The sequence below is a fragment of the Streptomyces sp. NPDC005574 genome (assembly GCF_040605435.1).
Taxonomy (GTDB): Bacteria; Actinomycetota; Actinomycetes; order Streptomycetales; family Streptomycetaceae; genus Streptomyces.
This window is the reverse complement of record NZ_JBEXCW010000045.1, coordinates 1-57671: the sequence shown is the minus strand read 5'-3', so window position 1 is coordinate 57671 and position 57671 is coordinate 1. Positions and strand designations below refer to the sequence as shown.

Sequence of the window (57671 nt, the reverse complement as noted above, 5' to 3'; positions counted from 1 at the left end):
TCACCACCGGCGCCCGCCGCCTCACCCGCGCCCCCAGCGTGCTCACCGCGCCGGCAGGCGGTGCAGTTCCACCTCCGTCAGGCCGCCCGCCGCCACGGTCGCCGTCAGGTAGGTGCAGTGGGGCTGGCGGCGGCGGTCGGTCGGGGAGCCGGGATTGAGCAGGCGCAGGCCGGTGGCGGTGGTGCTGTCCCAGGGGATGTGGCTGTGTCCGAAGACCAGGACGTCCAGGTCGGGGAAGCGGGCGGCGCAGCGCGCCTCCCGGCCCTGCGCGGCGCCCGTCTCGTGCACCACGCCGAGGCGCAGGCCGCCGAGCTCCGCGTACGCCACCTCGGGAAGCCGGGCCCGCAGCTCCTGGCCGTCGTTGTTGCCGTACACGGCGACGAGCCGGCGGCTGCGGCTCTCCAGCAGATCGAGGGTGGCGGTGTCGACCCAGTCCCCGGCGTGGACCACGACGTCGGCGCGCGGAAGTTCGTCGAGCAGCTGCCGGGGCAGCACCTTGGCGCGTTTGGGGAGGTGGGTGTCGGAGACCAGAAGGAGGCGCACGCCACCAGCGTAAGAGGGACCTCTTACCCTGGTCGGCACAACCTTCGTGTCACGGTGGCCGTCTCCGTCGGTGGGTGCGCAAGGGACAACCCGCCCGATGGGGATAATATCTGGCCACCCACAGCAGTCGTACGCCCACGGCAAGCAACCCACGGAAGCCCGGAGCCACATGCCGGTCAAGGTCAGCGTCATCGTTCCCGTCTACAACCCGGGGACATACATCGAGGACTGCGTCTCCTCGCTGCTGAGGCAGTCACTCCCTCCCGACGAGTACGAAGTGATCTTCGTCGACGACGGCTCGACCGACGGCTCACCCGCCCGGCTGGACGCCCTCGCCGCCGAGAACTCCCGGGTGACGGTCGTCCACCAGGAGCCCTCGGGCTGGTCGGGCAAGCCCCGCAACGTCGGCATCGCCGCCGCCGTGGGCGAGTACGTCATGTTCGTCGACAACGACGACTACCTCGGCGACGAGGCTCTCGAACGCATGTACGACTACGCGATCGCCAACGGCGCCGACGTGGTCGTGGGCAAGATGGCCGGCCGGGGCCGCCCGGTGCCCGTGGAGCTCTTCCGCCACAACCACCCCCGCGCCACCGTCGAGAACGCGCCGCTCATCGACAGTCTCACCCCGCACAAGATGTTCCGCCGGGAGTTCCTGGACAAGATCGAGCTGCGCTTCCCCGAGGGCAGGCGGCGGCTGGAGGACCACGTCTTCGTCACGGAGGCGTATCTGCGCGCCGACTGCGTCTCGGTGCTCAGCGACTACGTCTGCTACTACCACGTCAAGCGGGACGACGCCGGCAACGCCGGCTTCCAGCGCTTCGACCCGGTCGGCTACTTCAAGAACCTCCGCGAGGCCCTGGACGTCGTCGAGCGCTACACGGACCCGGGCCCGCTGCGCGACCGGCTCTTCCGGCGCTGGCTGCGCAACGAGATGGTGGAGCGGATGCGCGGCAGGCGCCTGCTCGCCCTGCCCGACGACGGCTACCGCAGGCAGCTGTTCGAGGAGATCCGCGGGGTGGTCGTGGAGCGCTTCGGGCCCGGCGTCGCGGCCGGCCTGCCGCCGGCCCAGCGGGTCGTCGCCGGACTGATCGCCGCTGACCGCTTCGACGACCTGGTCGCCTTCGCGGGCTGGGAGGCCGGCATCGCGCCCACCGCCGCGCCGCTGGACGTGCGCTGGCAGGGAGACACCCTGCGCATCGGTCTCACCGCCGAGTACGCCTCCGGCGGCGAGCCGATGACCTTCCCGGCCGCCGGTGGCGCCGGCCGGCCGGCGGCCCCGCCCGAGGACGCCGCCGCGGCGACCGCCTGGGTGGAGGCCGACAGCGCGGCCGCGTTCGACAAGGCCACCGTCGACCTGCTGCTGCGGGAGCGCTCCAGCGCGGCGCAGTACTTCCAGCCCGTGGAGTTCACCCGGGAGACCGTCGCGGCTGCCGCGGACGAAGAAGGCCGCGTCCGGCTCGTGCTGCACGCGACCGCCACCGTCGACCCCGCCACCGCGGCCGGCGGCGCCCCTCTGGGCGGCGGCCTGTGGGACGTCTTCATCCGCGTCAAGCTGGGCGCCTGGACCAAGGAGTGCCGGCTGGGACCGGTCCCGGAAGCGGGACGGACGGCTGCGGCGCCCGGCGTCGTCGGCCGCCGCGTGGTCCTGCCGTACTGGACGAAACCCGCCGGCAACCTCGCCCTGGACGTCGACCGGGCGACCAAGCGGCTCGGCCTGACGCAGCTCGCCGCCGCCGACGTCACGGTGTCCGACGGCCTGCTGCGCGCCCCCCTGCCGCTGTACGTCCCCGGTGACACCGAGGTGGTGCTGCGCCTCACCGCGGGTTCGGTCATCGACGTGCCCGCCACGCTGCGCCCCGTCCCCGAGGGGTCCGGGTCGGTCCTGGAGGCCGCCCTGCCCGCCGCCGACGTGCGGGGCTCCGCCTGGCGGGTCCAGCTCGGCCCGGCCCCCGGCGCCGACGAGCCGCGCTTCCTCGCGCTGCCGCTGGTCCTGCGGGCGCGGGCCGGACGCATCCTGGCGCGGCGGGCCACCCCGGCGGGGCTCGTACGGCGGCTGGCGCGCAGGGCGCGGCGCGCCCTCGGCGCGCTGCTGGGCAGGCAGACATCCGGATTCACCGCACGGAAGGCATGACGGAGTGCGATCACTGGGGATCAGCGGGGCCTGGGTACTGGAACCCAAGGTGTTCCCGGACGAGCGGGGCAGCTTCCACGAGTGGTTCCGCGGGGAGGAGTTCCGCGAGGCCACCGGGTACGACCTGGACCTCGCGCAGGCCAACTGCTCGGTGTCCCGCCGGGGCGTCCTGCGCGGGGTGCACTTCGCCGACACCCCGCCCGGCCAGGCCAAGTACGTCACCTGTGTGCGGGGCGCCGTCCTCGACGTGGTGGTGGACCTGCGGGTGGGCTCACCCACCTTCGGTCAGTGGGAGGCCGTCCGGCTCGACGACGACAGCCGGCACGCGGTGTTCATCGCGGAGGGTCTCGGGCACGCCTTCATGGCGCTGACCGACGACGCGACGGTGGTGTACCTGTGCTCCACCGGGTACGCGCCGGGCCGCGAGCACGGGGTGAACCCCCTGGACCCGCAGCTCGCGCTCCCCTGGCCCGAGAACATCGAGCCCGTGCTGTCGCCGAAGGACGCCGAGGCGCCCTCACTGGCCGAGGCGGAGCGGTCCGGACTACTTCCGTCGTACGAGACCTGCTCCGCCCACTACGAGCGGCTGCGCGCCGGACGGCTCAGCGGCTGACGCTCAGCTGCTCCAGCGAACGGCGCAGCGGCTCCCAGCCGCGGGACCGCTTGGTCCCGCGGTTGCGGGCCCGCACGAGCGGCGCCCAGAACCCGGCCGCCAGCAACTGCTCCGGCTTCACGGCCGACGCCCGCTCCAGGACCGTCTCCGGCACCTTCTGCGGGTCGGGGACCTCGTACTCCGCGATGATCTCGTCGTACTTGTCCTTGAGGACGGTGTTGGTGGGGTCGGCACCGAAGATCACCAGCTGGCCGGTGGGCGCCGTGTCGACCAGGACCGTCACCAGGTCGGGGCGGTACCGGTTGAGGATCTCGATGACCTTGTAGACGTCACCGGTCCAGGCGTTGGTGTGCCGGTCCCGGGCCGCCTCGTCCACACTGCGCGGCAGCATGTCGTCGAAGACGATGACGCTGGCCCAGTCGGAGTGCTTCTCGATGTTGATGAAGTCCCGCAGCGCGTACTCGAACAGGTGCATGCCGTCGATGAACGACAGGTCGAGCGTGGTGCGGCGCCAGTAGGCGAGGGGGCCGCGGCCCCGCGCGAGGTTGCGCAGCGGGTGACGGCCGCCCCTGAGGTGGGCCAGCGGGTTCTCGCGGGCGAAGAAGTCGTCGCTGGTGGCCTTGGCCAGGTGGACGTCGCAACGGATCTCCGTGACCACCTTGAAGGCGGGGTCGACGGCGACGCTGGGTACCCGCGACAGCGTCAGGCTCCGGCCGTCGTTGACGCCGATCTCCAGGTAGTTGCGGTTCGCGCTGGCCTTGTGGAGCCCCCGAAGGAACTCATGACGTTTCACTGGGAAATCTCCTTGCGGATGAGAGGCAGTGCTTCCTGCAGGGCGGCCCGCCAGTCCCGCGGCGGTGCCAGGTCGATCTCACGCCAGCGGTCGTGACCGAGGACGCTGTACGCGGGACGTGGTGCCGGCCGGGCGAAGGCCGCGCTGTCGGTGGGGCGCACCCGCTCGGGGTCCGCGCCGACGAGACGGAACACCTCCTGGGCGAGGTCGCGCCAGGTGGCCTCGCCGGAGCCGGTGGCGTGGAAGACGCCGAGCGCGCGCTCGTCCTTGCCGAGCCGGGCGCCGAGGTCGGCGATCCGGTCGGCGACGTCGGCGCTCCAGGTCGGCTGTCCGCGCTGGTCGTCGACCACGTCGAGGGTGTCCCGGCGGGTCTCCAGGTCGAGCATCGTGCGCACGAAGTTCCCGCCGTGAACGCCGTAGAGCCAGGCCGTGCGCACCACGGCGCTCGCGCCGGGCAGCTCCTCCAGGACGGCCCGCTCACCCGCCAGCTTGGTGCGGCCGTACGCGGTGCGCGGGGCGGTGGGGTGGTCCTCCGGGTAGGGGGTGGCGCGGGCCTCGCCGGAGAAGACGTAGTCGGTGGAGACGTGCACGAGTCGCGCGCCGTGGGCGGCGCACGCGCGGGCGAGCAGGCGGGGGCCCTCGCCGTTGATCAGCAGGGCCCGCTGCTCGTCCTGCTCGGCGTCGTCGACGGCCGTGTAGGCGGCGCAGTTGACCACCACGTCGGGGCGGTGCTCGGCGAAGGCGGCGGTGACGCTGTCCGGCAGGGTGATGTCGAGGGCGGCGCGGTCGGCCGCGGCGACCTGCTCACCGCGCCGCAGCAGCTCCTCGACCATGTCCCGGCCGAGCATCCCGCCCGCGCCGGTGACGAGCCATTTCATGCACGCTCCCCGCTGACACGCCGCTTCAGGGGCTCCCACCAGGCGCGGTTGTCGCGGTACCAGGCGACGGTGTCCGCGAGGCCGGTGCGGAAGTCGTGGCGCGGCTCGTAGCCCAGCTCTTCGTGGGCCTTGGACCAGTCCACGGAGTAGCGCAGGTCGTGGCCCTTGCGGTCCTCGACGTGCTCCACCCGGTCCCAGTCCGCTCCGCACGCCTCCAGGAGCAGGCCGGTGAGTTCGCGGTTGCTCAGCTCGGTGCCGCCGCCGATGTTGTACACCTCGCCGGCCCGGCCCCCGGTCCGGACGAGGTCGATGCCGTGGCAGTGGTCCTCGACGTGCAGCCAGTCGCGGACGTTGAGGCCCTCGCCGTACAGCGGGACCTTCTTGCCGTCGAGGAGGTTGGTGACGAACAGCGGCACGACCTTCTCGGGGAACTGGTGTGGGCCGTAGTTGTTGGAGCAGCGGGTCACCCGGACGTCGAGGCCGTGGGTGCGGTGGTAGGCCAGGGCGAGCAGGTCGGAGGACGCCTTGGAGGCGGAGTACGGGGAGTTGGGCTGGAGCGGGTGCGTCTCCGGCCACGACCCGGTCTCGATGGAGCCGTAGACCTCGTCGGTGGAGACGTGCACGAAGGTGCCGACGCCGTAGCGCAGGGCCGCGTCCAGCAGGGTCTGGGTGCCCAGGACGTTCGTGCGGACGAAGTCGGCGGCGCCGGTGATCGAGCGGTCCACGTGGGACTCCGCCGCGAAGTGCACGACCTGGTCCGCCTCGGCCGTCAGCTTGTCGACGAGCTCGGCGTCGCAGATGTCACCCTGCACGAACTCCAGCCGGGGATGGTCGAGTTCGAGGTTGTCCAGGGTGCCCGCGTAGGTGAGCTTGTCGAGCACGGTGATGCGCGGCGCGTCCGGCTGATCGGCGGCGAGCAGTGCGCGGACGTAGGCCGAGCCGATGAACCCGGCGGCGCCGGTGACGAGGAGGTTCATGTGTGGATCTGCACCTTGCTGTGGTCTCCGAGTACGAAGCGGTGGGCGCTGGGCACGCTGGGCGCCGGGGTCACCTCGACGTGCCGGCCGATCAGTGAGGACTCGATCCGGCCCACCCCGTGGATCGAGGAGTCACGCAGCACGATGGAGAACTCCACCTCGCTGTCGGTGATACGGCAGTTCTCCGCGACGGAGGTGAACGGGCCGACGTAGGAGTCGCTGACCAGGGTTCCGGCGCCGATGACGACGGGGCCGACGATGCGTGAGCGCACGATGCGGGCGCCCTCCTCCACCACGACGCGGCCGATGGTCTCGGAGGCCTCGTCCACCTCGCCGTCGACGCGCGGCTCCAGGGTCTCGAGGACGGTCCGGTTGACCTCGAGCATGTCGACGACGTTCCCGGTGTCCTTCCAGTAGCCCTTGATGACCGTCGAGCGGACGTCCGCGTCGACGTCGATCAGGTGCTGGATGGCGTGGGTGATCTCCAGCTCGCCCCGCCAGGACGGCTCGATGGCGAGGACCGCGTCGTGGATGGCGGGCGTGAACAGGTACACCCCGACCAGGGCCAGGTCGCTCTTGGGGTGTTCGGGTTTCTCCTCCAGGGAGACGACCTGCCCGCTCTCGTCGAGTTCGGCGACGCCGAAGGAGCGGGGGTCGGGCACGCGGGTGAGCAGGATCTGGGCGTCGGGCCGGTTGGTGCGGAACTCGTCGACCAGCCCCGAGATGCCGCCGACGATGAAGTTGTCGCCGAGGTACATCACGAAGTCGTCGTCGCCCAGCCAGTCGCGGGCGATGAGCACCGCGTGGGCGAGGCCCAGGGGCTTCTCCTGGGGGATGTAGGTGATCCGCAGGCCGAACTTCGACCCGTCGCCCACCGCTTCCTCGATCTCGGCGGCGGTGTCTCCGACGACCACCCCGACCTCGGTGATACCGGCCGCGGCGATCGACTCCAGACCGTAGAAAAGAACGGCTTTGTTGGCCACGGGCACGAGCTGTTTGGCCGAGGTGTGAGTGATCGGCCGCAGTCGTGTACCGGCGCCTCCGGACAGCACGAGAGCCTTCATCTGCGTCACCTTAGCCCGTATCCGGCGGAACGGGGGGTTCACATGAACAGCTCAAACGACAAAGGACGGTGAGAACCGTCGGAGGCGGCCGGGCGCGGCCGGGGCGCGGCCGGCCTGCGGGCCGGTCAGTCCTCACCCCGCACGATGTTCCATTCGGGGTTGGTGTGCGCGGTGGGCGGGACGCTCTCGTCCTCGACGGCCGGCAGGCAGGTCCGCATGGCGGCCTGCTCGCGCAGGCGGCGGGCCCTGGACCAGCCCGTCTCGGCTCGGCGGGCGACGGGCTTGTCGGTGATCTGCGAGGTCACGGCACTTCATCTTCCTTCTGCGTCCAGTCCTGCTCCCGGCCCGCACCGGGCCGGGAGCAGCATCTTTGTTCGATCTACGCCGGGTCCCCGGCGTCGCGCCCGTCAAACGCCGGGCGCACGGCTCAGGTGGTGGGCCTGGCCACGCTGATGTCGCCGAGGGCCGACTCGGGATCGCGTTCCATGGCCAGGTCGCCGAGGGCCACGATGCCCACCGGGCGCCCGTCCTCGACCACCGGGAGGCGGCGCACGGCGTGTTCGCGCATCAGCTCGACGGCGTGGTCGAGGTCGTCCTCGGGGGTGACGGTGACCGGGTCGCCGCTGAGCGCGTCGGCCACCGTGGTCCGCTCGGGGTCGCCGCCCTCCGCGAGCGACCGCACCACGAGGTCACGGTCGGTGACCAGGCCGCGCAGCCGGTCGTCGTCGGTGACCAGGACGGCGCCCAGGTCCTGGTCCCGCATGATGCGGGCGACCTCACGGACGGACGCCTGCGGCCGCACGGTCACCGGTGCCGCGGTCATGATGTCGCTGACGTGCTGGGGCATGACGGGTACCTCACCCTTCGGCTCCGGCGGCGACGGTCCTCGCCGCTCGGCCGCCGGGTACCCGCGAACGGGCGTGCGTCATCCGTCCAGCGCAATCTCGCTCCACACCTGCTTGCCGCCGCTGACGGGCACCGTCCCCCACACCGCCGACATGGCCTCGACGAGCAGGATGCCGCGACCGCCCGTGGCCTCCCAGCCGATGCTGGTCGGTTTGACGGGGGTGCGGGGCGAGGAGTCGGTGACGGCGACGCGCAGCCGCTGGTTGACGAGGGTGAGGTCCAGGCGGACCTGGCCGTCGGTGTGCACGAGGGCGTTGGTGACGAGCTCGGAGACCACGAGCAGCACGGGGTCCATGGCCTCGCCCGGCACGCCCCAGGTGCGCAGGGTGCGGCGGCTGAAGCGGCGCGCGTGCCGGACCGCCTCGGGGACCCGCCACACCGTCCAGCCCTCGCGCAGCGGACGGCTGGCCATGCCGTCGTAGCGCATCAGCAGCAGGGCGACGTCGTCGCTGCGGCGGGCGTTGCCAAGCAGGACGTCGGCGACGAGGCCGAGGTGGCCGGGGTCGGAGCCGGCCAGGCCGTGCGCGAAGCGGTCCATGCCCTCGTCGATGTCGGCCTCGTGGGTCTCGACCAGTCCGTCGGTGGTCAGCGCGAGGACGGTGCCGGGCTGGAGCCGCAGCGGACTCATCGGGAAGTCGGCGCGCAGCACCACGCCCAGCGGCGGGCCGCTTTCCGCCTCGGGGATCTCCGTTACGCCGTCCGGGTGACGCAGCACCGGCGGCAGGTGTCCGGCGCGCACGTACCAGGCGGAGCCCTCCTCCATGTCGACGTCGACGTAGCAGCAGGTGGCGAAGAGGTCGGTCTCCATGTCCATGAGCAGACGGTTGGCGTGCGAGACCACGACGTCCGGCGGGTGGCCCTCGACGGCGTACGCGCGCAGCGCCGTGCGCATCTGGCCCATCAGGGTGGCGGCGCCCGCGCTGTGGCCCTGGACGTCACCGATGACGAGGGCCACGTGGTTGTCCGGCAGCGGGATCACGTCGTACCAGTCGCCGCCGAGTTCCAGTCCGGCCGTGCTCGGCAGGTAGCGGGCGACGGCGACCGCGCCGGGCAGCTTGGGCAGCCGGCGGGGCAGCAGCTGGCGCTGGAGCATGCCGACCAGCTCGTGCTCGGCGTCGAAGGCGTGGGCGCGCATCAGGGCCTGCCCGGCGAGGCCGGCGGAGGCGGTGAGCAGGGCGCGTTCGTCGGGGCCGAAGTCGTGGGGGCTGTCCCAGCCGATCAGACAGGCGCCCGCCATGTGACCGGCGGCGGCCAGCGGCAGCACGGCCAGTCCGCCGGGGCCGACCTCCGCGAGGGCGGGTTCCAGGGCGGTGCCCGCGGGCCAGATCTGGGCGCGGCCCTCGCGCAGGGCGGCGCCCAGGGTCGGCATGGCGCGCACGGGCGCGTCGGGCCACTCGCCGCGCCACTCCAGCCGCCACAGCTCCGGCCACGCCTCGGGCTCGGGCGGATCGAGGACGGTGACGACGAGTCGCTCGTTCTCCAGCTCGGCCAGGGCGATCCGGTCGGCCTGGAGCGGCTCGCGCAGGGCGGAGACGACGGCCTGGCTGACGTCCCGGACGGTCCCGGCGGTCGCCAGGGCCGCGGCCAGCCGCTGGACGCGGGTCACGTCGGTGACGTCGGAGCGCAGGGTGGAGGCGTCGGTGACGGTGCCCACCAGCCGGGCCGGGTGGCCCTCGCCGCCGGACACCAGGCGGCCGCGCAGCCGCAGCCACTTGGGCGGTCCGGCGGGCTGGAGGATGCGGAACTCCAGCTCCCGGTCGCCGATGGACATGTGGTCGGCCTCGACCACGGACATCAGCGAGGGCAGGTCCTCCGGCACGGTACGGCCCAGCAGGGTCTCCACCTTGCCGTCGAACTCCGGCCGGCCGAGCCCGAACAGGTCGAGGATGTTCTCGCCGACCTCGACCCGGCCGGTGTCCATGGCGAGGCTGAAGGCGTTGGAGCGCAGCTGCTCGCCCTCCGCGGCCGCTGCCGTGGGAGGGCAGACGACGGCGGCGGCGATCAGGGCCAGGCAGGCGCGCTCCTCGTCGTCGAAGCCGCCGGGGTCCTCTCCGACGGCGAGCAGACAGGCCCGGTCGCGGTCCGCGAAGGCGGGCAGCACCGCCAGGTGGAAGTCCCGCGCGGGGGAACGGCGGGAGTCGGCGCAGGCGGCGAGCTCCTCGGGGTCCCGCCACACCGGACGGCCGGTGCGCTGCGCCTCCGCCACCGGGGAGTGGCCTGCCGTGGGGTAGCTGTCGCGCAGCCCGTACACGGTGCGCGGCACCCCGGCGGACTCGACGAGGCCGAGCTGCCCGCCGTCCTCGCCGGGCGCGTAGACCGCGGCGAACGTCGCCCCGGCGAAGACGAGCGCCTGTTCCAGCACGCGACGCAGCCGCTGGGGTGAGTCGGGACCGTCCGACAGCGATCTGAGGGCAACTTCGGCTCGCAGCGTTCTCTTTCTGCGTCCGGTAGCGCCCTCACTGACCACGTTCGCCATTACAGCGCGTATCGGGCACCCGCGCAGCCCCTGTGACCGTTCCGTGGAGCGCCCCGGGTGCGCCGGGGGTGCGAGAGGGGCGCGGACGCTCGAAACCATTCGAACAGTTGTTGACGCGTGCGTTCCGCACGGTGAGCTCGTGACAGCCGTGACTGTCCGTGGCCGGTGCCCGGCTGGGAGTCTCGGTGCCGGGCCCGAGAGGGGGACGCATGGACAAGCGCTACGAGGTGTACGCGCTCGCCGACAGACACTTCTACGAGACACCGGACCGCCTGTCGGCGGACGGCCGGGACGCCGCGCCGCTGTACGCTACGGCCCGGCGCGAGGTCCCCGAGGGGTGGGCCTCGGCCCGGGTCGGGGACTGGCTGACGCTGACCCCGCTCGGCCCGGACGGGACGGCCGAGGCCGGTCCGGCCCAGGGCTGGAAGATCCACGCCTCGGCCACCCGGCAGGACGCCGAGAAGATCGCCGGCATCGTGTGGGACTACTGCGTGCCGCGCCGCATCCCCTTCAAGTTCGTGCCGGGCCCGCATCTGCTGCACCTGCGCAACACCAAGTACGCGGCCCGGGACGGCAGCGGCAAGTTCGTCACCGTCTACCCGGCGGACGAGGAACAGCTGCACGTCGTACTGCGCGAGCTGGGCGGGCTGCTGGAGGGCTTCGAGGGGCCGTACATCCTCACCGACCTGCGCTGGAACCAGGGCCCGCTCTACGTCCGGTACGGCGCCTTCGCGCGGATGTTCGTCGTCGACGAGCGGGGATCGCTGGTGCCGGCGGTCCGGGACGGCGCGGGACAGCTGGTGCCGGACCGGCGGGCTCCGTCGTTCCAGGTGCCGGAGTGGGTGACACTGCCCGCCTTCCTCCGGCCGCAGCTGGAGGCCCGCAACACCACCACCGTCGGCGAACTGCCGTACCGCATCGAGAAGGCGCTGCACTTCTCCAACGGCGGCGGGGTCTACGCGGGCACCGACACCCGCGACGGGCGCCGGGTGGTGCTGAAGGAGGGCCGGCCGCACGCCGGCCTCGCCTCGGACGGCGCGGACGCCATCGCCCGGCTGGAGCGCGAGAAGCAGGCCCTGGAGCAGGTCGCGGGCACGGGGGTGGTGCCCGAGGTGCGGGACTGGTTCACCCTCGGCGACCACCGCTTCCTGGTGATGGACTTCCTGGAGGGGCGGCCCCTCAACGCGTTCTTCGCCGAGCGGCATCCGCTGCTCGCCACGGACCCCGATCCCGAGGCCGTCGCCGACTACGCCGCCTGGGCGGTGCGCATCCACCGGGCGGTGGAGCGGGCGGTGGAGGCGGTGCACGCGCGCGGGATCGTCTTCAACGACCTGCACGTCTTCAACATCATGGTGGCCCCGGACGAGGAGTCGGTGTACCTGGTCGACTTCGAGGCGGCCGCCCCCGTCTCCGAACAGGGCCGCCAGGTCGTCGCCCATCCCGGGTTCTTCGCCCCGCCCGACCGCCGGGGCATCGACGTCGACCGCTACGCACTGGCCTGTCTCAGACTCGCCCTGTTCCTGCCGGTCACCACGCTGTTCGTGGTCGACCGCGGCAAGGCCGCCCACCTGGCGGACGTCATCCACGAAGAATTCCCGGGCGTACCGCGGGACTTCCTCGACGAGGCGGTCGCGGAGATCACCCGGGACGTCGCCGTCGGCACCCGGCCGCCCTCGCCGCCCTCGCCGCCCTCGTTCGTCGAGCCCGGCGACTGGCCCTACAGCCGCGACTCCATGGTCAAGGCCATCCTCGCGTCGGCCACCCCCGAGCGCGACGACCGGCTCTTCCCCGGGGACATCGCCCAGTTCTCCGACGGCGGCGGCCTCGGCCTGGCGCACGGCGCGGCCGGTGTGCTGCACGCGCTCGCCGAGACCGGCGGCGAGCGGTACGAGGAGGGCGAACGCTGGCTCCTCGCCCGCACCGCCCCGCCGCCCGTGGGCACCCCGCTCGGCCTCTACGACGGTCTCGCGGGCGTCGCCCACGTCCTGGACCGGCTCGGACACCGGCAGCGGGCCCTCGACCTGGTCGAGGCGATCCTCAGGGAACGCTGGCAGAACCTGTCGTCCGACCTGCACGGCGGGCTCGCCGGCCTGGGCCTGGTCCTGGGCCAACTGGCGCGCACCACCGGTGAGCGGGAACTGGGCGAGCGGGCCGCCGAGGCCGCACACCTCCTCGTCCGCCGGCTCGCCGAACCGCGCCCGGCCACGCCACGCCCGCGAGCCGGTCTGATGCGGGGCGCGACCGGGCCGGCGCTGTTCCTGCTGCGGCAGTACGAGGCGACCGGCGAGCCCGAACTCCTGGCGGCGGCCGGCCTGGCGCTGCGCCGGGACCTGGAGGGCTGCGTGTACCGCGAGGACGGCGCGCTGGAGGTCGACGAGGGCTGGCGGACCCTGCCCTATCTCGGCGACGGCAGCGTGGGAGTCGGCCTGGTCCTCGACGACTACCTCGCTCACGCCCAGGGCGACAGCGGGGAGTTCCAGCGGGCCCGCGCCGGCGCCCTGACCGCCGCCGGCTCCCGCTTCTACGCGCAGCCCGGGCTCTTCCAGGGCCGCGCCGGGATGATCCTGCACCTGGCCCGGACCACCGCGCCCGGCGCCACCGCGGACCGGCTGGCGCGCCAGGTCGCCGGCCTCGGCTGGTTCGCCATGTCCTACCAGGGCCAACTGGCCTTCCCCGGGCACCAGATGATGCGTCTGTCGATGGACCTGGGCACCGGAACGGCAGGGTGCCTGCTCGCGCTCGGCGCGGCCCTCGACCCGGGCAGTACCGCTCACCTGCCGTTCCTGCCGCCGCTCGGGCGGCCCACACCACGCGGCTCCGCGCACTGACGGAGTCGTGACCAGACCCCGTCCCCACGGGTGAACAACACACATCACACGGAAAACCACACGGAAGGAAGTAACAGACATGGCCCTTCTCGACCTGCAGACGATGGAGTCCGACGAGCACACCGGAGGCGGCAACAGCACGGTGAGCCTGCTCTCCTGCATCAGCGCGGCGAGCGTTCTGCTCTGTCTCTGACGGAGGCCGCGCCACCCGGGGCCCCGGGCGGTCCGCTCCCGCGAGGGAGGGGCCGCCCGGGGTCCTTCGCCCACCCCGTCACCTCCTCGATCCCGGATGCGAGGGCCGAGCCGTATGACGACCCGTGCGCCCAGTCCGGCGCTGCTGGGCCCCGCCACCCGCCACAGCGGCGGCCGCTGCCTGGTGCTGTTCCTGCTGAGCATCGCGGCGACCGGCACCGGTCTGCTGCTGCCGGCCGCGCTCGGCCGCACCCTGGACCTCCTGCTGGCCCGGGACCCGGCCACCCGCTGGGTTTTGTACTGCGCCTCGCTCGTCCTGCTGCTCGCCCTGTTCGACGCCTGCGAGACCGTGCTCGGCGCCACCGTCGACGCCCGCACCACCGCGTGGCTGCGGCGCCGGCTCACCGGACACGTACTGGCCGTGGGCCCGCGCGCGGCCGCCCGCTTCGGGCCGGGCGACCTCGTGGCGCGGCTCGTCGGCAACGCCGCCCAGGCCGGCACCGCGCCGACCGCCCGCGCCGCTCTGCTGGCCGCGCTCGCCGGGCCCCTCGGGGCGACGGTCGCGCTCGCTTTGATCGATCCGTGGCTGGCGGCCGTGTTCCTCGCCGGCGCCCCCGTCCTCACGCTGCTGCTGCGCGCCTTCGCCCGCGACACCTCGCGCTGCGTGGCGAGCTACCAGCGGGCCCAGGGGCTGATCGCGGGCGCGCTGGCCGAGGCCGTCGACGGCCATCGCACCATCGCCGCGGCCGGTACGGCCGACCGGGAGACGGCGCGTGTCCTGCGGCCGTTGCCGGACCTGTCCCGCGCGGGCCGCGAGATGTGGCGGGTGCAGGGCCGGGCCGCGGGCCAGGCCGTCGCCGTCGCACCGCTGCTCCAGCTCGGTGTCGTGGCCGTGGCCGGGGTCCTGCTCACCCGGCACCGGCTGTCCGTGGGCGAGGTGCTGGCGGCCTCCCGCTACGCGGTCCTCGCGAGCGGTGTCGGCATGCTGGTCGGCCGGCTCGCCGCGCTGGCCCGCGCCCGGGCGGCGGCCACCCGCCTCGACGAGGTCCTGGCGGAACCGGCCCCCGCGCACGGGGAGCGCCGGCTGCCGGCCGGTCCCGGGCGGCTGGAACTGCGCGGGGTGGGCGTCCGGCGCGGCGGGCGCACCGTGCTCGACGGCGTCGACCTGGTCGTCCCCGGCGGGACGGCGCTCGCGGTGGTCGGCCGCTCCGGCACGGGCAAGTCGCTGCTGGCCGCGGTCGCCGGCCGCCTCACCGACCCGGACGCCGGGGAGGTGCTGCTGGACGGCGTCCCGCTGCCCGCGCTGGCCCGCGACGAGCTGCGGCGGGCGGTCGGGTACGCCTTCGAACGCCCCGCCCTGCTGGGCGCCACCATCGCCGACACGATCGGGCTCGGCCCCGCGCCCCCCTCCCCCGCCCGGGTCCGGGAGGCGGCCCGCACCGCCCGCGCGGACGACTTCGTACGCCGGCTGCCCGAGGGCTACGCCACCGCCTGCGCCGACGCCCCGTGCTCCGGCGGCGAGGCCCAACGCCTCGGCCTGGCACGGGCGTTCACCCACGGCGGCCGTCTGCTGATCCTCGATGACGCCCTCTCCAGCCTCGACACGGTCACCGAGGCGCACATCACCGACGCCCTGATGAGCGGCGGCTCCGGCACCACCCGCCTGCTGGTCGCCCACCGCGCGACGACAGCGGCCCGCGCCGACCTGGTGGCCTGGCTGGACGCGGGCCGGCTCCGAGCGGTGGCCCCCCACGCCCACCTGTGGCACGACCCGGCGTACCGGGCGGCGTTCGGCTCCGAACCCCTCGCCCCCGCCCCACCCACCGACACCGGCCGGGAACACGCACCGGCCGAGCACGGCGGCGGTGCCCTCGTGGCAGGCGGGGAGGCGGCCGGGGACGCGTCCCTCGACCCCGCCCCACCCACCGACACCGGCCCGGAACACGCACCGGCCGAACACGGCGGCGGTGCCCTCGTGGCAGGCGGGGAGGCGGCCGGGTCCCGGTCGGCCGAGGGCACGCCGGACGGAGAACGAGCCGCCGGCGCGGCGGTCCGGAACAGGACGACCGCTGACCAGAGGGACCGGGATCGGGCGGCCCGGGAACGCGCGGCCCGGGATCGGGCGGTCGCCGCCCCGGCACCCGAGAACGACGCCGCCACGCGACGGGCAGCCGATGACCCGGCGGCCCGCCACGCCCCGGCGACCGATGGCGACGCCGCCACGCGACTGGCCGTCGCCGAACCCGCCGTCCGGGATGAGGCAGTCCCGGATCGGGCCGTCCCGAATGGCTCACTCGCCGCCCCGGCACCCGAGGACGACGCCGCCCCACGACAGGCAGCCCATGACCCGGCAGGCCACGCCCCGGCAACCGCCGGCGACGCCACCCGGGGACAGGCCGTCGCCGAACCCGCCGTCCAGGAACGGGCGGCCCGAGAACGCACTGCCCCGGACCGGACGGTCCCCGCCCCGGCAACCGCCGGCGACGCCCCACGACGGGCAGCCGATGACCCGGCGGGACGCCAAGCCCCCGCAACCGACGGCGAGGCCCCCCGGGGACAGGCCGTCGGGGGGCCGGTGTGACGGGCGGGGTGTGGAGGCGTGGGTGGGGGTTTCTTCGGGAGCGGTGGGCGGTCGTGGTGCGGCTGGCCGGCTGGTCGGTGCTGGAGACCGGGCAGACGTTCCTCCTCGGCTACGCCCCCGCCCGCGCCCTCGACGACGGCTTCCTGCGGGGGCGTGCGGGGGTCGGCCTCGGCTGGCTCGGGGTGGCGGCCCTCGGCGTCGTCATCGGGGCGTACGGCACCGCACGCGTGTACGCGGCCGTCGCCGCGCTCGTCGAACCGCTCCGGGACCGGCTGGTCACACGCGTGGTGGAGCGCGGGGTACGGGAGGCGGACCGGGGCGCTCTCTCGGGCCTCACCCAGCAGGTGGAGATCGCCCGGGACACCTTCGCGGGGCTGGTGATGGTCTCCCGGTCGTTCGTGTTCACCGCGGTCGGCGCCCTGGTCGGGCTGTTCTCGCTCGACCCGCTGCTGCTGCTCGTGGTCGGTCCGCCGCTGCTCGCCGGCGTCGGCCTGTTCGCGGTGACCCTGCGACCGCTGGCCCGTCGGCAGGAGTCCTTCCTCCGGGCCGACGAGGCCCTGGCCGACCGGTTGGGCGTCGTCGGCCCGGGACTGCGGGACATCACGGCGGCGGGCGCGGAGCGGCGGATCGCCGCCGACACCGGGATCCTGGTGGACGCGGAGCTGCGGACCGCCCGTTCCCTCGCCCGCTTCGGCGCACTGCGCGTGGCCGCCCTCGCGCTCGGCGGGGAGCTGCCGATCGTGCTGCTGCTCGCCACCGCGCCCTGGCTCCTCGACCGCGGCGTCACGGCGGGCGCCCTGGTCGGTGCCCTCGCCTACGTCACGCAGTCCCTGCTGCCGGCGCTGAACAACCTGGTCCACGGCCTGGGCACGAGCGGCTCCCGCCTCGCGGTGGTCCTCCGACGGCTGGTACCGGACCGGCCCGGTCACGGGCCGGAGGTCCCCGCGCCCCAGTCGGAGCGCCCGGCGCCCCATGGCCCCGACGACCCTGACGACTGCGACCACCTCGACGGCCCGGACGACCCGGACGATTCCGACTCCGACTCCGACTCCGACAGCACCGAAAGCCCTCCGCCCACCGCCGCGCCCCCGCGGCACCGCACCTCACCCGACCGCACCGGCGAGCGCGCCCCCGCCCTCTCCCTGCGCTCCGTCACCTTCGCCTACGGGCCCGCCGCCGCCCCCGTGATCCAGGAGCTGGACCTCGTGCTGCCGGCCGGAGCCCATCTGGCCGTGGTCGGTCCGAGCGGTATCGGCAAGTCGACACTGACGGCCCTGGCGGCGGGAGTGCTCCGGCCGCGCCACGGGACGATCCGGGTGTGCGGGTGGCCGGTACCCGGTGTGCGGGCGGCCGCCCGCCGGGTGCTCATCCCGCAGGAGGCGTACGTGTTCACCGGCACCCTCGCCGAGAACCTCGGCCACCTGCGGCCCGAGCCGGTGCCGGAGACGGAACTGCTCGCCGCGGCCGACGCGGTCGGACTCACCCCGCTGCTCGAACGGCTCGGCGGCCCTCGGGCCCGGGTCGAGCCGGCCGCGCTGTCCGCCGGCGAGCGGCAGCTGGTCGCGCTGACCCGGGCCTATCTGTCATACGCCCCCCTGGTGCTGCTGGACGAGGCGACCTGCCATCTGGACCCGCGGGCGGAGCAGCGCGCGGAGGACGCGTTCGCGCGCCGGCCCGGGGGCACTCTGCTGGTGGTCGCGCACCGGATCAGCTCGGCCCGCCGGGCCGGCCGGGTGCTGGTGATGGACGGCCGGGACACGTCGTACGGGACGCACGACGAGCTCGTGCGGTGCTCGGCGCTCTACCGCGACCTGGTCGGCGGCTGGACGCCCGGGCCCGCCGGGCCGTCAGAGCCAGCCCTCCCCCTGCGATATCCGGATCGCGTCGATGCGGTTGCGGGCCCCGGTCTTACGGGTGATGGCGGCCATGTAGTTGCGCACGGTCCCGTGGGACAGGTGCAGGTTGCCGGCGATCTCCGCGACGGAGGCACCCTCGGCCGCGAGGGTTAGCACGCTCAGCTCGCGCCGGGTCAGCGGCATCTCGGCGGCCTTGAGGAAGCCGAAGCCCAGCGAGTCGTCAACGAAACGTTTCCCCTTGGCGACGTCACGGATGCCCTTCACCAGATGTTCCGGTGAGCCCCCCTTGTCGACGTAGCCGAGGGCGCCCGCCTCCAGCGCCCGTTTCAGTAGGCCCGGCCGGTTCGCGTCGGCAAGCACCAGCAGCCTCGGCCTGGCCGGCCCCGGACCGCGGGCGAACAGCTCGCCGAGCGGCGGGATGCCGTACGCCTCCTCGCACTCCAGGTCGGCCGCGCAGACGTCCGGCCGGAGGGACCGCACGCCGGTCGAAGCGCTGCGCCACGGAGTGTCGTACACCCCCAGGTCCGGTTCGCGGCGTAACCACTCCGCCAGGACCGATCTCACAAGACACGCGTCGTGCACCAGAAGCACCCGGATCACTGCCGCCCCTTCAGCTTGCCCACCGGTTCTCGGTCATCAACCAGTGCCCAGTTGTAGAGGACCGTGACCGCTCACGGGCGCGAAGTTCCGGCCAACGGGGAGCGCGGGGGCGCACTCACGGCGCCCGTACCGCTCGGCGCGCATCCGGCGAGGAGGAATGAGCGGGGCCCGCCTGGGTATGCCGGCCGCCCTCCCGCGCCCCGGGGATCTCCGGGTCCGGGGGCCGCCGGCGCGGCTCCCACCGTGCGCGACGGGCCGCCAGGAGGCAGATTTGTTCCCGGGACCCGTAGCGCGACAGCGGTGTCGGTGGCTTCCGGAGCGCCGAACCCCGTGCCGAGGGAGGTGGTCGGCGTGTCCGACGGACAACCGTCCGCGCAGCCACCGGCGACCGCCCGGACGCGGGTGGGCCGGCCGCTGCTGTCCCTCGCCCTGGCGTCGATGATGGAGGAGGTCGACGCGCACTCGGGCGCGGTGTACCTGATGGCGGCCGACGAGCCCGTGCTGGAGATGGCGGTCATGGCCGGGATGCCCCGGGCGTTCGCCGCGCCCTGGGAGCGGGTGGGCCTCAACACGCCGATCCCGGTGGCCGAGTCGGTGCGCGAACGGCGCCTGGTGTGGGTCGGCGGCGAGGAGGACATGGCCGCCAACTATCCCCGGATCGCCGTGGTGCTGCCGTACCCCTTCGCCCTGGCCGCGCTGCCGGTGGCGACCGAGTCCACCGTGTACGGCGCGATCTTCGTGACCTGGCCGGGTTCGCATCCCCCCGCACTGTCCGGCCGGGAGCGCGACCACCTGACGGCGGCCTGCGGCCGGCTCGCGGCCCGGCTGGAGCGTGCCATCGCGGAGAACAACCCGCTGCACCCCGAGCCGGATCTGCTCGCCGGGTCGCCGCTCACGGGTGCGGCCGGCGCGCTCGGCACTCTGGAGGCGGCCCGGATGGTTGCGCGGCTGCCGTACGGACTGTGCTCACTCGATCTGCACGGCCGGGTCAGCTTCGCCAACCCCGCGGCGGCCGAACTGATCGGCGTACCGGTGAGCCAGTTGCTCGGCGCCCAGTTGTGGGCTTCGGTGCCCTGGCTCAACGACCCGGTGTACGAGGACCGTTACCGGGCCGCGCTGCTCAGCCAGGACACCACCTCGTTCGTGGCGCTGCGGCCGCCCGGCGAGTGGCTGTCGTTCCGTATGTATCCGAGCAGGACCGGGCTGAGTGTGCGCATCAGCCGGGCGCGGGCCGTGACGGAGATGATCCGGGGCGGGCCCGAGCCGGGTGACGCGCCGTCCCGGCTGGTCACCATCTCCCAGGTGCTGTCGCTGGCCGGTGCGCTGACCGAGGCGGTGGGCGTGCAGGACGTGGTGCAGCTCGTCGCCGACGAGATCGCCCCGGCCGTCGGCAGTCAGGCGCTGGTCGTCCTCGGCTCCCGGTCGGGCCGGCTGCATGTGCTGGGCCACCGGGGCTATCGGGACGCGCAGCACATCGTGCGCCGGTTCGACGGGCTGCCGCTGGCGGAGCAGACGCCCGGCACGCAGGTCCTGAAGTCGGGGCTCCCCGCGTTCTTCGAGTCCCGGCAGCAACTGGAACGCCTCTACCCGACCCGGTACGCGGTACCGGACGGCTTCGCGGCCTGGGCCTACCTGCCGCTGATCGCCTCCGGACGCCCCGTGGGCACCTGCCTGCTCGCCTACGCCGACAGGCACCCCTTCCCCGCGGACGAGCGGGCCGTGCTCACCAGCCTCGGCGGCCTGATCGCGCAGGCCCTGGAACGGGCACAGCTCTACGACGCCAAGCACCAGCTGGCCCACGGGCTGCAGGAGGCCCTGCTCCCGCACTCCCTGCCACCGCTGCCCGGCATCGACGCGGCCGCCCGCTATCTCCCGGCGACCCAGGGCATGGACATCGGCGGCGACTTCTACGACCTGGTGCCGACGGGAGGCGTGGCGGCCGCGGTGATCGGCGACGTGCAGGGCCACAACGTGACGGCGGCGGGGATGATGGGGCAGATCCGTACCGCCGTCCGCGCGTACACGACCGTCGGTCAGCCACCCGAGGAGGTCATGCGCAGCACCAACCGGCTCCTCATCGACCTCGGCTCCGACCTGTTCGCCAGTTGCCTGTACCTGCGGCTGGATCCGGCGCGCGGACGGGCCGTGATGTCCCGTGCGGGTCACCCGCCCCCGCTGCTGAGACGGCCGGACGGCCGGGTGCGGGTGCTCGACCTCGCCGGCGGTCCGCTGCTCGGCATCGACGGCTCGGCGACCTATCCGACGACGGAGGTCGATCTCGCGCCCGGCTCGGTGCTCGTCCTCTACACCGACGGGCTGATCGAGACGCCGGGGGTGGATCTGGAGGACGCGCTCGCCGATCTGGGGCAGCGGCTCGACGAGGCCGGCGAGTGGCCGCTGGACGACCTGGCAGACCATCTCGTCCGGCACGGCGCGGCCACCCGGGAACGGCTCGACGACGTCGCGCTGCTGCTGCTCAGGGCGCGGGGCGGGGACTGAGGGGTGTCGGTGCCTCCCCCGACGCACAGCGGTCCGGCCCTCCCGCCGGAGGGCCGGACCGATCCACCGCCGGCCGGACCGCGGGCGGGTCCAAAGCGGTGGAGCTCTGTGACCGAGTGCGTCAGTGACTCACTCGGGGTGACTCACTGGGACTGGGTCGCCCCGGAGTCGTCAGCCGTGCCGGTGCCGGTCCCGTCGCCGGTACCCGTGTTGTCACCGGTACCCGTACCGGTTCCGGTGTCGCCACCGCCGACCGCGTCGCCACCGGCCTGGTCACCACCGACAGCGTCACCACCGGCCTGGTCACCACCGACAGCGTCACCACCGGCCTGGTCACCGCCGACCGCGTCGCCACCGGCCTGGTCACCACCGACAGCGTCACCACCGGCCTGGTCACCGGCGCCGCCGGCCTGGTCGCCCGCGCCGCCCGCCTGGTCGCCCGCGCCGCCGGCCGCGTCGCCCGCGCCGAGGGTGGCGCCGACCGCCGTGAGGGCGGTGGTGACCGGCTGGAAGAACGTCTCGCCGCCGGCCGTGCAGTCGCCGCTGCCGCCGGAGGTCAGGCCGACCGCGCCGCCCGCCTGGGTGAACAACGAGCCGCCGCTGTCGCCGGGTTCGGCGCAGACGTCGGTCTGGATGAGACCGGTGACGGTGCCCTCCGGGTAGTTCACGGTGGCGTCGAGTCCGAGGACCGTTCCATCGTTGAGGCCGGTGGTGCTGCCCATCCGGAAGACCTGGGTGCCGACCGTGGCTTCCTCGGCCTGGGCGATCTGGACGGTCTTACCGCCGCCGACGTTGACCTCGCTCGGCGCCACGGTGGCCGGGTCGTCGTACTTCACGAGCGCGAAGTCGCCGTCGCCGGGGAAGGTGGCCTGGTCGACGGTGGCGATCGGCTGACCGTCCTGCGTGTCCGACCACGTCTTCGCCGCGACACCGCAGTGGCCCGCGGTGAGGAACGCCGGACTGCCGTCGCCCGCGGTGACGTTGAAGCCGAGCGAGCAGCGCGCGCCGCCGCCGAATATCGCGTCACCGCCCGAGACGAAGGTCTTGAACGTGCCGGCCGACTTCTTGATGGTCGCCATGTTCGAGCCGAGGCCCTGGACGGTCGACTCCAGCGTGTCCCACTTGCTGCCGGTGACCGTGCTGTCCGCGGTGACCAGGATCTTGTTCGTCTTGGGGTCGACGGCCCAGGCGGTGCCCGGGATGGTCGCCTCGGCCTTGAGCGTCTTGGCTCCGGCGGCGAGTTCGGCGAGGCTGTTGTCGACCTCGCGGACGGCCGCGCCGGCCTTCTTGGCCTGCACGATCACGTTGTTGTTGTCGCCGGGCACGACGTTCACCACGAGCTGCTTGCTGGCGGCGTCGTAGTAGGAGCCCGCGAAGGCGTCGCCGAGCAGGTTCTGCAGCTGCGAGGCGAGATCCGAGGCGTCGTCCGCCTTGAAGGTCTTGACGGAAGCACCGCTGGTCCCGCTGTCCTGGGACGCGTTGGCGTTCGGCAGCAGGAGCGCGGCTGCTCCGAGGGCTGCGACGCCGCCGACCGCGATGGCGGCCTTGCGCTTCGGAATTCGCTTGTGACTCAAACTTCTCGACCTCCTGAGGGACCGGAGTGTGTGCCGCCGTTCGGCAGCTGGTGTGGGGCGCCTGGATGGCTGTTGGTACGCACGGGCTCCGTCGGGCGTTCAACGCGGGACCCCAACAACCTTTGTGCGGATGCGAATCGGCCATGGGCCGCGTCCCGCCGGACGGCGCCGGGAACGACCCCCACATGACGGTGACCGCCACCGAAACCGACCGGATCTCCTCCGCTGATGTCGCCTCCTGGGTGCTCGCGGTGGCCGGTTCGGATGTCCGGATCCGAACGGTGACCACCAAGCAGCGGCCGCCGCAATCGCTGACCCCGGCCGCGACGAGCCGGTCGCAGACCGACTGGGCGGCGCCGGCGGGGGTCGCGATCACGGCCGTCGCGGCATCACGGAGGTCCGTTGCCCTGCGTGACGCCTCGATCACCCCGGGTTCACCATGCGGAGCCGAATCCCGGCTTCAGCGAATCTGCACATCCCGTGCGCGACCGGCGCACGGCCGTCGGGGGATCTGCACAAGCCGCGGTGCCGCCCACGCCATTGGCGAGGTGTGTCGCATTCGCCGCGCGCCCGGCAAGGGGCGGTGCGCGGTGATGCCGTGCCGCATGTGAAGAAGTCGCCGCCGAGCCGTGCGCACTCCTGCACGGTTCGGCGCCACGGGGACACAAATGCGCTGGTGGGGCGTCTGGTTGATTGGATGCGCCGACCCGCCGCGTGCTTTGATCCATCGCACCGCGGGAGCCGCCAAGGGCTTCGGGACAACGGACGCCCGGCGCCCGCGGTCGCGGCCGTCATCTGTCCCCAGAGGGGGCCGCTCCCCCCTTGTGAACATCCGTATGAAGGGAAGTCCCCCCATGAACTCCACCCCCCAGGTTGAGACCGTCGAGATCTCCGACGCGGAGCTCGACAACGTCTCCGGCGGTCTGTCCCTGAACGCCGTCGGCACCGTCACCGGCCTGGTGGACGGCGTTGCCCCGGTCTCCGGCCTGGTCAACACGGTCGTCGGCACCGTCGAGGGTGTCACCGGCCTCAACACCGCCCCGGTCACGGGCCTGGTCGCCGGTCTCTGACCGCACTGTGTTGCCGGGAGTCCCGGAGCCGTCACGGCTCCGGGACTCCCGGACGTCGTAGAAGATCTCTCGCACAGGTGAGGGAAGTCCCTTGCAGTTCCGCCAACAGGCCCTCGCCAAGCTCCAGTCGCCCGAGGAGCTCGACCTTCCGGTGCGTTTCGCCCGGCCCCGGGGCTGGCTGGCCCTCGCCGTGACGGTGGTCGTCGTCGCGGCCGCGTCCGTCTGGGCGGTCACCGGTTCCGTCGCCTCCACCGTCGGCGCGCCCGCCGTCCTCACGCACGGGGAGGGCAGTTACATCCTGCAGAGCCCCGCGGCCGGCCAGGTCACCGCGGTCCTCGCCGAGCAGGGCCAACGCCTGCCCGCCGGCGCGCCCGTCCTCAAGGTCCGCACCGCCGACGGCGACACCGTCGTACGCACCGTCGCCGCCGGGCGCGTGACCGCGCTCGCCGCGACCATCGGGCAGATCATCCAAACCGGCGCGAACGTCGCCGCGGTGGAGAAGGTCGTCCGCGCCTCGGACCCGCTGTACGCCACGGTGTACGTGCCCGCCCAGAACGCGGCCGCCATCCCCGCCGGCGCGGCGGTGGACCTGACCGTCCAGTCCGTGCCCACCCAGCAGTACGGGGTGCTGCGCGGCCGGGTGAAGTCGGTGGACCGCTCCCCCCAGTCGGCGCAGCAGATCTCCGCGTTCCTCGGCGACAGCCAGCTCGGTGAGCAGTTCACGAAGGACGGCAGGCCCGTCGCCGTACTGGTCCGGCTGGAGCGGTCGGCCGGCACGAAGAGCGGCTACCGGTGGTCGTCCGCCGACGGGCCGCCGTTCACCCTCACCTCCATGACCATGGCCACGGGTTCGATCCGGCTGGCCGACCAGCGCCCCGTCGACTGGCTGCTGCCGTGAACGCCGCGCAGGAGACCCGGGGCCGGCGCCGCGCCGCACCGCCGCCGCGCCGCCCGGTGCCCACGGGCCGGGTGAAGAGCGTCCGCACGCCCACCGTGCTCCAGATGGAGGCCGTGGAGTGCGGGGCCGCGTCCCTCGCGATGGTCCTCGGCCACTACGGCCGGCATGTCCCGCTGGAGGAGCTGCGCATCGCCTGCGGTGTCTCCCGGGACGGTTCGCGGGCGAGCAACCTGCTGAAGGCGGCCCGCGGTTACGGCCTGACGGCCAAGGGCATGCAGATGGACACCGCGGCCCTCGCCGAGGTGCGCTCCCCCGCCATCCTGTTCTGGGAGTTCAACCACTACGTCGTCTACGACGGGATGGGCCGACGTCTCGGCCGCCGCGGGGTGTATGTCAACGACCCGGCGAAGGGCCGGCGTTTCGTTCCCATGGAGGACTTCGACACCAGCTTCACCGGTGTGGTGCTGGTCCTGGAACCGGGCGCGGACTTCGAACGGGGCGGGCGCAAACCGGGATTGCTCGGCGCCATGCCGGCCCGGCTGCGCGGTACCGCGGGCACGATGCCCGCCGCGGTGCTGGCCAGTCTGCTGCTGGTGGCGGTCGGCGCGGCGGTCCCCGCGCTCAGCCGTACCTATATCGACATGTTCCTGATCGGTGATCAGACCTCGTTGCTGGGCGTGCTGTTCGCGTCGATGGGGACGTGCGTGCTGCTCACGCTCGTGCTGACGTGGTTGCAGCAGGCGAACCTGCTGCACGGCCGGATCATCTCCTCGACGCTCTCCAGCGCCCGCTTCCTGCGCCATCTGCTGCGGCTGCCCGTCACCTTCTTCTCCCAGCGCAGCCCGGCCGACCTGGTGCAGCGCCTCCAGTCGAACGACGCCGTGGCCGAGACACTGGCCCGCGACCTGGCGGCGGCGGGCGTGGACGCGGTGGTCGTCGTGCTCTACGCGGTCCTGCTGTACACCTACGATCCGCAGCTGACCTTCGTCGGCATCGCCGTGGCCCTGCTGAACGTGGTGGCCATGCGGGTCGTCGTACGGCTGCGCGCCACCCGCACCGCCAAACTGCGCGCCGACAGCGCCCGGCTCACCAACACGGCCTACACGGGGCTGCAGTTGATCGAGACGATGAAGGCGACCGGCGGCGAGGACGGCTACTTCCGCAAGTGGGCGGGGCAGCACGCCACCACCCTGGAGGAGCAGCAGCGGCTCGGCGTGCCGAGCGCCTGGCTGGGCGTGGTCGCGCCGACGCTGGCGTCCCTGAACAGCGGGCTGATCCTGTGGATCGGCGGGATGCGGGCCCTGGAGGGCGGCATCTCGGTCGGCCTGCTGGTCGCCTTCCAGGCGCTGGTCACCCGCTTCACCGCGCCGATCACCCGGCTGAACGGCGTCGCGGGCCGCATCCAGGACTTCGCGGCCGACGTGGCCCGGCTGAAGGACGTCGAGAACTTCCGGGCCGACCCGCTCTACGGCCGGCCCGGCACCGGCGACTCCACGCGCCGGCTGCACGGGCACGTCGAGCTGGAGAACATCTCCTTCGGCTACAGCCCGCTGGACAAGCCGCTGTTGACGGGCTTCGACCTCACCGTCGGCCCGGGACAGCAGGTGGCCCTGGTCGGCGGCTCGGGCAGCGGCAAGTCCACCGTCTCGCGGCTGATCTCGGGTCTGTACACACCGTGGGAGGGCGTGATCCGCATCGACGGACGGCGGCTGGAGGACATTCCGCGCGGCGCGCTCGCGGCCTCCGTTTCCTTCGTCGACCAGGACGTGTTCCTCTTCGAGGGCACGGTCCGCGACAACGTGGCGCTGTGGGACCCCTCGATCCCGGACGAGGCGGTCGTGGACGCGCTGCGGGACGCGGCCCTCTACGACGTCGTCACGCGCCGCCCGGGTGGCATCCACAGCCGGGTCGAGCAGGACGGCCGCAACTTCTCCGGCGGGCAGCGCCAACGCCTGGAGATCGCACGGGCGTTGGTGCGCGGGCCCAGCATCCTGGTGCTGGACGAGGTGACGAGCGCGCTCGACGCGGAGACCGAGCAGGTCGTGATGGACAACCTGCGCAGGCGTGGCTGCGCCTGTGTGGTGATCGCGCACCGGCTCAGCACGGTGCGCGACAGCGACGAGATCGTCGTGCTCCAGCACGGCACGATCGTGGAGCGCGGGCGGCACGACGCGCTGGTGGCACACGGTGGCGCGTACGCCGCGCTGGTCAGGGAGCGGTGAGATGACGACCGTCGGTGAGAGCGATCTGGTGCTCGGGGCGCTGGGCGCGATGGGCACACCCGTCGACTGCTCCGGCCAGAGCCGGCTCGATCTGGAGGGGCCGCAGGTGCTGTGGCTGGTCGCGGCCGGCGCCGTCGACCTGTTCGCCGTCGACGCGCAGGAGCGGGGGCACTGGCACCACCTGGGCCGGCTGGAGGCGGGCGCGCTGCTGCTCGGTCCGGTCGCGGGGCCCCGGCACACGCTGGTGGCCCGCCCGTTGCGCGACTGCGTGGTGCGCCGCATCGCCCTGCGCGAGCTGTACCAGCCCCCGCACACCGAGACCTGGTCCTACGACGCCTACGGCAACCCCCAGTACGTACCGCCGACTTCGAGCCCGCTGGAGCACGCCCTCGCGCTCGGCGTCGGCCGCGGTCTGACGGTCCTCTTCCAGGCGCCGACGGCCACCGAGCCGGCCGCGGTCGCCTCGGACGACGACGTGTTCTGGATGCAGGTGCCGCCGGGCAGCGTGCAGTACGGCTCGCTGTACGGCGCCGAGGCGGCGGCCGACCTGCTGACGGACCCGGCGGTCTGGCAGAGCATGGTCGACCAGCAGTACCGGCTGCTGACCACGCTGGACCGGTGGATCGAGCAGCTCGAACACACCCACGAGACCCGGACCGCCGCCGGCATCAGGGCCGGCGAGGCGGTCCGTGCGCAGGCCGACCGGACACTGCTGGCGTCCATCGGCAGGCGGTCCGCGCACCGCGCCACGGCCGCCGACGCGGACGCCTCCTACGCGGCCTGCGGGCTGGTCGCCCGCGCGGCCGGGATCACCCTCGCCGAGCCCGCCCGGAGCGGCACCGAGAGCGACCGCCTCGACCCGGTGGAGCGGATCGCCCTCGCCTCCCGGGTCCGCGTCCGGTCCGTCCGCCTCGACGGCCGCTGGTGGCGCAACGACATCGGTCCCCTGGTGGGGCACCGGGCCCTGTCGGGTGCGCCGGTCGCGCTGCTGTGGCGGCGCGCCGGATATGTGGCGGTGCATCCGGCGACCGGCCGGGAGACGCCCGTGGAGAAGGCCAACGCGAAGGAGTTCGAGCCGCGCGCGGTGATGTTCTACCGTCCGCTGCCGGAGCGGCGACTCGGTCCGCTCGGGCTGCTGCGGTTCAGCATGCGGGGCGTGCGCGGCGACCTGACGAACCTGTTGCTCGCCGGCCTGGTCACCGTGGCCATCGGGGCGCTGGTGCCGATCGCCACCGGCAAGGTGCTCGGCGAGTACGTGCCGAAGGCGCAGCAGGGCCCGATCGTCCAGGTCTGTCTCGCGGTGATGATCAGCAGTGTGGTGGCGGCGGCCTTCATGCTGCTGGAGAACCTGACGATCCTGCGGCTGGAGGGCCGGATCGAGGCCACCCTCCAACCGGCCGTCTGGGACCGTCTGTTGCGGCTGCCGACCAGGTTCTTCACCGGGCGCTCGACGGGCGAACTGGCGAGCGCCGCCATGGGCGTCAGCGCGATCCGCAGGCTCCTGGCGGGAGTCGGTCCGGTGGTCGCGCAGTCGGTGACCGTGGGCGCGATGAACCTGGGGCTGCTGTTCTGGTTCAGCGCGCCGATGGCACTGGCCGCGATCGGCATGCTCGTCGTCATCGCCGCCGGGTTCCTGGGCCTGGGACTGTGGCAGGTGCGCTGGCAGCGGCGGCTGGTGGTGCTCGGCAACAAGCTGAACAACCAGGCGTTCCAGACGCTGCGCGGGCTGCCGAAGCTGCGGGTGGCGGCCGCCGAGAACTACGCGTACGCGGCCTGGGCGTCCCAGTTCGCGCGCAGTCGCGAACTCCAGCAGAAGGTGGGGCGCATCAAGAACCTCACGACGGTGATGGGCGCGGTGTACCTGCCGCTGTGCACCCTGCTGATGTTCATGCTCCTGGCGGGTCCGGCGCGCGGCGCGATGTCGGCCGCCGAGTTCCTCACCTTCAACACGTCGGTGACCATGCTGCTGACCTCCGTCACCCAGCTGACCGGCGCCTACGTGTCGGCGGTGGCCGCGCTGCCCCTGCTGGAGGAGATCAGGCCGGTCCTCGACGCGACCCCCGAGGTGCGCACGGCGAGCACCCGGCCGGGCCCGCTGTCCGGGGCGATCGAGACGCGCCGGCTGTCGTTCCGTTACGCCGACGACGGCCCCCTGGTCCTCGACGACGTCTCCTTCCAGGTGCGGCCGGGCGAGTTCGTGGCCGTGGTCGGCCCGAGCGGCTGCGGCAAGTCGACGCTGCTGAGGCTGCTCATCGGCTTCGACGACCCGGTCTCCGGCAGCGTGCTCTACGACGGCCAGGACCTCGGCGCGCTGGACCGGCCCGCCGTGCGCCGGCAGTGCGGTGTGGTGCTCCAGCACGCGCAGCCCTTCACCGGATCGCTCCTTGACGTCATCAGCGGCACCGAGCCGTGCACGCCGGAGGAGGCGATGGCGGCGGCGGAGATGGCGGGGCTCGCGGAGGACATCCGGCGGATGCCGATGGGGCTGCACACGATCGTCTCCGACGGCGGCGCGATCTCCGGCGGCCAGCGCCAGCGCCTCATGATCGCGCAGGCGCTGATCCGCCGCCCGCGCATCCTCTTCCTCGACGAGGCGACCAGCGCCCTCGACAACGAGACGCAGCGCACGGTCATCGAGAGCACCAAGGCCCTCGACGCCACCCGGATCGTCATCGCGCACCGCCTGTCGACGGTGCTGGACGCCGACCGTGTCCTCGTGATGGAGGACGGCAGGATCGTCCAGCAGGGCGCGCCCGCGGCGCTGCTCGCGGACCCCGGGAGCCGACTCCACGAGCTGGTGCGGCGGCAGCTGGCCTGAGGGGCGGGGGCGGCGCGGGGACGAGCCGGGAACCGGTCCGTCAGCGAAACGTTGCCGTTTCGCTGGCCGTGGTCTAGTCTCGACGCGTACGAAACAGTTTCGTTCAAGGATGCCCCGGCCCGTCCGGCGACCCTTGCGCGAGGCCCCTGCACGACTTCCCTGGAGTGGCTCCCCCATGTCCCAGAAGACCCTCGCCGACGGCGCCCGCGAAGGTGTCGCCGGCCCACCGTCCGAACCCTCGTCGAAGCGCTGGTGGATCCTCGCGGTCGTCGCCCTCGCGCAGCTGATGGTCGTCCTGGACGCGACCATCGTGAACATCGCCCTGCCCTCGGCCCAGGCCGACCTGGGCTTCTCCGACGGCAACCGGCAGTGGATCGTCACCGCCTACGCGCTCGCCTTCGCCTCCCTCCTGCTGCTCGGCGGCCGCATCGCCGACCTCTTCGGCCGCAAGCCCGCCTTCCTGATCGGTGTCGTCGGCTTCGCCGCGGTCTCCGCGCTCGGCGGCGCCGCCAACGGCTTCGGCATGCTGGTCACCGCCCGCGCGCTGCAGGGTGCCTTCGGCGCACTCCTCGCCCCCGCCGCGCTCTCCCTGCTCAACACGACGTTCACCGAGGCCCGTGAGCGCGCCAAGGCGTTCAGCGTGTACGGCGCCATCGCCGGCGCGGGCGGCGCAGTGGGCCTGCTGCTCGGCGGTGTCCTCACCGACGCCTTCGACTGGCGCTGGACCCTCTACGTCAACGTGGTCATCGCCGTCCTCGCCTTCGCGGGCGGCTGGGTCCTGCTGAACAACCACCGCGACGCCGCGAACTCCAAGCTCGACGTGCCCGGCACCATCCTGGTCGCGGCCGGCCTGTTCTCCCTCGTCTACGGATTCTCCAACGCGGAGACCCACGACTGGGACTCCGCGCAGACCTGGGGCTTCCTGATCGCGGGCGGACTCCTGCTCACCGCCTTCGCCTGGTGGCAGACCCGGGCCGCGCACCCGTTGCTGCCCCTGCGCATCCTGCTCGACCGCAACCGGGCCGCGTCCTTCCTGGCGGTGCTGATCTCCGGCGCGGGCATGTTCGGCGTGTTCCTCTTCCTCACCTACTACCTCCAGCTGAACCTGGGCTTCAGCCCGACCAAGACCGGTGTGGCGTTCCTGCCGATGGTCGCGGCCCTGATGGTCGCGGCACAGGTGGGCACCACGGTCCTGGTGCCGCGGGTCGGCCCGAAGGCCGTCATCCCGCTGGGCTTCGCGATCGCCGCGGTCGGCATGGCCTGGCTGACCGGCATCGGCAACACCTCCTCCTACACGTCCGCGGTGCTGCCGCAGCTGATCGTGATCGGCCTGGGCCTCGGCCTGGTCATGCCGCCGGCCATGCAGCTGGCCACCGGCGGGGTGGCCGCCGAGGACGCGGGCGTGGCCTCCGCCACGGTCAACGCCATGCAGCAGGTGGGCGGTTCCATCGGGACGGCACTGCTGAACACCCTCGCCGCGACCGCCGCCACGAACTACCTGGCCGGACGGGACGTGACGAGCAAGGCGGTCCAGGCGCAGGCGACGATCGAGAGCTACACCACCGCCTTCTGGTGGTCGGCGGGCTTCTTCGCCGCCGGTACGGTCATCGCCTTCGTGCTCTTCCGCCGCGGGGTTCCGCAGCAGGACCCCGACGCCGCTCCGGTCGTCCACATGTAGCACCGCGTCACCGAGGGGCCGCCGTCATCAGGGAGACGGCGGCCCCTTCGTGCGTCCGCCGCCCGCCGCCCACCCGGCCGGACTGTGACCCACGACCCGCCACATCCGCTGTTGGGACCCGGCGTAACCGGGTACTCACCGCTTCATGCGAATCAGCGTGGTGGATGTCGGATCGAACACGGTCAGACTCGTCGTGGCGGACACGGCCGGCGGGGTGCCCCTGCCGGTGCACACCGCCAAGTGGCGTCTGCGGCTGTCGGACGACGTGAAGCCGGGCGAGCCCGTCCCCGCGGAGGCCGTCGAGCGCCTCGTGGGCGCCGTCACCGAAGCGAGCAGGACCGCGACCCGGTGGGGCGCGGCCGGCCCCGTCGCCTTCGCGACCGCCGTGGTGCGCAGCGCCCCCAACCGGCAGGACGTGCTCGACACCGTCCGGGAGCGGACCGGCGTCGACCTGTGCACCCTGCCGGGCGAGGTCGAGGCCGAACTCACCTTCCTCGCCGCCCGCCGCTGGATGGGCTGGCGGTCGGGCCCCCTCGCGCTGCTGGACATCGGCGGCGGCTCACTGGAGCTCGCCTTCGGACGCGGCCGGCTGCCCGACTTCGCGGTCTCGCTGCCGCTGGGCGCGAGCCGGCTCACCCATGAGTTCTTCGCACACCACGACCCGCCCACGACCGAACAGCTGCGCGCGCTGCGCCGCAAGGTCCGCCACCAGCTGCGGGACGCGGCGGCGCGCATCCGCTGGGAAGGCCCGCGCCTGGCGGTCGCCACCTCCCGCACCTTCCAGCAGCTGGGACGACTGTGCGGAGCGCCGCCCGGGCGACACGGCCCCTTCGTGGAACGACAGCTGCACCGCGCGGACCTCGGGACCGCGATCGGCCGGCTGGCCGCCCTGCCCGCCGCCGAGCGCGCCCTGCTGCCGGGCATCTCCGCGCCGCGCTCCGGCCAGAGCCTGGCAGGCGCCCTGGTGGGCCACACCGCGATGAAGCTGGTCGGCATCGAGTCGGTCACCATCTGCCCCTGGGCGATCCGCGAGGGCATCATGCTGCGCCACATCGAGGACGGCGCCTCCTGGTGGGCGGAGATCTCCCGCCGCGACGAGGAGCCCGCCACCCCCGAACCGGTGCCGCTGCGCATCGCCGCCCCGACCGGCTGACCCCGGCGGTCGCACCCTGCCGAAATCCTGCCGCTCACGAGAGGAGCATCCCCATGCCGGCCCACGACGACCGGTCAGGCGAGCAGCACGAGACAGCTCTCGACGAAGCCCTCCACGAGATCGAGGACGCGGAAACCCACACCCCCGACCCCGCCGACCACCACCACGACGGCGAGGCGGCAGAGGCCACCACCCCGAACACCACGGCCCAGGAAGAATCCAGGGGCGAGTGAAAAGGGTGCGGCCCGCACCGCTCCCAGAGGTGCGGGCCGCAGCCTTTTCTTCAGGGGCGCGAGGAACTGCGCGCCCAGCCCACGACGGGCCGCAGACGACACACCCCACCCAAGCCCCCAGGGGCGCGGGGAACTGCGCGACAAGCCACCACCCACCCGCAGACGACACACGACACCCGTCCGCCAGGGGCGCGGGGAACTGCGCAAAAGCCCCCCGTCACCGCCGCGTGCCACCTCAGGACACGCGGGCGGATGCCCCGCCCGCTCCCGGGTACCCGGCCCGCATGACGCACGAAGGTCCTGAACCACGGCTGCCGTCCGCACGGGGTCCCGTCTCCGCCGCGGTGACGGCATATCTGCTGGACACCGGCCCCCTGCCGCGCCACGAGGACGCCGCCGGTGCGGACGTCCACGGCGACGACCTCCAGCTGGCCCTGTATCTCTGCTACGAACTGCACTACCGCGGCTTCGCGGGGGTGTCCCCCGACCGCGAGTGGGACCCGGAACTGCTGCGCACCCGCGCGGTCCTGGAACACCGCTTCCTGTCCGCGCTGCGCGCGGACGCCGTGGCCCACGACAGTGTCGAGGACGCCCTCGCCGACCTGCTGGTCGAGCCGGTCGACGGCACGGGCGTGTCGTACTTCCTGCGGGACAAGGGCGAGCTGTGGCAGGTGCGCGAGTACGCGGCGCAGCGCTCCCTGTACCACCTCAAGGAGGCAGACCCGCACGCCTGGGTGCTGCCGAGGCTGTGGGGCAGGGCCAAGGCGGGGATGGCGGCGGTGGAGTTCGACGAGTACGGCGGCGGCCGCGCCGACCGGGTGCACGCCCGCCTGTTCGCCGACCTGATGACGGACCTGGACCTGGACACCACCTACGGCCACTATCTCGACGCGGCCTGCGCGGAGGTCCTGGCCACGGTGAACCTGATGTCCCTCTTCGGTCTGCACCGGGCCCTCAGGGGTGCCCTCGTGGGCCACTTCGCGTCGGTCGAGATCACCTCATCGCCCGGCTCGCGACGACTGGCGGAGGCCATGCGCCGCACGCAGGCCGGCCCCGCCGCCGAGCACTTCTACGACGAGCACGTGGAGGCCGACGCGGTGCACGAGCAGGTCGTACGCCACGAGGTCATCGGCGGCCTGCTGGCGGAGGAGCCGCATCTCGCCGCCGACGTCGCCTTCGGCATCGACGCGACCGCCCTCGTCGAGGACCGGCTCGCCGCGCGCCTGCTCTCCGACTGGCAGGCGGGGCGGTCCTCGCTGCGCACGCCCCTCCCGTCGGACGCCGCCCCGTATTCCTCCCATATTTCCTGATTGCCTGGGTACTTGGGCGGGGTGAACTCACTGAGACCACATCTGTCGCTCCCGGGCGTGTACGCCCCGCAGGAGGACACGGCCCTGCTGGCCGGAGCCCTGGCAGAAGAACCGCTCGCGCCGGGCGCCGACGTCCTCGACGTGGGCACCGGGACCGGCGCGCTGGCGCTGGCCGCCGCCCGCCGCGGGGCCCGGGTGACGGCGGTGGACGTCTCCTGGCGCGCGGTGTACACGGCCCGGCTCAACGCCTGGCTGTCCGGCGTGCCGGTGCGCATCCGCCACGGAAACCTCTTCGAGGCGGTGCGGGACCGGTCCTACGACCTGATCCTCAGCAATCCGCCCTACGTACCGGCGCCCACCGCGGGCGTACCGGCGCGCGGCCGGGCCCGGGCCTGGGACGCGGGCCACGACGGCCGGCTGGTGCTGGACCGGATCTGCGGGGAGGCGCCCGGGCTGCTGCGTCCCGGCGGGGTGCTCCTGATGGTGCACTCGGCGCTCAGCGATCCGGAGCTGACGGTGGGGCGCCTGCGCTCGGCCGGACTGAAGGCCGCCGTGACCCGGCGCAGCCGTATCGACTTCGGTCCGGTCCTGCGCTCGCGAGTGGGCTGGCTGCGGGAACGCGGGCTGCTGTCGCCCGCCGAGGCGAAGGAAGAGCTGGTGGTCGTCCGTGCCGAACTCCCCGTCTGAGCCCCCCCGCCGGATCAAGGTCCAGCGCCGGGGGCCCCTGCTGGTGGAGGGCCCGGTGGAGGTGGAGCTGGAGGACGGCACGACGGTGTCCTCCGACCGATTCCGGGTGGCCCTGTGCACCTGTCGCCGCAGCCGGCGCTATCCCTGGTGCGACACCAGTCACCGCGACCGCGACCGGCGCTGAGGCCGTCGGCCCGGAAGCCGAGGTGCCGGCGGGTGGCCCCACTCCGCCCGCCGGCCCCCGGTGCGAGATCGCACGGCCCCGCGACAGGGACCCGCACTCCCCATAGGCGGGCCTCCACGGCACTCGCGGGGCCCGCGCGATCTCGGTCTCAGAACGCGAAGACGCTCGCCCCGAGGGAGCTCTTCACGCATTCGTTGGCGAAGGTGCGCTCGTAGGAGACGCGCTTGCCGCGCCAGACTCCGTCCACCGTGATGACCACGGGGGCGTACTCCTTCGTGCACGTCACGTCGTCGCCGGCCGCCAGGGCGTCGAAGTCGCCGCCGGCACGCCGGAGTTCGGCGCAGGCGAGCGCCGGAGCCGGGTGGGTGCCGGACGCCGTCGGTGCGCAGTTCAGGGTGACCGCCCGTTCGGGGGTCACTCCGGCGGCGCCCTCGCCGTGGCCCATGGTGAGGACCAGGGCCGAGGGGGCGTAGAGCCCTGCCGGGGAGGCGGGCGGGGCGGCGAGGGCGGCGCCGGTGAGGGGCCCGCAGACGGCGGTGGCCGTGAGGGTGAGAGCCGCTGCCCAGCGCGCGGTGTTCCGCATTGTGTGCATCCTTCCGCTTGGTTCGAGGGTGGTGCCGCGTCGAGCCGGATCTGGCCCGGAGCGGCGAGCGCGAGTCTGCCGAGTCCGGCGCCGAATCTCACATCGACCCCACGGGTTTCAGTAACCTTGCGTATTGAAACAGTGGCAAGAAGTCACGGAATTCGAACGTTCCAATGCCGGAACCAGGCGGTTCTTGATCACTTTGTGGGCTCCGATGGCCGGATCCCCCCTGCTCGTTAATAGTCCTGAAACATTCCGCTTCAGCCCTGAGCGCACTCCTCCGCGAAGCCTTGCGTTCACGCGGCGATCGAGTAATCGTCATTACATGATTACGACAGAGCAACGAGAGAAGCTGAGCGGCTGGTTCGCCGGCCGGCTGCCCGACGACCTGTTCGAGGCCCCGGCCGAGGTCACGGTCGACCGGGAGGAGATCACCGTGGTCGGCCGCATCCCGGCACCGAGGCTCGCGAAGGACGCCCCGGCCGCCGAACGGGACGCGGCCCTGGAGAGCCGCATCCAGGAGTTCCGCGAGCGCAGCCGGGAGGACCGGATCGCGGTGGCCCGCGAGGCCGAGCACCGCTTCGGCCGGAAGGTCTCCTGGGGCGTGGAGTGCGGGGACCGGCGCGCCCTGTTCACCCATGTGGCGGCCCCCGTCATGACCCGGCTGCGCCAGCCCGAGCGTCAGGTCCTCGACACCCTCATCGCCGGCGGGGTCGCCCGCAGCCGCAGCGACGCCCTCGCCTGGTGCGTGCGCCTGGTGCAGCGCCACACCGACGACTGGCTCGGCGAACTGCGCGAGTCCCTGGAACACGTGCAGCGGGTACGCGCCCAGGGCCCGGACACCGGCACCGGCACCGGCACCGGCACCGGCACCGAGCCGCAGGACGCCCCCGCCGAGGACGCCCCGGAGGACTGAGTGAGCCCCGGACCAGCCCCCGCAGGAAGCCGGCGCGGCCGGCCACCAGCCACCAGCCACCAGCCACCAGCCACCAGCCACCAGCCACCAGCCACCAGCCACCAGCCACCAGCCGATGATCTCCCAGCCGCGTGAACTGGCGCGTGTGCTGCGGGAATCGGTGGCCGGGGCCTGATCCGCCGCCCGGCATACCGCCCGGTATCGTCGGCGTGCGGCGCGTGTGCCGGGTGCGGCGCGCGCCCGACGACGAGAGGCGGGGCGTACGCATGGCCAAGCACTGGGCGGACTTCCAGTACGAGATCTACCTGAACGGGATGTCGGGCGCGGTCCCCCGGCTGCCGACCGACCTGACCCGGCTGGAAGAGCTCACCGAGCGGCGCCTGGGTCCCGGCCCCGTCGGCTATGTCGCGGGCAGCGCCGGTGACGGGAGCACGGCGCGCGCCAACCGGGCCGCTCTGCAACGCCGTCGCATCGTCCCGCGGATGCTGCGGGACGTGCACGAACGCGATCTGTCGGTCGAGGTGCTGGGCCGCGCCCTGCCCGCCCCGCTGGCACTGGCACCGGTGGGCGTGCTGTCGATCATGCACCCGGACGCCGAGCCGGCCGCCGCGCGGGCCGCGGCGGCGCAGGGCGTGCCCTTCGTCCTGTCCTCCGCGTCGAGCACGCCGATGGAGCAGGTGGCCGAGGCGATGGGGGACGCGGAGCGCTGGTTCCAGCTGTACTGGCCGAAGGACCCGGAGGTGGCCCGGAGCTTCCTGCGGCGGGCGAAGGCGGCCGGGTTCACGGCGCTGTTCGTCACGCTGGACACACCGCTGCTGTCGTGGCGGCCGCGCGATCTCGACCAGGCGTACCTGCCGTTCCTGCACGGGGTGGGCACCGCCAACTACTTCTCCGACCCGGCGTTCCTGGCGGGGCTGGCGAAGCCGGTGCACGAGGACCCGAACGCGGCCGTCATGCACTTCGTCGGCATGTTCGCGGACCCCGCCAAGACCTGGCCGGACCTGGCGTTCCTGCGGGAGAACTGGGACGGCCCGATCGTGCTCAAAGGTGTCCTGCACCCGGACGACGCCCGGCTCGCCGCCGACGCCGGGATGGACGGCGTGGTGGTCTCCAACCACGGGGGACGCCAGGTCGCCGGCTCGGTCGCGGCGGCCGACGCCCTGCCCCGGGTCGCCGAGGCGGTGGGCGACCGGCTCACCGTCCTGTTCGACAGCGGCGTACGCACCGGTGACGACGTGTTCAAGGCGCTCGCCCTGGGAGCGCGGGCGGTCCTCCTGGGCCGGCCCTACGTGTACGGGCTGGGCCTCGACGGCCAGTCCGGCGTGGAGCACGTGATCCGCTGCCTGCTCGCCGAACTGGACCTCACCCTCGCACTGTCCGGACACGCGGGGCCGGCCACGGTGGGCCCCGCGGACCTCAGCGAGCACGCGGGCTGAGCGCCCGCGGGACCGTGCGCCGGGCCTTGCTTCAGGCCCTTCTCGCGAGCTCGACCGCCCGCAGGGACGGCGTCCCCCCGCTCGCGGTCGACAGCGAACTCGGGCTGGCCGTCACGGACTCGGTCAGCCAGCGCTGGCCCGCGGACCCGTCACGGACCTTGACGACGGCGTCGGCGCCCGGGTCCTCGGTGGTGGAGGTGAGGGCGAGCCCCTCATCCCGGCGGGGCAGCAACTCGCCCCGCACGGTGAGGTCGTAGCGCACGTCGTCGGCGCGCCCGGTGTTCTGGCCGGCGCAGGTGCCGAGCACGACCACCCCGGCGTCGGCGCGGGAGTCCAGGCACAGATCGGGGTCGGCGGCGGTGCGCAGCAGTCCGTCACTCCCGTACGACCACTGCTGGGTCGTGGCGGCCGAGCAGGCCGCGAGTTCGGTCCCGGCGCCGGCCGTCACCTCGCCGCGGACGTCGAGGCACAGGTCGGCGCCGAGGTTGCGCAGCCGGGTGCGTCCCGAGGCGGTCGGGTGCTGTGCGGTGCCCGGCGAGGCGGAGGAGGCCGCGGGCGGGACCTGGGCGCCTCTGCCGCCGCTCGCGCTGGTGGACGCGGCCGGGCCGGCGCCGTCGTCGGACGACCACAGGCCGGCCACCAGCACGCTCACCAGCAACCCGACGGAGGCCAGGCCGACCCCGGTCAGCAGCGCGCGCGAGGACCGCAGGGCCGGTGGGACGCCCCGGCCGGGCCCCGGAATGCCCGGCAGCACGCGCCGGCGTCCCCGGCCGTGCCGGGCGGCGGCGCGCGGGCGCGGCTGCTCCTGCGACCCGGTGCGGCGGGACGCGAGGTACCGGCCGGCGTTGCGGACGAGTACCGCCTCGGCGATGAGGAGGCCCAGATCGCCGTCGAAATGGCTCAGTTGTTCGGCGGCGTGCCGGCAGTAGGGGCAGGCGTCCAGATGCTGCCGGACATCCGGCAGCAGGTCTCCGCCGCGCCGGATCGGGACGTCGAGAAGGCGGTTGTAGAACCGGCAGTCCTTCGTCGGCGCGAGTTCGCGATGGGCATGTACACAACCTTCGCGGAATTTATCGCGCGCCTGTTCGCGTGCGGCCGAGGCGATGTCGGTGTCCATACCGAGAAGAGCGGCCGGGACGTTTACCGGCTCCCCTTCGACCTCGGTGTGCCACAGCAGGCACCGGGCGGGTCCGGGCAGTGACTGGAACGACCGCTCCGCCAGCTTGCGATGGTCGGGAGTCACGGACGTGGCCATGCGGTCACCGCGGCCGCGAGAGGGCATCGCCAGGCCCGGCAGCACCGCGGACACGCGTTCCTCGTCCGCCCAGCGCACGGCCGTGTCGCGGACGGCCACCAGCAGCAGGGGGCGCAGGGCGAGCGCCGGTTCGCCCAGTGCGAGCCGGTCGAGGACCTGGTGGAAGGCGGCCGCGGTGACCAGGGAGGCGGCACCCTCCGGGGCGGCGACAAAGCCGGCCGCGTAGGAGTGGGCCGCCTGCCAGTGCCGGGCCATCAGCAGCGCGACCGCGGCGGACACGTCCTGCTCGGAGCGGCCTCTCAGCCGGGCGGCGAGGCTCTCGTCGGATTCTCCGGGAACACCGCCGGGCGGAGGGTGGGGCGGGCGAGAAGGGTGGGGGGTGGGCACTGAAGGGATTCCTTTCCCACACGCACGGGATACGCGGGGAGCGTGAATTCACCGATGTCCCTCCGGCCCGGTTCCCCACGGGACGAATGCGACCCGGGCTTTACCCCCCGCACGGTGGTCAACCCTCGCACACGTCACTCACGGCCAACAAGGCACTCGGGCAACCTGCCCCGCTTTGAAAGAAAGTCAGGGAGGGAAGCCAACGGACCATCGGTGTACGGGCTTTCGGCATTCCATGGGCCGGGTGGGAAAAGGGCCCGCGGACCGCGCCCCGTGTGAATCGCGCGCACCCGCCGGGGCGCCGCGCACGCTCCCGGCGGCCGGCCCCGCGTAGTCCACTGGACGCGGCCCTTCTCACAAGGCCCCGCGCGGGACGGCGGCTCTCCCCCGCGAAACGGGCCGCCGACCCCGTTCCTCCCGCCCTCGGTCGGCGGCCCAGAGAGAAGGACGCCCCCGCCCGCTCGGCGGAGGCCAGGTCACGGAGCGCCCGGGACGGTACCGGCCGGGGCGGGGCGTCCGCGAGAAGACGGCCCCGGTGGACATCGGGGCCGCCGCCGTCCGCCGGGCTATCCCTGGTCCGCCACGAAGGACGCCATCCGGGTCAGCGCCGCGTTCCAGTTGATCGCGGTCTCGTTCGTCGACCAGGACTGGATGTCGTCGATGTAGCAGAACTGACCGACACAGCCCTGGAGTCTGCTCTGCGCGTACGGGTCCTGGATCGCGGAGTTGGGACCGCCCGCGAGGGTGCCGGCCGGTGGGTCGGGAAGGGCCGGGTCCAGTTCGCGGGCGTACCAACGGCTGTGCTGGTGGTGGGAGTTGACCTCGCCGTATCCGGTCACGTAGGAGATGTTCAGCGCGTTGCGGCCCAGGATGTAGTCCATGCTCTGCACCGCGCCGTCGCGGTACTTCGCGGCGCCGGTGACGTCGTAGGCGGTGGCGAGGACGACCGCGTTGTTGAGTACCTGGTGGCTGGAGCCCCAGTCGTAGCGGTTGCCGTCAGGGGCGTAGGGCATGCCGTAGGGCTGTCCCGCGAGCGTGGCGAGGTAGCCGTCGGCGGCGCGGACGACCGAACGGCGGCCCTTGTCCCGGCCGGGGAGGGCGCTGGGCACCGTGGCGAGGTCCAGGCGTCCCGCCGCGGCCGTCCGGCTCCAGTCGAGGCCGAGGGGCCCGAAGATGTCGGCGGTGTGCAGCGGGGAGCCGAGGACGTGGTCCGCGAACTGCTTCTCGCCGGTGGTGAGATACAGCTCCGCGGCCGCCCAGTAGAACTCGTCGCTCGCGTCGGAGTCCGCGTAGGCGCCGCCTCCGGTGGCGTCGCTCTCCGGGGCGTACACGTCGGGGTGGGCGAGCGCCGCCGCCCAGGCGGTACGGGCGGCCGCCAGGGCCTTCGCGGCGAACCGGCGGTCGTAGGGCCGGTACAGCCGGGCGGCCTGCGCGGCCGTCGCCGCGAGGTTCAGGGTCGCCGTGGTGCTCGGCGGGTGCAGCTCGCGCTGCTGCGGGTCGTCGCTCGGCAGCAGCGGGAGGCCGGTCCACTGCGCGTCGTGCACCTTGTGGTGGACCATGCCGGCCGCCGGCTGCCCGGCGGGCACCTGCATCTTCAGCAGGAACTCCAGCTCCCAGCGGGCCTCGTCGAGGATGTCGGGCACCTTGTTGCCGCTCTCGGGGATGGCGAGGGTGTCGTCGCCCAGCTTCGCGGGGTGACCGGTGCGGGCCAGCAGGGACCGTTCGTAGGTGCTGAGCAGCTCCCAGGTGGCGATGCCGCCGTTGACCACGTACTTGCCGTGGTCGCCGGCGTCGTACCAGCCGCCGGAGACGTCGAGGCGGTGGTCGCAGCCGCCGGGAACGCACGGCACGTCCAGGTCGCCCCGGTTGGGCGCGGCGTCGAGGTGGCCGGCGGGCCGGCCGTAGCCGGGGCGCAGGTCGTCGCGGATCGCGATGCCGCTGCGCTGGGTGTAGTAGTACTTCACGGCGTCCAGGCGCAGTCGTTCGTAGGCGCTCGTGCCGATGCCGAAGGGGCGGCTCGTCTCACCGTCGGCGAGCAGGGTGAAGCCGTCGCCGCGGCCTCGGTAGCCGCCGAAGTCGATCGAGTGGACGTTCTGTCCGGAGGAGGCGTCCGTGCCGCGGGGCACGGTCCGGCCGTGGGCGACCACGGCGCCCCGTCCGTTCTTCAGCCGCCAGGGCAGCGGGGAGGTGGCGGCGGTGACCAGGGTCGCGTTCTTCGGGCCGGCGGGCAGGTAGGCGACCTGGTTGACGCGCACCCGCGGGCCGGTGTCCGGCTCGTACACCTCGGGCGGTACGCCGCCGAGCAGGGACACGTCGTCCATGCACAGGTGCCAGGCGTCGGCGCCGCCGCCTGCCTGCAGGGCGACCTGGCCCTGCGTGGTGTCGACGGGCGAGGTGAAGGTGTAGGAGTACGCGTCGCCCGACACGCTCAACTGGGGGGTGACCTCGAAGTAGGTGTCGTACGGCGCCACCGACAGGCCCACGATCGCGCGGACCGGGTGGCCGGCGGGCGAGCCGCTCGCGGTGAACGCGAACCGGTAGGACTCCCCCTTCACCAGGGTGATGTCGTTCTGGCCGACGGCGGCGTCCCAGCGGTTGGCGGTGCCGCCCGGCACGTCCGCGCACAGCTGCCCGTCGGACAGGCCGGCGGTGACGTTGGGCGTGGTCCACCAGGGGGCGGTGGTGGTGTCGAAGGTGCCGTTCACGACCTGCTCGGTCTCCGCCGCGGCGGCCGGTCCGGATGGCAGCGCGGTGAGGGCCGCGCCCAGCAGGGCCGCCAGGGCGGCCAGCACGGGGGTTCTGCGTCGTTGCACGTCTGGGCTCCTCTGGGGGAGGTGCGGGTGACGCTCCCGTGGGAGCGCTCCCAGATGCGGACGCGGCCCATGTTTGTTGCAGGCATGACACCCCGTCAACGGTCCGGACGGGACTGGTTGCCGTCCGGACCGCCGACCTGGCCGCTCGGCCCGCTCAGGCCGCTCAGCCGCTCAGGCCTCTCAGCCCGCCGGGATCTCCAGTCGGCTGACGCGCACCGCCCCGTCGGCCTCGCCCGGCCGGGCGCTGGTGAACGTCAGCCGCAGCCGTGAGCCGCGTACCGCGTCGAAGGTCAGCACCGTCGGGGCGTCCGAGGCGGTGGCCCAGTCGACGGCCGCCCCGGTGACCGGCACGTACCGGTGTCCGTCCCACACGGCGGCCTCGACCGAGGCGGGCCGGCTGTGCGTGGCGTCGACGGTGAAGGAGATCTCGGCCCGGCCGACGCTCCGGGTCCGTCCCCAGTCGACGGACACCCAGTCCGCGGGCCGGGCGCCGGCGAACGCGGGCAGCAGCGCGGTGGCCGCCTTGGCGAAGGCGTTGGACCAGCCGGTGGCCGGGTCGCCGTCGAGCATCGCGGCCGGCAGGGTGTCGGGCCGGCCGGAGTAGCCGGCGTCCGCGCGGGGGTGGTCCGCCGGCGCCGGAGGGTCCGGCTCGAACACGGCCGCGGGCGTCACGGCGGCCGAACGGGCGGGCGTGGTCCGTACGGTCACGGTGGCCGCCCGCAGCCCCTCCGCGCGGGCCGACACCTTCAGGCCACCCGGCGCGGTGCCCGACCGCACGATGGCGAGCGCCCTGCCGTGGAAGGCGGTGCGCGTGCTCGCCTGGTAGCGCTCGGCGCTCTCCTGGCGGCCGTTGTCGACTCCCGCGAGACAACCGCCCGTCACCGCGAAGGAGATGAGGTCCTCGGCGTCGGGCACCGGCACCCCGTGGGCGTCGACGACCTCGGCGGTCACGAAGAGCAGCGAACGGCCGTCCGCGGGCAGGGCGGTTCGGTCGGCGGTCAGCCGTACGGCGTGCGCGGCCCCGGCGGTGCGCAGCACGTCGGTGGCCACCACCTTGCCGCCCCGGCGCGCCACGGCCTTCAACTCGCCCTTGGAGAACGGCACGTGCCAGGTGAGGTGGAGCTTGCCCGCGCTGCCGTTGGGGCTGGTGTAACTGCCGGGGTGGGGGCCGTCGGTGAAGGTCTTGTCGTCGCCGGTGGCCTCGGTGGTCTCCAGGTACCTACGGCCGTCGACGGTCTGCTTGGTGTCGAAGGTCCGGGTGCCCAGGGAGGTGCCGTCGAGGAACAGCTCGACGGTGTCGACGTTGCTGTAGGCCCACACCTCGACCGTGTCGCCCGGCTCGTGGTTCCAGGTCATGGGCACCAGGTGGACCATGGGCCGCGCGGTCCACTGGCTGCGGAAGAGGTGGTACATGTCCTTGGGGAACCCGGCGGTGTCCACCGCGCCGAAGAAGGACGCCTTCACCGGGAACACGTCGTACGGCGTGGGCTCGCCGATGTAGTCGATGCCCGACCACAGGAACTGCCCGGCGAACCACTTCCGGTCCCGGTCCTTCTTGTGCCCGTACTCGCCGCTCATGGTCCAGGAGGCGAGGTTGTTGTCGTAGGACGAGGTGGCGCGTCTGCCCGGGGTGTGGTTCTCGCCGGTGTTGAGGTGCTGCGGCTCCTGGTAGGCGCCCCGTGTCGAGGTCTCCGACGACGACTCCGACTCGAAGAGGAACAGGTGCGGGTAGGCCTGGTGCAGGGCGTCCACGGACTTGGCCGTGTTGTAGTTGAGGCCGAGGCCGTCCAGCTTGGCCAGCATCAGGTCCGCCGCCGAGCCCTTCGCGGGCGGCCGGCGGTACTTGTCGGAGCCGATGACGAGCGGGCGGGTGTCGTCGGCGGCACGGATCGCGGCGATGATCCGGTCGGCCATGGCGAGTCCGGCGGTGGAGGTGGAGTCCGGGATCTCGTTGCCGATGGACCACAGCACCACGGCGGGCGAGTTGCGGGCCGCGAGCACCATCTCGGTCGCGTCCCGCTCGCACCACTCGTCGAAGAACCGCCCGTAGTCGTACCGCGTCTTGCCGGTGCGCCAGCAGTCGAACGCCTCCACCATCATCACGATGCCGAGTTCCTCGCAGACCTGGACCATCTCCGGGGAGGGCGGGTTGTGGGAGGTGCGGAAGGCGTTGACGCCCATGGACTTCATGAGGGTCATCTGTCTGCGGACGGCGTCGGTGCTGACCGCCGCGCCGAGCGCGCCCAGGTCGTGGTGCAGGTCGACGCCCCGGATCTTGACGTGGACACCGTTGAGGTGGAAGCCCTCGTCCGGGTCGAAGCGGAAGGTGCGGATGCCGAAGGGGGTGCGGCAGGTGTCCACGGTCCGGCCGCCGACGCGCAGTTCGGTCTCCAGGGTGTAACGGCAGGGATCGGCGAAGTCCCACAACCGGGGCCGCGCAACGACGAGTTCGTGGGTCTCGGTCGCCCGGTCGCCGACGTCCACCGTGGTGGCGGTACGGCCCACGGTGCGGCCGTGCGGACCCCTGATCCGCGACCTGATCTCGACCGGGCCCGGTGTGCCGGACTCGTTCACCACACAGGTCCGCACCCGGACCACGGCCCGCTCGCCGGTGACCTCCGGCGTCGTGACCTGGATGCCCCAGCGCTCCACGTGCACCGGGTCGGTCACCACCAGGCGGGCCTCGCGGTAGATGCCGCTGCCCGAGTACCAGCGGCTGCTGGGCAGCCGGTTCTGCACGCGGACCGCGATGACGTTCTCGGTGGTGCCGTCGGTGTGCAGCAGGGCGGTGAGATCGAAGGCGAAGCCGGTGTAGCCGTAGGGGTGGTGGCCCACCTCGGTGCCGTTGCAGTGGACGGTGGAGTCCATGTACACACCGTCGAACTCCACGGAGATCCGCCGGCCGGCCAGGGCGGGCGGCAGGGTGAACGCGAGGCGGTACCAGCCGAGGCCACCGGGGAAGAAGCCGGTGCCGCTGGTGGTGCCGTGCTCGGTGGTCGGGGTCTGCTCGATGCTCCAGTCGTGCGGGACGGCGACCTCGCGCCAGCCCGAGTCGTCGTACTCCGGGGCCGCGGCGCCCGCGTAGGCGCCGGTCGGGTCGGTGATCCCGCCCGGGTCGACCAGCGCGAAGCGCCAGCCGTCGCGCAGCGCGACCGTGCTGCGGCCGCCCGGGTCCGCACCGGCGGCGGACGCGGCGTGCGCGCCCAGGAGCGTGCCGGCCGCGGGAGCGGCCGTGGAGGCGATCAGGACCGATCTGCGCGTGACCGTCATGGCGGCTCTCCCTCATCAGGGACCTACAGGGATCTTCGGAAACCTTCAGGAGCCATCGACCCCCACCGGGAACCAGAAGCAATCACAACTCATCGCGAACAAACAGATTCTGACGGTGTGCCACGCGCGGCCGTCAAGGGTGCGGAGCACCGCTTCTGTCCCGGACGCCACAACGGCCGAAATTCCCCCTTGACCGGGTGATGCTCGCCGCACACCGCACGCACAGGGTTCACCGAACGCGCGGGTGCACGACCCACTACGCTGGTGCCCAGGTGACGCGCCTGTTCACTGTGAGTGCGCGATGGAGTGGCGAGGATGAGCCTGGAGTACCCGTTCGATGAAGCCGCGACCGCGCGGGCCGTCGTGGACGACGACGGCGTACTCGTCGAGTGGAGCGCGGGCGCACGGCGCCTGCTGGGCTGGTCCGCCGCCGACGTCGTGGGCCGTCCGGCCGCCCGGCTCCTGGCCGACGGTGACCACCGCGCGGACGGCGTGCCCGGCGGACGCCGTTGGGACGGAGTCCTCACCCTGCGTCACCACAACGGCGGCACGGAGACCGTGTGGCTGCTCGCCCACCGCAGACCGCCCGCCGACGGGGTCCCCGGCAGCTGGCTCCTGCTCACCCCCTTGGAGGGCGACGGCCCGCGCGCACCCGACGACCTGCTGGAGACCGCCGCGCTCGTCCAGTCCCCCTGCGCCCTGGCGATCTACGACGACCGGCTGAGGCTGCGCAGGATCAACGCGGCCATGGAGGAGATCATCGGGCTCCCGGAGGAGCGGGTGCGGGGACTGCGCCTGCCCGAGATGAGCGGCAGACCCCAGACGGCGGAGAGCGAACGGCATCTGCACGAGGTGCTCACCAGTGGCCGGGGACACGACGTGCGGACGTATGTGGAGGTGGGCGGCGACAACGGCGTCAACGCCTGGCTGGCCCGCATGGCGCCGGTCCTCGACCCGGCGGGGCGGGTCCTGGGCGTGAGCGTCACGGTGCACGACTTCACCGAGCAGCACCTGGCGCGCGAGCGGCTCCAGCTCGTCAACGAGGCGAGCGTCCGCATCGGTACCACCCTCGACGTCACCCGGACGGCCCAGGAACTGGCCGACGTCTGCGTGCCCGCCCTCGCCGACTTCGTCAGCATCGACCTGCTGGACCCCGCCGAGCCCGGCGGCGACCCCTTCAGCGGCCCGCCCACGCTGCCGGTCCGCCTGCGCCGGTCCGCACACCGGTCGGTCAACCCGGGCGCCCCCGAGGCCGTGGCCCAGCTCGGCCAGGTGGACGTCTACCCCGCCTCCTCGCCGCAGGCCGACTCGCTGCTGGCGGGACACACCATCGTGGCGTCCACCGACACCGACGACCTCACCGAATGGCTCTCCTGGGACAAGGCACGCGCCCAGCGGATCAAGGAGTACGGCATCCACTCGACGATGTCGGTGCCGATCCGGGCCCGCGGCCTGACCCTCGGGGTCGCCGTCCTCACCCGCTTCCGGCGCCCCGGCACCTTCACCCCCGACGACGTGCTGCTCGCGGAGGAGGTCACCGCCCGCGCCGCCGTGTGCATCGACAACGCCCGCCGCTACTCCCGCGAGCGGGAGACGGCCCTGGCCCTGCAGCGCAGTCTGCTGCCCCGGACCCTGCCGCGCACGGCCGCCGTCGAGGCGGCCTCGCGCTATCTGCCGGCCGCGCGAGCCGGCGTGGGCGGCGACTGGTTCGACGTGATCCCGCTGTCGGGCATGCGGGTGGCCATGGTCGTCGGTGACGTCGTCGGCCGGGGCGTCCAGGCCTCGGCGACCATGGGCCGGCTGCGCACCGCCGTACGCACCCTGGCCGACATCGACCTGGCCCCCGACGAACTGCTCACCCACCTCGACGACCTCGTCGTACGGCTGTCCGCGGAGGCCGGCAGCGAGGTCAGCCCCGGCGAGGTCGGCGCGAGCTGCCTCTACGCGGTGTACGACCCGGTGTCGCGGCGCTGCACGCTGGCCCGGGCCGGACATCCCGCGCCGCTGATGACGCGCCCCGGGGGGCGGCCGGAACAGGTCGAGCTGCCCCCGGGGCCGGCCCTGGGCCTGGGCGGGCTGCCGTTCGAGTCGGCCGAGTTCGAGCTGCCCGAGGGGACCGTGCTGTCCCTCTACACCGACGGGCTCACCGAGGCCCGGGAGCGGGAGGCAGGCGACAGCATCGAACTGCTCCGTACGTCTCTCGCGCCCCCCGCCGGCTCACTCGACGAGATCTGCGACCGGGTACTGCACGCGCTGCTCCCGCAGGGCGGCGCCGCCGACGACGTGGCCCTGCTGCTGGCCCGCACCCGGGGACTGCCGCCCTCGCAGGTGGCGACCTGGGACATCCCGGCCGACCCGGCGCTCGTCTCCCCCATCCGCAAGCAGGTCGTCGATCAGCTCGGCAGATGGTCGCTGAGCGAGGCGTCGTTCACGGCGGAGCTGGTGGTCAGCGAGCTGGTGACGAACGCGATCCGCTACGGCTCCCACCCCATCCGGCTGCGGCTCATCCACGACGCGACCACCCTGATCTGTGAAGTGTCCGACACCAGCCACACCGCCCCACACCTGCGCCGCGCCAAGACCTTCGACGAGGGCGGCCGCGGTCTGCTGCTGGTCGCCCAGCTCACTGAGCGCTGGGGCAGCCGGCACACGTCCGACGGCAAGACGATCTGGGCCGAGATCGCCCTCCTCGAGGAGTGAGCCGCGACACCGGCCGCGCGGGTATCGGATCGGCGCGGGCGGGGCACCAGTCGTCGTAGACGTGTGCCGGGACCCCGGCACGGCCGCGGCAGGCGGCGGACCGGCCAGGAGTGGGAGCGACATGGCGAAGACGTCACCGCGCGTGCACCGGGCGGGCCTCCTCACGGGCGTGGTCGCTGTCCTGGGTCTGCTGACCGGCTGCGGCGGCGGGAGCGACGACGGTGACGTGAGCGCCGCGAGCACGCCACCGGCGTCGGCCCCTGCGAGCACGAGTGCGTCCGCGTCCGCCGACGGCGGTGGCGGTGACCCGACCGAGTCGGGGACCGCCACGAGCGGCACGCCCTCGGTTACCGGGTCAGCCTCCGCCTCCCGCTGCCACACCTCGGAACTGCGCGCGTCCGTCGGCCGGAACAACCCGGGCGCCGGGCAGGAGAACTTCCCCCTGGTGCTGACCAACACCGCCCACCGGACCTGCACCCTGCGCGGCTACCCGGGCGCCGCCTTCCTCGACGCGTCGGGCGGACGGCTGGGGCCGGACCCGAAGCGGTCCGAGGGCACCCCGAGCACCGTCGCGCTCGCCCCGGGCGACAGCGCGTGGGCGGGGATGTCCTTCGCCAACCCCGAGGTCAGCGAGGCGCGCTCGGCCACGCCCGCGGCCGTGCTGGTGACCCCGCCGGACGAGCGGGACCCGCTGAAGGTGGCCTGGACGGGCGGTCCGGTACCCGTCGCGGGCAACGCGTCGACGGTCGTCCTGACGGTGTTCGACGCCGGCACCGGCTCCTGACACCCGCCGGACACGGCGGGACGCCTCGCTGAGTTCTTACCGCGGCCTGCTTTGATGGCCGGGGACCACCTGCTCGACGTACGAAGGACCAGCCCTGAACACCGCGCTCGCCGAAGCCCTGTCCGTGGCGCTCCTCGTCGCCGTCCTCGCCTGGGCCGTGGTGCGGCCCTTCGGCTGGCCCGAGGCCGTGGTGGCCGTGCCCGCCGCGGGGGTGGCCGTGGTGTCCGGGGTGATCTCCCTGGACCACGTCCGCGCGGAGGCCGAGCAGCTCGGACCGGTGATCGGCTTCCTCGCCGCCGTGCTGGTGCTGGCCCACTTCTGCGATGTCGAGGGGCTCTTCCAGGCGTGCGGCGCGTGGATGGCCCGCCGCGCGGCCGGTTCCCCGACCCGCCTGCTGACCTCGGTGTTCGTACTGGCCTCGGTGATCACCGCGGTCCTCAGCCTGGACGCCACGGTGGTGCTGCTGACGCCGGTGGTGTTCGCCACCGCCACCCGCATGGGGGTGCGGGCCCGCCCGCACGTCTACGCCTGCGCGCACCTGTCGAACTCGGCCTCGCTGCTGCTGCCCGTCTCCAACCTCACCAACCTGCTGGCGTTCGCGGCGAGCGGGCTGAGCTTCACCCGGTTCGCGGCCCTCATGGTGCTGCCCTGGCTGGTCGCGATCGGAGCGGAGTACGCGATCTTCCGGCGATTCTTCCGCCGGGACCTGACGGCGTCCGACCACTCCCCCGCCCCCGTCGACACACCCCCGCTGCCCCTGTTCGCGCTCGTCACCGTGGGCTGCACGCTCGCCGGCTTCGTGGTGGCGTCGGCGGTGGGCGTCGACCCGGCCTGGGCCGCGGCGGCCGGGGCGCTGGTGCTGGCCGGACGCGCCCTGGTGCGGCGGCGGGCCACACCGCTCACGGTGGTGCGGGCGGCGGCCCCGTCGTTCCTGGCGTTCGTGCTCGCGCTCGGGATCGTGGTGCGGGCGGTGGTCGACAACGGGCTCGCCGACGCGCTGCGGCACGTGCTGCCGGAGGGGACCGGCCTGGTCGCGCTGCTCGGCATCGCCGCGCTCGCCGCCGTACTGGCGAACCTGATCAACAACCTGCCCGCGGTACTGGTGCTGCTGCCGCTGACCGCGGCAGCCGGGCCGGGCGCGGTCCTCGCGGTGCTGCTCGGAGTGAACCTCGGCCCGAACCTGACCTATGCCGGGTCGCTGGCCACCCTGCTGTGGCGGCGCATCGTGCACGGGCACGGACACGGCGTCGACCTCAAGGAGTTCACCGGGCTGGGCCTGCTCGCGGTGCCGGCCTCCCTGCTCGCCGCCGTCCTCGCGCTGTGGGCGTCGCTCCAGGTCCTCGGGACCTGAGCGTCCTTGGACCTGAGCGTCCTCGGGACCTGAGCGGCCTCGGGACCTGAGCGGCCGTCTGCGGTCAGCGGCCTCCGCCGCCGTAGCCACCGCCGTACCCGTACCCGCCGCCGTATCCGCCGCCATAGCCGCCGCCGTACCCCGGTTGGCCGTTCGACGAGCAGAAGTACCCGTAGCAAGGAGCGCCGGTGGAGGCGGAGGCCGTCGGCGTCGGCGTCGAGGGCTGCGCGGACGGGGTCGCGGAGGGCTTCGGCGCGGCCTTCTTCACGGACTCGGGCGTGGGGGTGACGACCGGCGCCGACGAGGTGACGCCGTTCGCGTCCCAGTTGACCACCTTCATCTGGAGGTCGGTCTTGGACGTGTCGAACACCCAGTGCTGCTCGGTGCCGTCGTCGCGGTTCTTCACGACCAGCGCGCCGCCGCCGTCGGTGGCGGCCGGGGCCAGGGCCAGGTCCTGGTTCCAGCGCGGCACGAGCGTGCCCTGGAGCGTGAAGTCGTAGCGGATGCTCTTGGCGGCCGTCCTGCCGCCCGTGCACGGGGCGAGACGCACCGAGTAGCCGAGGTGCGAGTCCAGGCACAGGCCGGGGTCCGCGATGCTGCGCAGCAGTCCGTCGGTCTCGTACGACCACTGCTGGCCCGCCGCCGAGGTGCAGTCGGTGAGTTCGGCCTCGGCGCCGGTGACGGCCTTCTTGCCGACGACGCCGACGCAGAGGCCCGAGGCGACGTTGTGCAGCCTGCCCTGGAGGTCGCCCTTCGCGGCCTCCGCGGCGCCGGCCCAGGTGGGTCTGCCGCTCGCGGTGCCCGCCTTGGCGCCGGTGGCGTCCGAGGGCTTGGTCCCGCCGCTCGGTGAGGAGCCGCCGGAGGGGGAGAGCGCCGACCACAGGACCAGGGGCAGCACGATCAGCGCGCTCACCGTCAGGGCCGCGGCGGCGACGTTGCGGCGGCGCGCGGCGGCGCGGCGGGCGGCCTTGTGGGCCGAGCGGCGGGAGCCGTGGCGCGGGCCGGAGGGGACGGTGGGGAACGCCTCGCCGGGGAAGGCGGGCCGTGCGGCTCCGGCCGCGTCCGCGAGGTCCTCGGGGCTGCCGGCCCTGGCCTCGACGTAGGCGCGGGCGCCCCAGCCGAGCACCGCCTCGGCGAGTGCGGTGCCGAGGTCGCCGTTGAACTGGTCGAGCTGGTCGGCGGTGTGACGGCAGTGCCTGCACCGGTCGAGGTGGGCGCGCAGGTCCTGGTCGAGGTCCACGCCGCCACGCCGGTAGGTGACGTCCAGCAGCCGCAGATAGTGCCGGCACTCCTGCTCGGGGGCCAGCTCACGGTGGACCTGGAGGCACTCGTCGCGCAGCCGCTCGCGGGCCCGGCGCAGTTCGACGGCCGCGTCCTCCTCGCCGAGGCCGAGCAGCGCGGCGGGCACGGAGAGCGGTTCGGACTCCACCTCGGTGTGCCACAGCACGCAGCGCGCCGACTGCGGCAGCCGCTGGAACGCCCCCGACAGCAGGCGCCGGCCGGCCGGCGGCAGCAGCCGGGCCGCCAGGCGGTCGCCGCCGCCCTCCGCCCGCAGCTCCTGGTGGAGTCCCTCGCGCCGGTGGTCGCCGTCCCATTCGGCGGCTATGCGGCGCACGGTGACCAGCAGTTGGGGCCGCCAGGCGGCCGTCGGCCCGTTGTGGCGCAGTGACTCGCCGAAGAGCCGGGTGAAGGCCGCGGTGGTGAGCATGCCGGCGGGGCGGGGGCCGTCGGTGCACAGCCGGGCGTAGGCGAAGGCCGCTTCCCAGTGCCGGTCGAGGAGTTCACCGACCGGTTGCAGCGCGGGCGTCGTCCCCGTCCACTTCTTGAGCTCCGCGCTCAGTTCCTCGTCCGTGGCGTCGGACGGGCGGGCGGGAGTCGGGGAATTCGACAGGCCTGCGTCATTCACAGCGGCATTCCTCCCGAGGGCATGCGACATAAAGTCCATACCAATGGGTATGCGGACCTGTCGAGGATGCGACGGGTCCTTGCGTACAGGATTCGGCATCTCGAACGCCCGCCTGGGGCGGCTCTTTTGAAGCGCGGGGGGCGAACGGGAGGAGCCTCGCGCGCACGGCGGAAAAGTACTGGCCCGTGCGCCGACAACGCACACCTTTACACAGGTCAGCGGGATGGAACAAGCGGTCCCCCGGTTTTGCGCAATGCGCGGGGACCGGAGATGTTCGACAAAGCGTCAATACGGCCCGGGAATCGAATGCCGTTGTATCGGGCCGGTAATCGGAAACGTTATCCAGGCGGGTTCGCGCCACCTCGGCCGAAACCATTGCACGGGCCCCGCACCGCAGGTCAGACCGGCTCACCGGGCCTCGCCCCAACCATTGGGCGGCGGCCCGGTGTCCGCGGTATGCCCGGTTCAGTGGCCGGCGACGGGACGCACGGTGTAGGGCCGCGCCAGCTCCTCGATCTCCTTTTCGCCGAGCCGCAGTTCGACGGCGGCCACCGCGTCCTCGATGTGCCCCGGCCGGCCCGCGCCGACGATCGGCGCCGCCACCGTGTCCTGGTGCAGCAGCCAGGCGAGGGCGACCTGGGCGCGCGGGACGCCCCGGTCCGCGGCGATACGGGTGACGGCCTCGACGACGGTCCGGTCCCCCTCCTGGTAGAGCCGGCTGCCGAAGTCGTCGCGCGCGCTGCGCTCGGTGACGGTGTCCCAGTCCCGGGTGAGGCGGCCGCGGGCGAGCGGGCTCCAGGGCAGCACGCCGACGCCCTGGTCCGCGCACAGCGGCAGCATCTCGCGCTCCTCCTCGCGGTAGAGGAGGTTGTAGTGGTTCTGCATGGACACGAACTTCGTCCAGCCGTGCCGCTCGGCGGTGTACTGCATCTTGGAGAACTGCCAGGCGTACATGGAACTCGCCCCGATGTAGCGCACCTTTCCCGCCTTCACCAGGTCGTGCAGCGCCTCCATCGTCTCCTCGACCGGGGTGTGCGGGTCGAAGCGGTGGATCTGGTAGAGGTCGACGTGGTCCGTGCCGAGGCGGCCGAGGCTGTGGTCGATCTCGGTCATGATCGCCTTGCGGGACAGGCCGCCGCCGTTGGGCCCGGGGCGCATCCGGCCGTGCACCTTCGTCGCGAGCACGATCTCGTCGCGGTCGGCGAAGTCGCGGAGCGCCTTGCCGACGATCTCCTCGCTGGTGCCGTCGGAGTAGACGTTCGCGGTGTCGAAGAAGGTGATGCCGGCCTCCAGCGCCTGCCGGATCAGCGGACGCGAGGCCTCCTCGTCGAGGGTCCACTCGTGCGTGCCGCGGTCGGGCAGGCCGTAGGACATGCAGCCCAGACAGATCCGCGACACGTCCAGGCCCGTCGAACCGAGCTTCACGTACTGCATCGTTGCTGCTCCTGCCTTCGGGGGGATGTGCCCGCGAGCCTACGGCGCGGCCGGGTGCGGGTCTCCCGCGTCCGGTCGGGCACACCTGCCCGCCCACGGCGTTTTCTCGCGCTCCCGGCGGCCGCCCGCCTCACCCGAGCAGATCCAGCGCCCGTGCCCAGCCGAAGTCCGGCCGCCCGCCGTCCGCCGCCGGCTCGCCCGAGTACGGCTCGCCGAACCGGACACCCATCCCGCGCAGCCGTATCAGGCTGTCCTGGTAGGCGGGATGGGCGGCCAGCGCGCCGGACACGCACGGCAGGACGGCGACGGGAACACCCAGTCCGTACGCCTCGCACAGGGTGGCCACGGCGAGGGTGTCTGCCAGGCCGGCCGCCCACTTGTTGACCGTGTTGAAGGTCGCCGGGGCGGCCACGACGGCGTCCGGGGGCGGGAAGGGGCGCGGATCGCCGGGCGTGCGCCACGCGGAGCGGACGGGCCGGCCGGTCCGCTCCTGGACGGCGGCGACATCGAGGAACCCGCCGGCCAGGGCGACGGGCGTCGCGAACACGCCGACGTCCCAGCCGTCCTGGTGGGCCGCGGTGATCAGCTCGCCGACGTCCGCGGCGATGCCCGCGGCGCAGACGACGACGTAGAGGAAGGGCTTCGCGTCCGGAGTGCTCACGCGGGAACCCTATGCGCGGCCGGACCGGCCCAGGAGCTGTCCGGCCGGTCGCGGCGCAGACGCCAGGTGGGGCAGGCCCCGCCGCCTTCCTCCACCCTGGTCGGCCTGACAGCTCCAAGTGCCGTGACCGGAAAGGTTCACCGTCTCGCGACGCCCGGCACGGCACTCCCCCAGCCTTCGGCCGGGGGTACCCCCACGCCGCGTTGTCGCATCACCCGGGTACATCCAGTACGCGGGCGATGCTCCGCCTCGCGACGCACCGCACCGGACGCCGCGAGCTTCCCGGCAAACCTTTCCGGTCACGGCACTAGCCGGACACGGTGATGGCCCTGACCGGGCAGGCTCTGGCGGCCTCCCGCAGCATCGGGTCGCGGGGCGGGTCCTGGCCGCCGGGCAGCAGGGCGCTGAGGCCGTCGTCGTCCTGGGTGAAGACGCCCGGGGCGGTCAGCGCGCACTGGCCGGCGCCGATGCAGGCGTCCCTGTCGATGTCGATGTGCACGGCCGGGGCCTCCTACCAGGTCACGGGGAGCTCCAGCATCCCCTGGATGGTGTCGCCGGGCTTGAAGGGGATCTCCTGCGCCGGGGCGGCCAGGCGCAGCGCGGGCAGCCGGGTGAGGAGGGTGCGCAGGGCGATCTCCAGTTCGGCTCGGGCCAGGTTCTGGCCCAGGCACTGGTGGATGCCGAAGCCGAACGCGACGTGATGGCGGGCCGGCCGGTGCCAGTCGAGGGAGTCCGGGTCGGGGTAGGCGTCCTCGTCGCGGTTGATCACCGAGGTGGCGAAGACCACGGCGTCCCCTGCGCGGATCGTCGCGCCGCCCGCCTCGATGTCCTCGGTGGCCGTCCGCAGCAGCCCGTCGGCGATCGACAGCATCCGCATCAGCTCCTCGACCGCGGCGGGCAGCAGCGCGGGGTCGGCCCGCAGTTCGCCGAGCCGTTCGGGGTGCCGCAGCAGGGTGTAGGTGCCGAGGGAGATCATGTTGGCGGTCGTCTCGTGTCCGGCGACCAGCAGGATGGTCGCCAGCGAGACGACCTCGGCGCGCTCCAGCGTGCCCTTCCGCAGCCGCTGGTGGACGAGTTCGTCCAGCAGGCCGTCGCCCGGCTCCGGCTGCTTCTGCTTGTGGTCGATCAGCTCCTCGAAGTAGGCGGTCAGCCGGTCCCGCGCGTCCAGGGTGTCGGCGCCCGTCGGGCCGCGAAGGAGCCGGCGGGTCTCCCCCTCGAAGAACGCGTGGTCGGCGTAGGGCACACCGAGCAGCGCGCAGATCACCATCGACGGCACGGGCAGCGCGAAGGCCGGCACGAGGTCGGCGGGCGGCCCCTGCGCGATCATCGCGTCGAGCCGCTCGTCCACGATGCGCTGGATCTCCGGACGCATCGCGGTTGCCTTCTTGAGGGTGAAGGCCGGGATCATCATCCGGCGCTGGTCGCGGTGCACGGGATCGTCCACGCCGAGCAGGGCGACCTTCCGGTTGCGGGCGGCGGCGAAGCGCTCGGTGGTCGCCGGGAAGCCGGGGCGGGTGCGGTCGGTGGACAGCCGCTGGTCGGCCAGCAGGGCGCGGGCGACGGCGTGTCCGCTGACCAGCCAGGCCGGACGGCCGTCGTAGAGCGCGATCCGGGTCAGCGGGCGGTCGGTGCGCAGCGGGTCGTAGGCGGCCGGCGGGTGGTAGGGACAGGTCCGGTCCTGGGGGTAGGCGACGGGTTCCGTTTCCGTCATGGCAGACCTCGCAGACGAAGGGTGCGTCGTGCAGATCCTCATTAGATGCCCGGGGCATCTATGAGGGGACGCGATGTTCGGCCAGATCGGTGGCGCGGGCGATCTGGCCGGGGGTCGCCGCTTCCGCGGAAATACGGTTGTGACGGCACGGCTTTCGGCAGCAGGATCTGGCCATGTCCACGAACCCCGCCCCGCTGCTGCCGACCGCCGTCGTCACCGGTCCGGTGCGCGGCCGACAGCAGGCCGGCCGACCGCGAGGGCCGATGCCGCCGCGGTCATGACCGCCGCGCTCCTCGCGGGACTGCTCGCGGGCTACGGCATCGCCGTGCCGGTCGGCGCGGTCGCGACCTACCTCGTCTCCCTCACCGCCCGCACGTCCCTGCGCACCGGCGTCTGCGCCGCCCTCGGAGTGGCGACCGCCGACGGGCTGTACGCCCTGGTGGCGTGCGTCGGAGGGTCCGCCCTGGCCCCCGTGCTGCGGCCGTTCCTGGACCCGCTGCGCTGGGCGTCCGCCGCGGTGCTGCTCGCGCTGGCGACCCGGGGCGCGAGCACGGCCGTACGCCGGTATCGCCACCACCGCACGGCCACGCGGACCGATCCGCCGCCGCCGGGCCCGGCGCGGGCGTACGGCGGGCTGCTCGCCCTCACCCTGCTCAATCCCACGACGGTGGTCTACTTCGCGGCCCTGGTGCTCGGCACCCGCTCCGCCGGCTCGGAACGGCCGCTGGAGCAGGGCGTGTTCGTCCTCGCGGCCTTCGCGGCGTCCGCGAGCTGGCAGGTGAGCCTCGCCGGGAGCGGCGCCCTGCTCGGCCGGGCACTCACCGGACGCCGGGGACGGCTGGTCACGGCGCTGGTGTCGAGCGGAGTGATCGCGGCGCTGGCCGTACGGATGACGGTGGCGCCCTCGTGAGGCCGTGCGCCTGGCGGAATGCGGGCGCCCGGTTTCGGCCGCCCGGCGGGCGGTGGCCGAAGTGGCGGGTGTCGAACTGCGTCAGGGCGGTACGGATGAATCATGGACGTGCCGGTGTTGCCACCGGTGCGAGCCGACCGGAACACATGACGATGGGACGGATGCCATGCCTCTCGAGGGCGAGTACGAACCCAGTCCGACGCAGTGGGTGCGTGACCAGGTGGAGCTGTACGAGAGCTCCGGAGGCACCGAGGGAACGACCCTCATGGACACGGGCCTGCCGGTGATCGTGCTGACGACACTGGGCACCAAGAGCGGCAAGATCCGCAAGACGCCGCTGATGCGCGTGGAGCACGAGGGCCGGTACGCCGTCGTCGCCTCGCTGGGTGGGGCGCCCAAGCACCCCGTGTGGTACTTCAACATCAAGTCGAACCCGCTGGTCGAGCTCCAGGACGGCCCGGTGAAGCGGGACATGACGGCCCGTGAGGTCACCGGCGCGGAGAAGGACGAGTGGTGGGCGCGTGCCGTCGAGGCATACCCGACCTACGTCGACTACCAGAAGAACACCGACCGGGAGATCCCGGTCTTCGTGCTCGAACCGGTCGACGGGAGCTGACCGGGCGCCGGCCGGTCCGGGCGCCGTGCGACACGGGCCGGGACCGGTCCGGCGGAACGCCGGACCGGCCGGTGCGGCGCAAGGCGGAGGAGGGCGAGCAGCAGGCCCTGTTCGACGAGGAGGCGGCGCTGTACCGCGAGTAGGACGACGATCAGGGTCGCGGTGCAGCCG

Annotated in this window: 42 protein-coding genes and 3 pseudogenes; 24 read left to right on the top strand and 21 right to left on the bottom strand. The window is 73.3% G+C overall.

Features of this window, described 5'->3' with window-relative positions:
• Positions 1–42: 42 nt before the first annotated feature.
• A complete protein-coding gene (locus ABZT03_RS25925) occupies positions 43–543 on the bottom strand; it encodes a metallophosphoesterase (protein ID WP_356043165.1) in 501 nt (166 codons plus the stop codon).
• Positions 544–712: 169 nt separating this feature from the next.
• Here ABZT03_RS25925 and ABZT03_RS25920 point away from each other — a divergent pair, with 169 nt between their 5' ends.
• Complete coding sequence (locus ABZT03_RS25920; protein WP_356043162.1) at positions 713–2677, top strand: glycosyltransferase family 2 protein; 1965 nt, start codon at positions 713–715, stop codon at positions 2675–2677.
• A 4-nt stretch (positions 2678–2681) separates the two neighbouring features.
• Entirely contained in the window at positions 2682–3290 is a 609-nt protein-coding gene (gene rfbC / locus ABZT03_RS25915; RefSeq protein WP_356043159.1) for a dTDP-4-dehydrorhamnose 3,5-epimerase, read from the top strand.
• Here the strand turns inward: rfbC and ABZT03_RS25910 are convergent.
• From ABZT03_RS25910 to ABZT03_RS25880, 7 genes are all read right to left on the bottom strand, one after another.
• Complete coding sequence (locus ABZT03_RS25910) at positions 3280–4083, bottom strand: class I SAM-dependent methyltransferase (RefSeq protein ID WP_356043156.1); 804 nt, start codon at positions 4081–4083, stop codon at positions 3280–3282. The two genes, rfbC and ABZT03_RS25910, sit on opposite strands and share 11 nt — an antisense overlap.
• Positions 4080–4961 carry a dTDP-4-dehydrorhamnose reductase gene (rfbD, locus tag ABZT03_RS25905; protein WP_356043154.1) on the bottom strand — a complete coding sequence of 294 codons (882 nt, stop codon included), beginning with the start codon at positions 4959–4961 and terminating at the stop codon, positions 4080–4082. Before rfbD ends, ABZT03_RS25910 begins: the two co-directional genes overlap by 4 nt.
• On the bottom strand, positions 4958–5938 hold the full coding sequence (gene rfbB, locus ABZT03_RS25900) for a dTDP-glucose 4,6-dehydratase (protein ID WP_356043152.1): 981 nt from the start codon (positions 5936–5938) through the stop codon (positions 4958–4960). The genes rfbD and rfbB overlap by 4 nt, the downstream gene beginning before the upstream one ends.
• Entirely contained in the window at positions 5935–7002 is a 1068-nt protein-coding gene (locus tag ABZT03_RS25895; protein ID WP_356043150.1) for a glucose-1-phosphate thymidylyltransferase, read from the bottom strand. Before ABZT03_RS25895 ends, rfbB begins: the two co-directional genes overlap by 4 nt.
• Positions 7003–7127: 125 nt before the next feature.
• Positions 7128–7307 (bottom strand): hypothetical protein, encoded by a 180-nt coding sequence (locus ABZT03_RS25890; RefSeq protein WP_356043148.1) that lies wholly within the window; start codon positions 7305–7307, stop codon positions 7128–7130.
• Between the two features lie 122 nt (positions 7308–7429).
• Positions 7430–7849 carry a CBS domain-containing protein gene (locus ABZT03_RS25885; RefSeq protein WP_356043146.1) on the bottom strand — a complete coding sequence of 140 codons (420 nt, stop codon included), beginning with the start codon at positions 7847–7849 and terminating at the stop codon, positions 7430–7432.
• Positions 7850–7927: 78 nt separating this feature from the next.
• A complete protein-coding gene (locus ABZT03_RS25880; protein WP_356043144.1) occupies positions 7928–10384 on the bottom strand; it encodes a SpoIIE family protein phosphatase in 2457 nt (818 codons plus the stop codon).
• A gap of 209 nt (positions 10385–10593) precedes the next feature.
• On the opposite strand from ABZT03_RS25880, the gene lanKC reads away from it, so the two are divergent.
• From lanKC to ABZT03_RS25860, 4 genes and pseudogenes are all read left to right on the top strand, one after another.
• On the top strand, positions 10594–13212 hold the full coding sequence (gene lanKC / locus ABZT03_RS25875; protein WP_356043142.1) for a class III lanthionine synthetase LanKC: 2619 nt from the start codon (positions 10594–10596) through the stop codon (positions 13210–13212).
• Between the two features lie 79 nt (positions 13213–13291).
• Positions 13292–13405 (top strand): SapB/AmfS family lanthipeptide, encoded by a 114-nt coding sequence (locus tag ABZT03_RS25870; protein ID WP_101402521.1) that lies wholly within the window; start codon positions 13292–13294, stop codon positions 13403–13405.
• A 114-nt stretch (positions 13406–13519) separates the two neighbouring features.
• Positions 13520–15199 (top strand): annotated as a pseudogene (locus ABZT03_RS25865) (ABC transporter ATP-binding protein); the annotation flags it as partial.
• A gap of 1166 nt (positions 15200–16365) precedes the next feature.
• Positions 16366–17592: pseudogene (locus tag ABZT03_RS25860) on the top strand (ABC transporter ATP-binding protein/permease); the annotation flags it as partial.
• A 240-nt stretch (positions 17593–17832) separates the two neighbouring features.
• Here the strand turns inward: ABZT03_RS25860 and ABZT03_RS25855 are convergent.
• A complete protein-coding gene (locus ABZT03_RS25855; RefSeq protein ID WP_356043137.1) occupies positions 17833–18441 on the bottom strand; it encodes a response regulator transcription factor in 609 nt (202 codons plus the stop codon).
• Positions 18442–18783: 342 nt separating this feature from the next.
• On the opposite strand from ABZT03_RS25855, the gene ABZT03_RS25850 reads away from it, so the two are divergent.
• Positions 18784–20940 (top strand): SpoIIE family protein phosphatase, encoded by a 2157-nt coding sequence (locus ABZT03_RS25850; protein WP_356043191.1) that lies wholly within the window; start codon positions 18784–18786, stop codon positions 20938–20940.
• A gap of 143 nt (positions 20941–21083) precedes the next feature.
• On the opposite strand, the gene ABZT03_RS25845 is transcribed toward ABZT03_RS25850, so the two are convergent.
• Together ABZT03_RS25845 and ABZT03_RS25840 are read right to left on the bottom strand one after the other, a co-directional pair.
• Positions 21084–22514: a S1 family peptidase gene (locus tag ABZT03_RS25845; RefSeq protein ID WP_356043135.1), complete on the bottom strand. Its 1431-nt coding sequence runs from the start codon at positions 22512–22514 to the stop codon at positions 21084–21086.
• A gap of 310 nt (positions 22515–22824) precedes the next feature.
• Positions 22825–22890 (bottom strand): annotated as a pseudogene (locus ABZT03_RS25840) (redox-sensing transcriptional repressor Rex); the annotation flags it as partial.
• Between the two features lie 478 nt (positions 22891–23368).
• On the opposite strand from ABZT03_RS25840, the gene ABZT03_RS25835 reads away from it, so the two are divergent.
• The 10 genes from ABZT03_RS25835 (at position 23369) to ABZT03_RS25790 (ending at position 34767) form a co-directional block, all read left to right on the top strand.
• Positions 23369–23584, top strand: a complete 216-nt coding sequence (locus ABZT03_RS25835; RefSeq protein WP_356043133.1) for a type A2 lantipeptide — start codon at positions 23369–23371, stop codon at positions 23582–23584.
• A gap of 91 nt (positions 23585–23675) precedes the next feature.
• Positions 23676–24482, top strand: coding sequence for an HlyD family efflux transporter periplasmic adaptor subunit (locus ABZT03_RS25830; RefSeq protein WP_356043131.1), 807 nt, complete (start codon positions 23676–23678; stop codon positions 24480–24482).
• Entirely contained in the window at positions 24479–26704 is a 2226-nt protein-coding gene (locus ABZT03_RS25825) for an NHLP family bacteriocin export ABC transporter peptidase/permease/ATPase subunit (protein ID WP_356043128.1), read from the top strand. Before ABZT03_RS25830 ends, ABZT03_RS25825 begins: the two co-directional genes overlap by 4 nt.
• A gap of 1 nt (position 26705) precedes the next feature.
• A complete protein-coding gene (locus ABZT03_RS25820; protein WP_356043125.1) occupies positions 26706–29522 on the top strand; it encodes an NHLP bacteriocin export ABC transporter permease/ATPase subunit in 2817 nt (938 codons plus the stop codon).
• A 175-nt stretch (positions 29523–29697) separates the two neighbouring features.
• Positions 29698–31200 carry an MFS transporter gene (locus ABZT03_RS25815; protein ID WP_356043122.1) on the top strand — a complete coding sequence of 501 codons (1503 nt, stop codon included), beginning with the start codon at positions 29698–29700 and terminating at the stop codon, positions 31198–31200.
• A gap of 145 nt (positions 31201–31345) precedes the next feature.
• The gene (locus tag ABZT03_RS25810; protein ID WP_356043119.1) at positions 31346–32353 is read left to right on the top strand and encodes a Ppx/GppA family phosphatase; all 1008 of its coding nucleotides are present in this window, start codon (positions 31346–31348) and stop codon (positions 32351–32353) included.
• A gap of 53 nt (positions 32354–32406) precedes the next feature.
• Positions 32407–32586 (top strand): hypothetical protein, encoded by a 180-nt coding sequence (locus tag ABZT03_RS25805; protein ID WP_356043116.1) that lies wholly within the window; start codon positions 32407–32409, stop codon positions 32584–32586.
• 284 nt (positions 32587–32870) lie between these two features.
• Positions 32871–33896, top strand: a complete 1026-nt coding sequence (locus tag ABZT03_RS25800; RefSeq protein WP_356043113.1) for an iron-containing redox enzyme family protein — start codon at positions 32871–32873, stop codon at positions 33894–33896.
• Between the two features lie 57 nt (positions 33897–33953).
• Positions 33954–34583, top strand: coding sequence for a HemK2/MTQ2 family protein methyltransferase (locus ABZT03_RS25795; RefSeq protein ID WP_356043110.1), 630 nt, complete (start codon positions 33954–33956; stop codon positions 34581–34583).
• Positions 34564–34767: a CDGSH iron-sulfur domain-containing protein gene (locus tag ABZT03_RS25790; RefSeq protein WP_356043107.1), complete on the top strand. Its 204-nt coding sequence runs from the start codon at positions 34564–34566 to the stop codon at positions 34765–34767. Before ABZT03_RS25795 ends, ABZT03_RS25790 begins: the two co-directional genes overlap by 20 nt.
• 148 nt (positions 34768–34915) lie before the next feature.
• On the opposite strand, the gene ABZT03_RS25785 is transcribed toward ABZT03_RS25790, so the two are convergent.
• On the bottom strand, positions 34916–35350 hold the full coding sequence (locus tag ABZT03_RS25785; protein ID WP_356043104.1) for a protease inhibitor: 435 nt from the start codon (positions 35348–35350) through the stop codon (positions 34916–34918).
• 325 nt (positions 35351–35675) lie between these two features.
• Between ABZT03_RS25785 and ABZT03_RS25780 the strand changes: the two genes are divergently transcribed.
• Both ABZT03_RS25780 and ABZT03_RS25775 read left to right on the top strand, forming a co-directional pair.
• Entirely contained in the window at positions 35676–36266 is a 591-nt protein-coding gene (locus tag ABZT03_RS25780) for a hypothetical protein (RefSeq protein ID WP_356043100.1), read from the top strand.
• A 266-nt stretch (positions 36267–36532) separates the two neighbouring features.
• Complete coding sequence (locus ABZT03_RS25775) at positions 36533–37702, top strand: lactate 2-monooxygenase (protein ID WP_356043097.1); 1170 nt, start codon at positions 36533–36535, stop codon at positions 37700–37702.
• A gap of 31 nt (positions 37703–37733) precedes the next feature.
• Here the strand turns inward: ABZT03_RS25775 and ABZT03_RS25770 are convergent, their stop codons facing one another.
• The 3 genes from ABZT03_RS25770 to ABZT03_RS25760 all read right to left on the bottom strand — a co-directional run bounded on the left by ABZT03_RS25770 (position 37734) and on the right by ABZT03_RS25760 (position 45427).
• Positions 37734–39344 (bottom strand): RICIN domain-containing protein, encoded by a 1611-nt coding sequence (locus ABZT03_RS25770; protein WP_356043095.1) that lies wholly within the window; start codon positions 39342–39344, stop codon positions 37734–37736.
• Between the two features lie 566 nt (positions 39345–39910).
• Positions 39911–42157 carry a glycoside hydrolase family 9 protein gene (locus ABZT03_RS25765; RefSeq protein WP_356043092.1) on the bottom strand — a complete coding sequence of 749 codons (2247 nt, stop codon included), beginning with the start codon at positions 42155–42157 and terminating at the stop codon, positions 39911–39913.
• Positions 42158–42337: 180 nt separating this feature from the next.
• Positions 42338–45427 (bottom strand): glycoside hydrolase family 2 TIM barrel-domain containing protein, encoded by a 3090-nt coding sequence (locus tag ABZT03_RS25760; protein ID WP_356043089.1) that lies wholly within the window; start codon positions 45425–45427, stop codon positions 42338–42340.
• Between the two features lie 315 nt (positions 45428–45742).
• Here ABZT03_RS25760 and ABZT03_RS25755 point away from each other — a divergent pair, with 315 nt between their 5' ends.
• The 3 genes from ABZT03_RS25755 to ABZT03_RS25745 all read left to right on the top strand — a co-directional run bounded on the left by ABZT03_RS25755 (position 45743) and on the right by ABZT03_RS25745 (position 50262).
• Complete coding sequence (locus ABZT03_RS25755) at positions 45743–48127, top strand: SpoIIE family protein phosphatase (protein ID WP_356043087.1); 2385 nt, start codon at positions 45743–45745, stop codon at positions 48125–48127.
• Between the two features lie 121 nt (positions 48128–48248).
• Positions 48249–48911 (top strand): DUF4232 domain-containing protein, encoded by a 663-nt coding sequence (locus ABZT03_RS25750; protein WP_356043084.1) that lies wholly within the window; start codon positions 48249–48251, stop codon positions 48909–48911.
• Positions 48912–49005: 94 nt separating this feature from the next.
• Positions 49006–50262: an SLC13 family permease gene (locus tag ABZT03_RS25745; protein WP_356043188.1), complete on the top strand. Its 1257-nt coding sequence runs from the start codon at positions 49006–49008 to the stop codon at positions 50260–50262.
• A 64-nt stretch (positions 50263–50326) separates the two neighbouring features.
• Here ABZT03_RS25745 and ABZT03_RS25740 read toward each other — a convergent pair whose 3' ends face one another.
• The 5 genes from ABZT03_RS25740 to ABZT03_RS25720 form a co-directional block, all read right to left on the bottom strand.
• Positions 50327–52168, bottom strand: a complete 1842-nt coding sequence (locus ABZT03_RS25740; protein ID WP_356043083.1) for an RICIN domain-containing protein — start codon at positions 52166–52168, stop codon at positions 50327–50329.
• Between the two features lie 465 nt (positions 52169–52633).
• On the bottom strand, positions 52634–53602 hold the full coding sequence (locus ABZT03_RS25735) for an aldo/keto reductase (RefSeq protein WP_356043080.1): 969 nt from the start codon (positions 53600–53602) through the stop codon (positions 52634–52636).
• 130 nt (positions 53603–53732) lie between these two features.
• Complete coding sequence (locus ABZT03_RS25730) at positions 53733–54263, bottom strand: flavoprotein (protein WP_356043078.1); 531 nt, start codon at positions 54261–54263, stop codon at positions 53733–53735.
• A gap of 307 nt (positions 54264–54570) precedes the next feature.
• Positions 54571–54762: a ferredoxin gene (locus tag ABZT03_RS25725; RefSeq protein ID WP_356043075.1), complete on the bottom strand. Its 192-nt coding sequence runs from the start codon at positions 54760–54762 to the stop codon at positions 54571–54573.
• A gap of 12 nt (positions 54763–54774) precedes the next feature.
• The gene (locus ABZT03_RS25720) at positions 54775–55974 is read right to left on the bottom strand and encodes a cytochrome P450 (protein WP_356043073.1); all 1200 of its coding nucleotides are present in this window, start codon (positions 55972–55974) and stop codon (positions 54775–54777) included.
• 277 nt (positions 55975–56251) lie between these two features.
• On the opposite strand from ABZT03_RS25720, the gene ABZT03_RS25715 reads away from it, so the two are divergent.
• Positions 56252–56884, top strand: a complete 633-nt coding sequence (locus ABZT03_RS25715; protein ID WP_356043071.1) for a LysE family transporter — start codon at positions 56252–56254, stop codon at positions 56882–56884.
• A 166-nt stretch (positions 56885–57050) separates the two neighbouring features.
• Positions 57051–57500 (top strand): nitroreductase family deazaflavin-dependent oxidoreductase, encoded by a 450-nt coding sequence (locus ABZT03_RS25710; protein WP_356043068.1) that lies wholly within the window; start codon positions 57051–57053, stop codon positions 57498–57500.
• Here ABZT03_RS25710 and ABZT03_RS25705 read toward each other — a convergent pair.
• Positions 57437–57671 (bottom strand): hypothetical protein (locus ABZT03_RS25705; RefSeq protein ID WP_356043065.1); only part of this gene is annotated, 235 nt, incomplete at its 5' end. The genes ABZT03_RS25710 and ABZT03_RS25705 overlap by 64 nt on opposite strands.

Bases quoted from the DNA above. Each gene is read 5' to 3' on its own strand.
- ABZT03_RS25920 (WP_356043162.1), top strand. From the start codon at position 713: ATGCCGGTCAAGGTCAGCGTCATCGTTCCCGTCTACAACCCGGGGACA.
- rfbD (WP_356043154.1), bottom strand. From the start codon at position 4,961: ATGAAATGGCTCGTCACCGGCGCGGGCGGGATGCTCGGCCGGGACATG.
- rfbB (WP_356043152.1), bottom strand. From the start codon at position 5,938: ATGAACCTCCTCGTCACCGGCGCCGCCGGGTTCATCGGCTCGGCCTAC.
- ABZT03_RS25895 (WP_356043150.1), bottom strand. From the start codon at position 7,002: ATGAAGGCTCTCGTGCTGTCCGGAGGCGCCGGTACACGACTGCGGCCG.
- ABZT03_RS25885 (WP_356043146.1), bottom strand. From the start codon at position 7,849: ATGCCCCAGCACGTCAGCGACATCATGACCGCGGCACCGGTGACCGTG.
- ABZT03_RS25880 (WP_356043144.1), bottom strand. From the start codon at position 10,384: ATGGCGAACGTGGTCAGTGAGGGCGCTACCGGACGCAGAAAGAGAACG.
- lanKC (WP_356043142.1), top strand. From the start codon at position 10,594: ATGGACAAGCGCTACGAGGTGTACGCGCTCGCCGACAGACACTTCTAC.
- ABZT03_RS25870 (WP_101402521.1), top strand. From the start codon at position 13,292: ATGGCCCTTCTCGACCTGCAGACGATGGAGTCCGACGAGCACACCGGA.
- ABZT03_RS25835 (WP_356043133.1), top strand. From the start codon at position 23,369: ATGAACTCCACCCCCCAGGTTGAGACCGTCGAGATCTCCGACGCGGAG.
- ABZT03_RS25820 (WP_356043125.1), top strand. From the start codon at position 26,706: ATGACGACCGTCGGTGAGAGCGATCTGGTGCTCGGGGCGCTGGGCGCG.
- ABZT03_RS25815 (WP_356043122.1), top strand. From the start codon at position 29,698: ATGTCCCAGAAGACCCTCGCCGACGGCGCCCGCGAAGGTGTCGCCGGC.
- ABZT03_RS25810 (WP_356043119.1), top strand. From the start codon at position 31,346: ATGCGAATCAGCGTGGTGGATGTCGGATCGAACACGGTCAGACTCGTC.
- ABZT03_RS25805 (WP_356043116.1), top strand. From the start codon at position 32,407: ATGCCGGCCCACGACGACCGGTCAGGCGAGCAGCACGAGACAGCTCTC.
- ABZT03_RS25800 (WP_356043113.1), top strand. From the start codon at position 32,871: ATGACGCACGAAGGTCCTGAACCACGGCTGCCGTCCGCACGGGGTCCC.
- ABZT03_RS25785 (WP_356043104.1), bottom strand. From the start codon at position 35,350: ATGCGGAACACCGCGCGCTGGGCAGCGGCTCTCACCCTCACGGCCACC.
- ABZT03_RS25780 (WP_356043100.1), top strand. From the start codon at position 35,676: ATGATTACGACAGAGCAACGAGAGAAGCTGAGCGGCTGGTTCGCCGGC.
- ABZT03_RS25775 (WP_356043097.1), top strand. From the start codon at position 36,533: ATGGCCAAGCACTGGGCGGACTTCCAGTACGAGATCTACCTGAACGGG.
- ABZT03_RS25760 (WP_356043089.1), bottom strand. From the start codon at position 45,427: ATGACGGTCACGCGCAGATCGGTCCTGATCGCCTCCACGGCCGCTCCC.
- ABZT03_RS25755 (WP_356043087.1), top strand. From the start codon at position 45,743: ATGAGCCTGGAGTACCCGTTCGATGAAGCCGCGACCGCGCGGGCCGTC.
- ABZT03_RS25750 (WP_356043084.1), top strand. From the start codon at position 48,249: ATGGCGAAGACGTCACCGCGCGTGCACCGGGCGGGCCTCCTCACGGGC.
- ABZT03_RS25735 (WP_356043080.1), bottom strand. From the start codon at position 53,602: ATGCAGTACGTGAAGCTCGGTTCGACGGGCCTGGACGTGTCGCGGATC.
- ABZT03_RS25720 (WP_356043073.1), bottom strand. From the start codon at position 55,974: ATGACGGAAACGGAACCCGTCGCCTACCCCCAGGACCGGACCTGTCCC.
- ABZT03_RS25715 (WP_356043071.1), top strand. From the start codon at position 56,252: ATGACCGCCGCGCTCCTCGCGGGACTGCTCGCGGGCTACGGCATCGCC.
- ABZT03_RS25710 (WP_356043068.1), top strand. From the start codon at position 57,051: ATGCCTCTCGAGGGCGAGTACGAACCCAGTCCGACGCAGTGGGTGCGT.